The 57,671-nt window shown below is 43.2% G+C and carries 53 protein-coding genes and 1 pseudogene (1 of these 54 only partly in view); 22 read left to right on the top strand and 32 right to left on the bottom strand.

Annotated elements, in window-relative coordinates:
• Nucleotides 1-164 precede the first annotated feature (164 nt).
• Together AAGA51_RS15875 and AAGA51_RS15870 are read left to right on the top strand one after the other, a co-directional pair.
• Complete coding sequence (locus AAGA51_RS15875) at nucleotides 165-1,166, top strand: LacI family DNA-binding transcriptional regulator (protein ID WP_081878654.1); 1,002 nt, start codon at nucleotides 165-167, stop codon at nucleotides 1,164-1,166.
• Nucleotides 1,167-1,558: 392 nt separating this feature from the next.
• Nucleotides 1,559-2,053, top strand: coding sequence for an acyl-CoA thioesterase (locus tag AAGA51_RS15870; protein WP_042481466.1), 495 nt, complete (start codon nucleotides 1,559-1,561; stop codon nucleotides 2,051-2,053).
• 75 nt (nucleotides 2,054-2,128) lie between these two features.
• Here AAGA51_RS15870 and AAGA51_RS15865 read toward each other — a convergent pair whose 3' ends face one another.
• From AAGA51_RS15865 to dgcN, 3 genes are read right to left on the bottom strand one after another with little or no spacing between them, the layout of a single operon-like run.
• The gene (locus tag AAGA51_RS15865; RefSeq protein ID WP_042481470.1) at nucleotides 2,129-2,986 is read right to left on the bottom strand and encodes a D-amino-acid transaminase; all 858 of its coding nucleotides are present in this window, start codon (nucleotides 2,984-2,986) and stop codon (nucleotides 2,129-2,131) included.
• 9 nt (nucleotides 2,987-2,995) lie between these two features.
• On the bottom strand, nucleotides 2,996-3,970 hold the full coding sequence (dgcA, locus tag AAGA51_RS15860; RefSeq protein WP_042481472.1) for an N-acetyl-D-Glu racemase DgcA: 975 nt from the start codon (nucleotides 3,968-3,970) through the stop codon (nucleotides 2,996-2,998).
• Entirely contained in the window at nucleotides 3,970-4,974 is a 1,005-nt protein-coding gene (gene dgcN / locus AAGA51_RS15855; protein ID WP_042481474.1) for an N-acetyltransferase DgcN, read from the bottom strand. The genes dgcA and dgcN overlap by 1 nt, the downstream gene beginning before the upstream one ends.
• A gap of 898 nt (nucleotides 4,975-5,872) precedes the next feature.
• Between dgcN and alr the strand changes: the two genes are divergently transcribed.
• Nucleotides 5,873-6,952 (top strand): alanine racemase, encoded by a 1,080-nt coding sequence (alr, locus tag AAGA51_RS15850; RefSeq protein WP_042481477.1) that lies wholly within the window; start codon nucleotides 5,873-5,875, stop codon nucleotides 6,950-6,952.
• A 194-nt stretch (nucleotides 6,953-7,146) separates the two neighbouring features.
• Nucleotides 7,147-7,398 carry a hypothetical protein gene (locus AAGA51_RS15845; RefSeq protein ID WP_042481480.1) on the top strand — a complete coding sequence of 84 codons (252 nt, stop codon included), beginning with the start codon at nucleotides 7,147-7,149 and terminating at the stop codon, nucleotides 7,396-7,398.
• 182 nt (nucleotides 7,399-7,580) lie between these two features.
• On the opposite strand, the gene yghU is transcribed toward AAGA51_RS15845, so the two are convergent.
• Both yghU and AAGA51_RS15835 read right to left on the bottom strand, forming a co-directional pair.
• Nucleotides 7,581-8,441 (bottom strand): glutathione-dependent disulfide-bond oxidoreductase, encoded by an 861-nt coding sequence (gene yghU / locus AAGA51_RS15840; RefSeq protein ID WP_042481482.1) that lies wholly within the window; start codon nucleotides 8,439-8,441, stop codon nucleotides 7,581-7,583.
• Between the two features lie 205 nt (nucleotides 8,442-8,646).
• Entirely contained in the window at nucleotides 8,647-9,450 is an 804-nt protein-coding gene (locus tag AAGA51_RS15835) for a MetQ/NlpA family ABC transporter substrate-binding protein (RefSeq protein ID WP_042481486.1), read from the bottom strand.
• Between the two features lie 200 nt (nucleotides 9,451-9,650).
• On the opposite strand from AAGA51_RS15835, the gene AAGA51_RS15830 reads away from it, so the two are divergent.
• Both AAGA51_RS15830 and AAGA51_RS15825 read left to right on the top strand, forming a co-directional pair.
• A complete protein-coding gene (locus AAGA51_RS15830; protein ID WP_042481489.1) occupies nucleotides 9,651-10,367 on the top strand; it encodes a glutamine amidotransferase in 717 nt (238 codons plus the stop codon).
• A gap of 117 nt (nucleotides 10,368-10,484) precedes the next feature.
• Complete coding sequence (locus tag AAGA51_RS15825; RefSeq protein ID WP_042481493.1) at nucleotides 10,485-11,408, top strand: diguanylate cyclase; 924 nt, start codon at nucleotides 10,485-10,487, stop codon at nucleotides 11,406-11,408.
• 89 nt (nucleotides 11,409-11,497) lie between these two features.
• Here the strand turns inward: AAGA51_RS15825 and AAGA51_RS15820 are convergent, their stop codons facing one another.
• Both AAGA51_RS15820 and AAGA51_RS15815 read right to left on the bottom strand, forming a co-directional pair.
• The gene (locus AAGA51_RS15820; protein ID WP_042481627.1) at nucleotides 11,498-12,622 is read right to left on the bottom strand and encodes a M14 family metallopeptidase; all 1,125 of its coding nucleotides are present in this window, start codon (nucleotides 12,620-12,622) and stop codon (nucleotides 11,498-11,500) included.
• Between the two features lie 89 nt (nucleotides 12,623-12,711).
• Nucleotides 12,712-13,632 (bottom strand): LysR family transcriptional regulator, encoded by a 921-nt coding sequence (locus AAGA51_RS15815; protein ID WP_042481495.1) that lies wholly within the window; start codon nucleotides 13,630-13,632, stop codon nucleotides 12,712-12,714.
• A gap of 130 nt (nucleotides 13,633-13,762) precedes the next feature.
• Here AAGA51_RS15815 and AAGA51_RS15810 point away from each other — a divergent pair, with 130 nt between their 5' ends.
• The 3 genes from AAGA51_RS15810 to AAGA51_RS15800 all read left to right on the top strand — a co-directional run bounded on the left by AAGA51_RS15810 (nucleotide 13,763) and on the right by AAGA51_RS15800 (nucleotide 18,768).
• Nucleotides 13,763-14,518: an SDR family NAD(P)-dependent oxidoreductase gene (locus AAGA51_RS15810; RefSeq protein WP_042481498.1), complete on the top strand. Its 756-nt coding sequence runs from the start codon at nucleotides 13,763-13,765 to the stop codon at nucleotides 14,516-14,518.
• 201 nt (nucleotides 14,519-14,719) lie between these two features.
• Nucleotides 14,720-16,894, top strand: a complete 2,175-nt coding sequence (locus AAGA51_RS15805; RefSeq protein ID WP_042481500.1) for an esterase-like activity of phytase family protein — start codon at nucleotides 14,720-14,722, stop codon at nucleotides 16,892-16,894.
• Between the two features lie 158 nt (nucleotides 16,895-17,052).
• Nucleotides 17,053-18,768, top strand: coding sequence for a S8 family serine peptidase (locus AAGA51_RS15800; RefSeq protein ID WP_052404550.1), 1,716 nt, complete (start codon nucleotides 17,053-17,055; stop codon nucleotides 18,766-18,768).
• Between the two features lie 95 nt (nucleotides 18,769-18,863).
• Here the strand turns inward: AAGA51_RS15800 and AAGA51_RS15795 are convergent, their stop codons facing one another.
• The gene (locus tag AAGA51_RS15795) at nucleotides 18,864-20,261 is read right to left on the bottom strand and encodes a glycoside-pentoside-hexuronide (GPH):cation symporter (protein ID WP_217995494.1); all 1,398 of its coding nucleotides are present in this window, start codon (nucleotides 20,259-20,261) and stop codon (nucleotides 18,864-18,866) included.
• 320 nt (nucleotides 20,262-20,581) lie between these two features.
• Here AAGA51_RS15795 and xylA point away from each other — a divergent pair, with 320 nt between their 5' ends.
• Together xylA and AAGA51_RS15785 are read left to right on the top strand one after the other, a co-directional pair.
• Nucleotides 20,582-21,901 (top strand): xylose isomerase, encoded by a 1,320-nt coding sequence (xylA, locus tag AAGA51_RS15790; protein WP_042481506.1) that lies wholly within the window; start codon nucleotides 20,582-20,584, stop codon nucleotides 21,899-21,901.
• 98 nt (nucleotides 21,902-21,999) lie between these two features.
• Entirely contained in the window at nucleotides 22,000-23,049 is a 1,050-nt protein-coding gene (locus AAGA51_RS15785; protein WP_042481509.1) for a glycoside hydrolase family 43 protein, read from the top strand.
• Between the two features lie 121 nt (nucleotides 23,050-23,170).
• On the opposite strand, the gene AAGA51_RS15780 is transcribed toward AAGA51_RS15785, so the two are convergent.
• Both AAGA51_RS15780 and AAGA51_RS15775 read right to left on the bottom strand, forming a co-directional pair.
• Complete coding sequence (locus AAGA51_RS15780; protein ID WP_042481512.1) at nucleotides 23,171-23,797, bottom strand: LysE family translocator; 627 nt, start codon at nucleotides 23,795-23,797, stop codon at nucleotides 23,171-23,173.
• Nucleotides 23,798-23,832: 35 nt separating this feature from the next.
• Nucleotides 23,833-24,975, bottom strand: a complete 1,143-nt coding sequence (locus AAGA51_RS15775; RefSeq protein WP_042481515.1) for a PIN domain-containing protein — start codon at nucleotides 24,973-24,975, stop codon at nucleotides 23,833-23,835.
• 352 nt (nucleotides 24,976-25,327) lie between these two features.
• Here AAGA51_RS15775 and AAGA51_RS15770 point away from each other — a divergent pair, with 352 nt between their 5' ends.
• Nucleotides 25,328-25,561, top strand: a complete 234-nt coding sequence (locus AAGA51_RS15770; protein ID WP_040903696.1) for a DUF2789 domain-containing protein — start codon at nucleotides 25,328-25,330, stop codon at nucleotides 25,559-25,561.
• A 100-nt stretch (nucleotides 25,562-25,661) separates the two neighbouring features.
• On the opposite strand, the gene AAGA51_RS15765 is transcribed toward AAGA51_RS15770, so the two are convergent.
• The 7 genes and pseudogenes from AAGA51_RS15765 to AAGA51_RS15735 form a co-directional block, all read right to left on the bottom strand.
• Entirely contained in the window at nucleotides 25,662-27,044 is a 1,383-nt protein-coding gene (locus AAGA51_RS15765) for a class II fumarate hydratase (protein ID WP_042481522.1), read from the bottom strand.
• 159 nt (nucleotides 27,045-27,203) lie between these two features.
• Nucleotides 27,204-27,893 (bottom strand): HAD family hydrolase, encoded by a 690-nt coding sequence (locus AAGA51_RS15760; protein WP_042481524.1) that lies wholly within the window; start codon nucleotides 27,891-27,893, stop codon nucleotides 27,204-27,206.
• Between the two features lie 308 nt (nucleotides 27,894-28,201).
• Nucleotides 28,202-30,174: pseudogene (locus tag AAGA51_RS15755) on the bottom strand (alpha-amylase family glycosyl hydrolase).
• 38 nt (nucleotides 30,175-30,212) lie between these two features.
• Entirely contained in the window at nucleotides 30,213-31,343 is a 1,131-nt protein-coding gene (locus AAGA51_RS15750; protein WP_042481527.1) for an ABC transporter ATP-binding protein, read from the bottom strand.
• A 129-nt stretch (nucleotides 31,344-31,472) separates the two neighbouring features.
• Nucleotides 31,473-31,958, bottom strand: a complete 486-nt coding sequence (locus AAGA51_RS15745; RefSeq protein WP_042481530.1) for a glycosidase — start codon at nucleotides 31,956-31,958, stop codon at nucleotides 31,473-31,475.
• An 80-nt stretch (nucleotides 31,959-32,038) separates the two neighbouring features.
• A complete protein-coding gene (gene lpxD / locus AAGA51_RS15740) occupies nucleotides 32,039-33,049 on the bottom strand; it encodes a UDP-3-O-(3-hydroxymyristoyl)glucosamine N-acyltransferase (RefSeq protein ID WP_042481532.1) in 1,011 nt (336 codons plus the stop codon).
• Between the two features lie 19 nt (nucleotides 33,050-33,068).
• Entirely contained in the window at nucleotides 33,069-34,103 is a 1,035-nt protein-coding gene (locus AAGA51_RS15735; protein WP_042481535.1) for a hypothetical protein, read from the bottom strand.
• Between the two features lie 400 nt (nucleotides 34,104-34,503).
• Between AAGA51_RS15735 and AAGA51_RS15730 the strand changes: the two genes are divergently transcribed.
• The 7 genes from AAGA51_RS15730 to AAGA51_RS15700 all read left to right on the top strand — a co-directional run bounded on the left by AAGA51_RS15730 (nucleotide 34,504) and on the right by AAGA51_RS15700 (nucleotide 42,628).
• Entirely contained in the window at nucleotides 34,504-35,733 is a 1,230-nt protein-coding gene (locus AAGA51_RS15730; RefSeq protein ID WP_042481632.1) for a maltose ABC transporter substrate-binding protein, read from the top strand.
• A gap of 2 nt (nucleotides 35,734-35,735) precedes the next feature.
• Complete coding sequence (locus tag AAGA51_RS15725; RefSeq protein WP_042481538.1) at nucleotides 35,736-37,019, top strand: carbohydrate ABC transporter permease; 1,284 nt, start codon at nucleotides 35,736-35,738, stop codon at nucleotides 37,017-37,019.
• 2 nt (nucleotides 37,020-37,021) lie between these two features.
• Nucleotides 37,022-37,855 carry a sugar ABC transporter permease gene (locus AAGA51_RS15720; RefSeq protein WP_042481542.1) on the top strand — a complete coding sequence of 278 codons (834 nt, stop codon included), beginning with the start codon at nucleotides 37,022-37,024 and terminating at the stop codon, nucleotides 37,853-37,855.
• A 15-nt stretch (nucleotides 37,856-37,870) separates the two neighbouring features.
• Nucleotides 37,871-39,664 (top strand): glycoside hydrolase family 13 protein, encoded by a 1,794-nt coding sequence (locus tag AAGA51_RS15715; RefSeq protein ID WP_042481544.1) that lies wholly within the window; start codon nucleotides 37,871-37,873, stop codon nucleotides 39,662-39,664.
• A complete protein-coding gene (locus AAGA51_RS15710; protein WP_042481547.1) occupies nucleotides 39,661-40,557 on the top strand; it encodes an ROK family protein in 897 nt (298 codons plus the stop codon). Before AAGA51_RS15715 ends, AAGA51_RS15710 begins: the two co-directional genes overlap by 4 nt.
• A 53-nt stretch (nucleotides 40,558-40,610) precedes the next feature.
• A complete protein-coding gene (locus tag AAGA51_RS15705) occupies nucleotides 40,611-41,438 on the top strand; it encodes a TrmB family transcriptional regulator (RefSeq protein WP_042481549.1) in 828 nt (275 codons plus the stop codon).
• Between the two features lie 149 nt (nucleotides 41,439-41,587).
• Nucleotides 41,588-42,628, top strand: coding sequence for an IS481-like element ISVvu4 family transposase (locus AAGA51_RS15700; RefSeq protein ID WP_000903432.1), 1,041 nt, complete (start codon nucleotides 41,588-41,590; stop codon nucleotides 42,626-42,628).
• A 90-nt stretch (nucleotides 42,629-42,718) separates the two neighbouring features.
• Here AAGA51_RS15700 and AAGA51_RS15695 read toward each other — a convergent pair whose 3' ends face one another.
• The 5 genes from AAGA51_RS15695 to AAGA51_RS15675 form a co-directional block, all read right to left on the bottom strand.
• Nucleotides 42,719-43,096 (bottom strand): carboxymuconolactone decarboxylase family protein, encoded by a 378-nt coding sequence (locus AAGA51_RS15695; protein ID WP_042490409.1) that lies wholly within the window; start codon nucleotides 43,094-43,096, stop codon nucleotides 42,719-42,721.
• A gap of 58 nt (nucleotides 43,097-43,154) precedes the next feature.
• The gene (locus tag AAGA51_RS15690) at nucleotides 43,155-43,511 is read right to left on the bottom strand and encodes a MerR family transcriptional regulator (RefSeq protein WP_042490410.1); all 357 of its coding nucleotides are present in this window, start codon (nucleotides 43,509-43,511) and stop codon (nucleotides 43,155-43,157) included.
• A gap of 508 nt (nucleotides 43,512-44,019) precedes the next feature.
• Entirely contained in the window at nucleotides 44,020-45,036 is a 1,017-nt protein-coding gene (locus tag AAGA51_RS15685; RefSeq protein WP_042490414.1) for an IS110-like element ISVpa1 family transposase, read from the bottom strand.
• Nucleotides 45,037-45,183: 147 nt separating this feature from the next.
• Nucleotides 45,184-45,810: a hypothetical protein gene (locus AAGA51_RS15680; RefSeq protein WP_042490416.1), complete on the bottom strand. Its 627-nt coding sequence runs from the start codon at nucleotides 45,808-45,810 to the stop codon at nucleotides 45,184-45,186.
• 134 nt (nucleotides 45,811-45,944) lie between these two features.
• Nucleotides 45,945-46,643, bottom strand: a complete 699-nt coding sequence (locus tag AAGA51_RS15675; protein WP_042490418.1) for a hypothetical protein — start codon at nucleotides 46,641-46,643, stop codon at nucleotides 45,945-45,947.
• A gap of 263 nt (nucleotides 46,644-46,906) precedes the next feature.
• Here AAGA51_RS15675 and AAGA51_RS15670 point away from each other — a divergent pair, with 263 nt between their 5' ends.
• Nucleotides 46,907-47,056, top strand: a complete 150-nt coding sequence (locus tag AAGA51_RS15670; RefSeq protein ID WP_156102096.1) for a hypothetical protein — start codon at nucleotides 46,907-46,909, stop codon at nucleotides 47,054-47,056.
• A gap of 184 nt (nucleotides 47,057-47,240) precedes the next feature.
• Here the strand turns inward: AAGA51_RS15670 and AAGA51_RS15665 are convergent, their stop codons facing one another.
• Both AAGA51_RS15665 and AAGA51_RS15660 read right to left on the bottom strand, forming a co-directional pair.
• Entirely contained in the window at nucleotides 47,241-47,429 is a 189-nt protein-coding gene (locus tag AAGA51_RS15665) for a hypothetical protein (protein WP_156102097.1), read from the bottom strand.
• Nucleotides 47,430-47,774: 345 nt separating this feature from the next.
• Nucleotides 47,775-48,263 carry a hypothetical protein gene (locus tag AAGA51_RS15660; RefSeq protein WP_081878792.1) on the bottom strand — a complete coding sequence of 163 codons (489 nt, stop codon included), beginning with the start codon at nucleotides 48,261-48,263 and terminating at the stop codon, nucleotides 47,775-47,777.
• 303 nt (nucleotides 48,264-48,566) lie between these two features.
• On the opposite strand from AAGA51_RS15660, the gene istA reads away from it, so the two are divergent.
• Nucleotides 48,567-50,099 carry an IS21 family transposase gene (gene istA / locus AAGA51_RS15655; RefSeq protein ID WP_337165989.1) on the top strand — a complete coding sequence of 511 codons (1,533 nt, stop codon included), beginning with the start codon at nucleotides 48,567-48,569 and terminating at the stop codon, nucleotides 50,097-50,099.
• Nucleotides 50,100-50,108: 9 nt separating this feature from the next.
• Nucleotides 50,109-50,849: an IS21-like element helper ATPase IstB gene (istB, locus tag AAGA51_RS15650; RefSeq protein WP_337165987.1), complete on the top strand. Its 741-nt coding sequence runs from the start codon at nucleotides 50,109-50,111 to the stop codon at nucleotides 50,847-50,849.
• A gap of 556 nt (nucleotides 50,850-51,405) precedes the next feature.
• On the opposite strand, the gene AAGA51_RS15645 is transcribed toward istB, so the two are convergent.
• The 8 genes from AAGA51_RS15645 to AAGA51_RS15610 all read right to left on the bottom strand — a co-directional run.
• Entirely contained in the window at nucleotides 51,406-51,858 is a 453-nt protein-coding gene (locus AAGA51_RS15645; protein ID WP_042479848.1) for a hypothetical protein, read from the bottom strand.
• 69 nt (nucleotides 51,859-51,927) lie between these two features.
• Nucleotides 51,928-52,149 carry a hypothetical protein gene (locus tag AAGA51_RS15640; protein WP_042479847.1) on the bottom strand — a complete coding sequence of 74 codons (222 nt, stop codon included), beginning with the start codon at nucleotides 52,147-52,149 and terminating at the stop codon, nucleotides 51,928-51,930.
• On the bottom strand, nucleotides 52,149-52,433 hold the full coding sequence (locus AAGA51_RS15635; protein ID WP_156101993.1) for a hypothetical protein: 285 nt from the start codon (nucleotides 52,431-52,433) through the stop codon (nucleotides 52,149-52,151). Before AAGA51_RS15635 ends, AAGA51_RS15640 begins: the two co-directional genes overlap by 1 nt.
• Nucleotides 52,434-52,609: 176 nt before the next feature.
• Complete coding sequence (locus tag AAGA51_RS15630; RefSeq protein WP_042479844.1) at nucleotides 52,610-53,194, bottom strand: DUF6988 family protein; 585 nt, start codon at nucleotides 53,192-53,194, stop codon at nucleotides 52,610-52,612.
• A 134-nt stretch (nucleotides 53,195-53,328) separates the two neighbouring features.
• Nucleotides 53,329-54,669 (bottom strand): FRG domain-containing protein, encoded by a 1,341-nt coding sequence (locus AAGA51_RS15625; protein WP_042479841.1) that lies wholly within the window; start codon nucleotides 54,667-54,669, stop codon nucleotides 53,329-53,331.
• A gap of 146 nt (nucleotides 54,670-54,815) precedes the next feature.
• Nucleotides 54,816-55,355: a hypothetical protein gene (locus AAGA51_RS15620; RefSeq protein WP_042479840.1), complete on the bottom strand. Its 540-nt coding sequence runs from the start codon at nucleotides 55,353-55,355 to the stop codon at nucleotides 54,816-54,818.
• Between the two features lie 354 nt (nucleotides 55,356-55,709).
• Nucleotides 55,710-56,903, bottom strand: a complete 1,194-nt coding sequence (locus tag AAGA51_RS15615; protein ID WP_042479838.1) for an acetate/propionate family kinase — start codon at nucleotides 56,901-56,903, stop codon at nucleotides 55,710-55,712.
• A gap of 326 nt (nucleotides 56,904-57,229) precedes the next feature.
• Nucleotides 57,230-57,671, bottom strand: the 3' end of a protein-coding gene (locus AAGA51_RS15610; RefSeq protein ID WP_042479836.1) for a TonB-dependent siderophore receptor. 1,550 nt of this gene lie beyond the right edge of the window; 442 of the gene's 1,992 nt are visible here — the last part of the coding sequence; its start codon lies beyond the right edge, outside the window; the stop codon is at nucleotides 57,230-57,232.

Genomic DNA, 57,671 nt, shown 5'->3' with positions numbered 1-57,671 from the left:
AACTTACAACTCCTGCATTTTGTTTATCGCTAACATTTTTGATGATAATCATAGAATCCCTACGTTGGTCTTAGAATAACTGTGATAAAATCCCCGCCAACTTGCTTAGAACGATAGATAAAGATGGGCTTCTTCTATCACCACTGGCTAACAGGAATGAATCTTTGAAAGCGAACAAATCCAAATCCCCTACGTTAGAAGATGTCGCTCGCGTTGCAGGTCTATCGGCAATGACGGTTAGCCGAGCTTTAAACAACCCATCGGTAGTTAAAGAAGCAACGCTTAACAAGGTGAAATCTGCGGTCGAAAGTACTGGTTATATTCCTAACAAAGCGGCAGGAGCTTTGGCTTCGAGTAAAAGTGGGTTGATCGGTGTTGTTGTACCGCAAATTAACAACAGCATGTTCGTTGAAACCGTCGAAGCACTTCGGGGATGTTTAGCACAGCGCGGCTACCACGTTTTGCTTAGTGTTTCTGATTACAGTTCAGAAAACGAAGTCGACATTATTTCATCGTTGATGTCACACCGCCCTGATGGCATCGTCTTGACTGGTGTACATCACGATAACCGATTGAAAAAAATCATCCTGAATTCATCTGTTCCGGTAGTAGAAATTTGGGATTCAACTCCAACGCCTATCGACATGCTAGTGGGTTTATCACATGACAAAATTGGGGAGGCTGTTGGCTACGAAATCACGAAGAAAAAACCAAAGCATGTAGGTCTTATTTGGGCTGAAGATTCGCGCGCCCAGAAACGACTTCAGGAAATCATCAAAGTATTGAAGCAAAAAAATATTAAACATACGGTAACTCAGGTTCCTAGCCCCGCTAAAATTCAGTCAGGACGTACAGGAATGCAAGTACTGTTAGCCACTGAACATGACTTTGATGTTATCGCGTGTTCTTCTGACACTCTTGCACAAGGCTGTATCGCTGAAGCTCACAAGCAGAACATGAAGGTACCTGACGATTTTTCGGTCATTGGATTCGGTGATTTAGATGTAGCTGAATACAACGTTCCATCAATCACTACCGTCAACATTGACCGCATTGGGATGGGTCAACGTGCTGCAAACATGCTCGCCGACAGAATCGAAGGTAAATTACCTGAAAACCCGATTGTGAATTTGGAGTTTACCTTTAAGCACAGAGAGTCGTTTTAAAAGTTGTTTGTTATGAGTAAATTATGACTTAAGGCTAGATTCTTTTGACACTTTCTCTAAGTTGCTACCAATTACGACGTAATGTCCAAAACTCATTGTAACTTGGGGGAAATAAAGCTTACCAACTGACATTTTTTCTTTTTCTGACATCAAAATTGAACTCAAATACCAGTTTTTCATAACTCTTTCTATACGACTACTAGTCTTAAAGAATACTTGTTCTTAACGACTTGGGGGCATAAGCGAGTCAGAAACTTCTCGCTAACGTCATTGAATCAAAAGACTTTGAAGCGAAAGTATATTATGAGTTATACATTTTGTACTATTTCAAGGTATGGTTGGATAATCTCAAGACTTGGTTGCATTAAAAGTACTAGCAAAAGGAATCGCCGATGAGTAATGGCAAGAGAGAAAGTACCCTTCGTTTTTTAGCAGAACCTGGCGATGTGAACTTTGGCGGTAAAGTTCATGGTGGCGCAGTAATGAAATGGATCGACTTAGCAGCATACGCTTGTTCTGCTGCTTGGAGCGGCAAATACTGTATTACAGCTTATGCTGGCGGTATTCGCTTTGTTGCTCCTATTCATGTTGGAAATATCGTAGAAGTGAGTGCGAAGGTTATCTACACAGGAAAAACCTCTATGCACATTGCCATTGACGTACAAGCCAGCGACCCAAAAGAGCTCAAAAACCGATTAACCACCCATTGCATTGTTATCATGGTTGCTGTTGACGAAAATGGTAAGCCAACGGCAGTTCCTGAGTGGGTACCTGAAACCCCTGAAGATATCGCTCTTCGTAACTCGGCAATTAGGCTGATGAACATGCGAACAGAAATCGGTGAAGAGATGGAAGCGCATGTGAAATACCTTAAAGCTGACGGATAAAAAAACACCCGACTGAAGTCGGGTGTTTTGCTTATGTACCTAGCCAAACTTGCGCTGTAATTATTATTGCTTATGTTATTCCGCTAGCTCTTGCGCTGTTTTTATGTAGATATCACGCAGTTTTAGAGCTATTTCTCCCGGTTTGCCACTGCCAACAGGCTTGTCATCAATTGCGACCACAGGCCAGACAAACGTTGTTGCAGAGCTGATAAACGCCTCTTTCGCCTGATACGCTTCATCGATTGTGAATAGACGCTCTTCAATAGTTAGCTTGAGCTCTTGAGCTAGCTTCATCAAAGACGCGCGAGTAATTCCATGCAAGATGTCATTACTCAAAGGACGTGTTACCAGAACATTTTCCTGAGTCACGATATAAGCGTTACTTGAACCACCTTCAGTCACAAAGCCGTCTTCGATTAACCAGACATCTTCAGCACCAGCAGCATGAGCCGCTTGTTTTGCCAAACAGGCTGGCAATAGGCTGGTTGTTTTGATATCACGACGCCGCCAACGGATATCATCAAACGAGATCACTTTAATACCAGTTTGGATCTTAGGACTGTTGATCAGACTTCTGGACTGAGTAAACAACACTAAGGTTGGTTCGATATCATCACTGTAGGAAAAGTCGCGGTCACCTTCATCGCCACGCGTCAGTTGCAGATAAATGCCACCTTCAACCAAAGCGTTTCTTTTTATCAGCTCTCGCTGAATTTCCATCAGTTGTTCGCCCGTCACTGGCAGCTTGATGTCGAGCTCTTTTGCAGAACGTTCTAAACGCGCAAGATGCCCTTGATGATCGATGAGCTTGCCGCCCAGAACCGCGGTGACTTCGTAAACGGCATCAGCAAACAGAAAACCACGATCAAAGACCGAAACTTTCGCTTCACTTTCCGCAACGAATTCGCCATTTAGATATACGATTCGTTCCATTTTCTCTCCCTACCCCCACAGCTTTTGTTTAAAGGGCAACATAGAATTGTTTTCAAATTCAAATCCGTTTTCGATATCTGCGCTAAGCAATAGCGGGCCATCGAGATCAACCACTTCAGCACCTTGAGCCACGACAAAAGCGGGAGCCATGCTTAATGAAGACGAAACCATGCAACCAACCATGACTCGTAATCCCAATGACTGCGCTTGATCTTTTAGCTTTAGTGCTTCGGTTAAACCGCCGGTTTTATCGAGCTTAATATTGACCATGTCATACAAACCAACGACTTTCTGCAAACTATTTCTGTCGTGACAAGATTCATCGGCACAAATAGGAATTGGGCGCTCTAGCGAGGCCAAAACAGAGTCTTCATCGGCGTGGAATGGCTGCTCTATCATCGCCACATCCAGCTTTATCAATTCAGGAATAAGCTGTTTGTAGGCTTCTGCCGTCCACGCTTCATTCGCATCAAGAATAATTTTTGCATTGGGTGCGCCACGGCGAACCGCTTGCACACGTGCTAAATCTTCTGGACCACCCAGTTTGAGTTTGAGCAGCGGTCGGTCAGCATTTTCAATCGCCGTTTTCTCCATATTCTCAGGAGTATCTAACGACAGAGTGTAGGCTGTGGTGAGTGACTCGGCGGCTAAACCAACCTTCGTCCATATCGATTGCTTGTCTTGCTTGCATTCAAGATCCCACATCGCGCAATCCACCGCATTTCTCGCCGCACCGGCAGGAAGAAGTGGTTGTAACTGCTCACGCGAGATCCCCCTTTCAATGTCTGCAATAACTTCAGTGATTTGCTGAAATACACTTGCGATGGATTCACCATAGCGAGCATAAGGAACGCATTCCCCTCGCCCTGTCAGACCTTGGTGTTCAATCTCAACAATGATAGTTTCAGCTTGAGTTTTACTCCCCCGAGAGATAGTAAAACTGCCACGAATTGGCCAACTTTGTGTGTAGAGTTTTACCTTCATTACAGCTCCAGAAGCTTATCGACAATACGGGCAACACCTTGGCGGAACGGGTCGACAACAGGTAAACCAATTTCTGATTCCACCTTATCCATATACGCCACTGCATCACTTTCGCTCAAACCTGATGTATTTATGGATACACCTACGAACTTAGCCGCTGGGTTAGTTAAACGAGCTGTGGCAATATTCGCTTCCATACACACTTTAAGGTCTGGTAACTGATAGTCAGGCAATCCACGCATATGTGTGCGAGTTGGTTCATGACAAAGTACCAGAGCGTCAGCTTGTGAACCATGAATTAGACCCGTTGTAACCCCCGCAAATGAAGCATGGAATAACGAGCCCTGACCTTCAATAACGTCCCAGTGTTGTGGATCGTTTTCTGGTGTAATGGTTTCAATTGCTCCAGCAATAAAGTCTGCAACGACACAGTCTGCACTGACACCAGCTCCGGTAATCAGAATACCCGTTTGACCAGTAGCGCGAAAATCAGCGTCAACACCACGCTCTTTCATCTCTTTTTCTATTGCAAGTGAGGTGTACATTTTGCCAACAGAGCAGTCTGTTCCTACTGTCAGAACACGTTTTCCTGGGCGCTTTTTACCATTCGCAACAGGATAAGACTGTGTTGGGTAACGAACATCATAAAGTGCACAACCGTTCTTTTTCGCACACTCAACAAGCTCAGGAATGTCTGCCAATTTGTTATGCAGTCCGGCTGCGATATCCATCCCAGCTTCAAGCGCTTCTATAAGAACTGAAATCCACTCTTTAGAGATCACTCCGCCACGATTAGCAACACCGATAACGAGTGTTTGTGCGCCTGCTGCTTTCGCTTGCGCCACCGTTAAGTCTTGCAGACCAACGTCAGCATTACACGCTTCAAGACGTAGTTGTCCTACACAGTACTCAGGGCGCCAAGTTTTAATACCCTGCGCAACTTTAGCTGCCAGAGAATCTGCAGCATCACCCAAAAATAATAGATACGGTTGCTTAAGTTCCATCTTTTTTCACTCCATTTTGGTCATCTAGACCAGACACTAATTTCGACTTCTTTTACAACCTACAGTTTAAAATCCTCATCAACAATAGGGTCAACTGTTCACTTATATTCAAAATAATTTATTAAATTAAAATTTTATGCACCATAAATTCACAATAAGCGTAAATAGTGAATTTTAATTCAATAAAAGAAGTTTTTAGAAAATATCGGAAGTTAAAGAAAATTAAGCAATATATGAAAGCATCCATGCACCTAATCGAAAGATTGTCTTACAGACCAATCAAATAGTTGTTATATCTAAAATTCAGCCAAAATACCCCATTGGTATTTAACTCCAAATATAACAATATTTTTAGATTTTCATGTTTTGTGATCCAGAGCAAAAATAAACAATTTTGTATACAATCTAGCCATAAATTTGAAGTGTAAGAACATTGCACTTTCTTATGGAAATCGAATAAAAAATCGATAAGTCACCTATTTCCAACCGCTACAGACCGTCATTAGTTAATAAGAATGAGTATTTAGGTTAAATTCTTTTGCAAAAAATAGTGATCGACAATACTTTTTTATTACAAAAACAATAATTTTATTAAACTAATAATACTTAAATATACAGAATAATATTCTTACCGATCATCTAATAGACTACTTTGCTAGAAATAAAAAACAGCCAGTGGTTTTATCCATACACAAAACTCCAAAATAGGCGTAATAACTGAAATGCATGCAGACCTTGGCATGGTCTGTTTATTATTCAATAAATGTATAAAATCTTTTGCTGCGAGCGATGGCTCGCTGTTGGAGAAACAGACATTACTCAGTATGATAGCTACTCTTTAGTAAGCCCCCCATTTCTGAGCTGCAATGGAAACAAGGTAATAATTAGGACGGATTCAATGATCACAGCAGAAGCTCTTATCAATCTAAAAGCGCTTAGTGATAACTACGATTTGCTAAAAAAGAAATGTGGAAACAAGCCTGTTGTAGCGGTTATTAAAGGTGACGCTTACGGCCACAACGCAGTAAAAACAGCACAGGCGCTGGCTCAGGCGGATGTATTTGCCGTTTCTCGTATTGAGGAAGCACAAGAATTAAGAAATGCAGGCATTCAACAACCTATTCTGCTGCTTGAAGGGTGCTTTTGTAAGAACGATTTGGAAATAGCTTCACGTGAAGGCTTTCAAACCGCTATTCATTGCCTAGAACAGCTGGACGATCTGAAAAATGCTACGTTAGCGAAACCAATGATGATATGGCTTAAGCTGGATACCGGTATGCACCGTCTGGGTGTTCAACCGTGCGAACTGAATGATTATGTTGAGCAGATTGAAGCCACAGGTAAGCTATCTGGTCCAGTTGGCTTCATGAGTCACTTTAGCTGTGCCGATGATCTTTCTTCTGCCTCTACACAAAAGCAAATCGATCTTTTTCTGTCGCAAACCTCTCACTTCCCGGGTCCTAAAACCTTGGCAAACTCAGCAGGTATTATGTATTGGTCTGATTCTCATCTCGATTACATGCGTGCAGGCATTGCTCTGTATGGCATCAGCCCGAATGAAGATGAGACAGGTAAAGAACATGGTCTGCATTGCGGTATGACTTTAACCTCAAAACTTATCGCGGTTCGCAAACACAAAGCCAACCAGCCTGTTGGTTATGGTGAGACTTGGACGTCACATCGTGATACCTACATTGGCGTGGTTGCTATGGGTTATGGTGATGGATACCCGCGAACAGCGCCAGAAGGTACACCTGTTTATATTAATGGTCGCATCGTTCCAATTTCAGGCCGAGTATCTATGGATATGATTACCATTGATTTAGGTCCTGACTCACAAGATAAAGTGGGTGACTGTGTCGAATTCTGGGGTGAGAATTTACCGATTGAGCAGGTATCAAAGCACATTGGAACGATTCCGTATGAACTCGTCATCAAACTGACTAAACGAGTGCATAAAACCTACATCGAAAAGTAGTGTATTGAGTTAAAAGAGCGTGATTATGATTACGCTCTTTTTATTTGCACCAATCGTTTAAATTCAAAATTAAATTCAAAATTAAATTCAGTGCTTTAAGATGTTTGTCATACCTGAGTTTTTGTCATAGAAGTTTCATTTTTCTCTGATTTAATATGCTAGAAAATTGAATAGCCTCCCTAGAGAACAAAAACATGGCCTTGCCCATCAGTGATATTACTTTAAGTGAAAACACCCTCTCCGATTTAAAATCTGTTGAATATCATTGGATTCGGACTATGTATGTAGAAGGCTATCAACCTTCTGAAATCAATCACTATATTCGTACTTGCTTTGGCGGTGATGACACATTCGCTGATCTATTCCGCAAAGTCGCTCTGCAACAAGAAAGCCTGTATGTGCTGTTACAGTACATTGGTTGCGCACCATCCAGTAAAGAATTCTAGCCGTTCCAACCTAAGTGTCACATCTTTTTAGCCACACGGGCTCGTGTGGCCGATAATTTGCCATTCCATTAGACTTAACGCGTCATTAAGGCTCTAAAAATTTCAGTGGAACGGTTGTAGCAGATAAAACAAAAAGGGAGAGCCTCTACAGACTCTCCCTTTTATTTATCAATATGAAATGGTTACTTAGGCTGCTTACTCAATACCGCGTCAATGTCTGCTGCGCTGTGGCGCTCTGCGACTTGTTCCCACTCTTCACCAAAAGTGCGGTTTACAATTCGGCCACGTTGAACCGCAGGACGTTCTAACATCATTTTAGCCCAACGCTGAACATGCTTATAAGACTCAACATCTAAAAACTCTCCAGCATTGTATGCTTTACCTAGTGCTAGGTTACCGTACCAAGGCCAGATCGCGATGTCAGCAATACTGATTTCTTCACCAGCAATAAAGGTATGTTTTGCCAGTTGCTTATCGAGCACATCAAGCTGACGTTTCGCTTCCATTGCAAAGCGGTTAATCGGGTATTCAAATTTCTCTGGCGCATACGCATAGAAGTGACCAAAACCACCACCAAGATAAGGTGCTGAGCCTTGAAGCCAGAACAACCAATTCATTACTTCTGCACGTGCCGCTCCTTCTTTAGGTAGGAAATGGCCGAACTTCTCAGCAAGATAGAACAGAATATTACCGGATTCGAACACGTTGACAGGTTCATTACCTGAGCGATCAACCATTGCAGGAATTTTTGAGTTCGGGTTTACCGCAACAAAGCCGGAACTGAACTGGTCACTTTCACCAATTCGAATCAAAAATGCATCGTACTCAGCTTCTTTCACACCCAGAGCAAGTAGCTCCTCAAGCATGATGGTCACCTTCTGGCCATTTGGCGTACCCATTGAGTAAAGCTGAATTGGGTGAGAGCCCACTGGAAGTTCTCTTTCAAAACGAGCACCTGAATCCGGTCGGTTGATACTCGCCCATTGACCACCATTTTCGCTGTCCATTGTCCAGACTCTTGGTGGGATATATTCACTTGCCATGGTTGATCCTTCTCTTGGTTTACGTATTCGATTTACGACTTCTTAAGATATAGGGGCAAATTATTGCAGATAAAGTCTTTTATGAATTTTTAGTTATAACAATAAATTATTGCAAGGGAGAAGAAATTATATAGGCAGGGAGAAACAATCAAAGCGGAGGTTTGACTTCCCGCAGCAACAGGCGTTGCTACGGGAATCTGGGCAATTAGAACGCAGGTTCAATAGTGCCATTGAAGGTTTGTTGCATGAAGTCTCGAATCGCTTGTGACTGGTAGATTTCTACGAATTTTTTGTACGCTTCGTTATCTTTGTCTTTCTCACGGCTTGCAATCACCATCACCGCTAGAGGTGCTTGCTTCGATTCTAGGTAGATACCCTGTTTCTTAGGATCAAGACCCGCAGACATTACGTAGTTCATAGTGATAGCCGCTGCATCAACATCGTCCAAAGTACGTGGCAATTGTGCCGCATCCACTTCCAAGAACTCGAAGTTTTTCGAGTTTTCAACGATATCGTTTAGCGTCGCTTTAAAGCCAGCATCCGCTTTCAAGGTAATCAAACCAGCGTCAGCAAACAGCAGTAAGCCACGACCACCGTTGGTTGGATCATTTGGAATGGCAATACGCGCATTCTCTGGCAACTCTTCTAACGATTTGTATTTATTCGAATAAATACCCATACGCATCAGGATAGATTCGCCAATAGAGACAAGGTGAGAACCTTGACTATTGTTGTAGTTGTTTAGGAAAGGAAGATGCTGATAGCTGTTCAAATCAATGCTGCCATCTTCCAACGCCGCGTTTGGCGTAATGTAGTCAGAAAACTCGACTACTTTTACTTTTAAACCCTGCTTAGCTGCCTCTTTTGCAACCGCTTCCACTACCTGCGCGTGAGGACCAACTGTTGCGCCAACAGAGATTTCATCACTCTCTTTCTGACCACAAGCTGCTAAGCCGAAAACCAACGATGCCACTAAGCCCAACTGAGAGAGTTTTTTATATCCGTTCATTTTATTTATTCCTTACCTAAACATAGAGACGTATAGCCGTCTAAACAGCTATATTATCGATGACTAAGTAATATGCAACTAATAATTTGCTATAAGTTAGTTCCCGCAGTCCTTTTCTTAAGCGCAACAAATAGCGATTGAACTCACATTTCGTTTTCACTAAATTAGCCAAAGTAGCAGGAAGTCAAAAAAAGGAATTTATGAAAACGTTACTGATAATTAATGTTGGTCAGGCTCCTGAACAACAACTCAAGAAATACGGTGATTTTGAACACTGGGCACAAAGAGCCATCAGTGAGGTCAATATCCCTGTGACTTTCCTAGATGGTACTCGCAAGGCTTTACCTGATTATGATTCTTTGGCTGGTGTCATCATCATGGGTTCACTTTCTATGGTGACGGAAAAGACCGACTGGATGCTGAAATTATCAGACGACATCGTTGCCCTCACTGAAAAGAGAATTCCTCTTCTTGGCATTTGCTTTGGTCACCAATTAATCGCCCAAGCTCTTGGTGGTGCTGTGGGTTATAACCCGAAAGGTCTGGAAATTGGCACGGTAGAGTTGGAGCGTTTACCGAGCGCAAGTAATGATCCATTGTTTGAGTCACTCCCAGCAAACTTTGCAGCTCAAACGGTACATTTCCAATCGGTGCAGCAGCTTCCACCGAACGCTGTTTGTCTAGCCAGAAGCGATTTGGATGAACACCATGCCTTCCGAGCTGGCAGTTGCACTTGGGGCGTGCAATTCCATCCGGAGTTTACCAGCGACATCATGCGAGATTCTGTTGAAGGTTTGAAAGAAGCGATTGCCGATAGCTACACAAGCAAGCTCGAACAGGTTGCTGAAACAGAGCAGGCGAAACAAATTCTGGTTAGATTCGCCAGTATGTGTAAATCACGTATTGATCACCCTTAGACTTTAAAAACATGAGCTAAAATATCAACAGTTGAGCCACTTTTGTTATGAATGTGAGTGGTTCAGCCTATGATTAGGCCTATTGGAAAGGGTTGGAACTACGTGAAAGTAGAACATATGGATAGACAGTGTTATGAATGCGAAGAATACGCTGCGGTAATTTCAGCTCTGCCTGATTTGGTTTTTGTTCTCACTGAATCTGGTCGCTATGCCGCGATATTTGGTGGTGAAAACTCCGATCTTTACCATGACGGATCATCTTTAAAGGGACTAACCCTCGACAATGTCCTTCCACCAGAAAAGGCCACTTGGTTTAAAGATAGAATTAAAGAAACGCTCGATTGCGATTGCATTAAAGTTTTTGAATATTCCTTGTCTGCTGATGATGTAGATACGGTCGATGAAGCAACGGGCCCGATTGGGGAACTGCGTTTTGAAGGACGTGTCAGCCCTCTAAAATCATTACGCTATGGCGAAAGAGCGGTGGTGTGGGTTGCTCGTAACATTACCGCTCGATACCATATTCAGCAGCAATTGCTCTATCAATCTGAAGTGGATGATTTATCCAAAACACTCAATCGAAGAAAACTGTTTGAAACGCTTAACGATGCGTTTTATGCGTTCAAGCGTTACCATGAAAACTACTGCTTCCTAGTCGTCGATATCGATAATTTCAAACGGATTAATGACTCCTACGGGCACAGCCTAGGCGATGAAGCGATCCGCAAAGTCGCAGAGATATGCAAACTCAAAGTGCGTAAAACTGACGCCATTGGTCGGCTCGGTGGCGATGAGTTTGGCATTATTCTTAAGCATACTGATGAGATTTCTCCCGTCGCGTTTGCAGAGAGACTGGTAGATGCGGTATCCAACACACTGTTACACGAAGAGCTTTCCGATACGCGAGTCTCCATCAGTATAGGTTTAAGTTATTTCGCTGAAAGTGATACGGGGATGGAAGACATATACCATCGCGCTGACCTCGCACTTTACGACGCAAAACGCCGAGGTAAAAACCGAGTCTCCACCAAAATCAATTAATTGGCTTAATCCGACTTCTGCATTTCCACCAAATACAACAAAGGCACGTCAGAGAACTGGCGTGCCTTTTATCGATTACGGTTTGTACCTTACAAGTGGTCAATTACCGCAGGAATAGCGGCCAGTACATCTTGACCAAACGCCACACTGCGCTCAGGTGACCAGCCATAAAGCTCATCAGGATGACAGTTATGATCTTTGAACGGCATCTCTAAGGTGTAAGACAAACACTTAAATTCTTCAGCAACCCAGTTTGAACCAACGGTCAGATTTGCTTTACCCGGTTCATCTTTATCGTAACCAAATTCATCCTGAAACTCAGGTGTGATAAAGGTTAATGCTTGCTTAAACAGAACTTCAAGATCAGCCATTTTCTCGTTGTAACTTGGAACACCTTCTGCACCAGCCACGAAGTTATAAGGAATGGCTTCATCACCGTGAATATCGAGGAACAGATCAACACCCGTTTCTATCATTTGCTGACGAACGTAGTAAACCTCAGGGCTTTTCTCTAATGACGGTGATTGCCATTCGCGGTTAAGGTTGATACCAATCGCGTTAGTTCTGAGGTGACCACGAACGCTGCCATCTGGGTTCATGTTTGGCACAATGTAGAACACTGCTTTCTCAAGCAGAGCATTTGCGACTGTGTCAGTGTTATCGAGCAGGCGCTGCAGCAAACCTTCCACAAACCATTCAGCCATGGTTTCACCCGGATGCTGACGTGCAGTAATCCAGATATTTTTCTTCTCACTGCTTGGCTCACCAATCGTTAGCAGGCTGATGTCACGGTTATCCAGTGTTTGACCTAGCGTTTGAAGTTTGGTTTGTGGGTGCATTTGAGCTTGATGTAACAAGTCCAAATGACGCTCATAGCTGTACGGCGCAAAATAAGCAAAATAGATCGAATCGTACTCTGGCAGAATCGAGAAACTCAGGTTATCGCCGTCGTAAGAAGCAGGCACACGGAACCACTCTTCACGATCATAAGAAGCCACCACATCGTAACCGTCCCAGCCTTCTGGATAAGCCGATTTTGCAAGGTTCATTATGCGGAACTTATGCTCTGTGTTTGCTTCACTTTCTACTCGAAAGAAAAACCATTGAGCAATTTCAGTCTCGTTATCACGTTTAATCGACAATTGAATATCTTCACGATTTTCAGCGTTGATAACTTCAATGTTGCCCGCGTCAAAATTACTAAATATTTTCATAAAGTCACTATATTGCTCTGTGTCTTGGCTGTTCGGTGTTTTGCCTAATTTATCAATATAAACCATGAGTTAAAAGAATGTTCTAAAGATTACAACTTTGTATCTGGTTGATTGTTGCTAAATCGCGCAAATAAATGGCTTATCCATTCAATAAACTCTCCTATTCTTCTTGGCTGCTGGTGTCGGGATTCGTAGAGCACCGACATTGGCATCGGCATACAGACATAATCACTCAGTACCTCAACCAACTCTCCTCTGGCGATTTGCTCCTGAACTCCCCATTTAGGTAATTGAATAATGCCCAAACCATTAAGACACGCAGACAGGTAGGCATCTGTTGTACTTACCGAGATAAGGCTCTTGGTTGACACAAAATGCGTTTTGTTATTTTTGACGTACTCAAAACCACTCTGTAGTGCACCCTGCTCAGGTGCGTAATCCACAACAAAATGCTGATCAAGCTGATTCAATTGAGTTGGCAACCCATATCTCTCAACATAACTAGGACTAACACAGTTAATCATTTCAATGTCGCCCAAATGCCGCGCAATCAAATTGCTGTCTTCCAATACTCCACCACGAATCACACAGTCGATACGCTCTTTGATTAAATCAATTCGATAGTCTGCACCGACTAATCTCAGCTGAGTTTTCGGGTGAAGTTCGAACCATTGATGAAGATTGGGAGCAACGACAGTAGAAAAGAAACGGCTTGGCATATCCACTTTTATCACACCGCTCAGTTCATTACTTTCACGTTGAAACTGATTGTCTAACCCTTCTAGCTCGTCAATAAGCCTCTGACTTTGAGACAAATAGCGTTCGCCAGCCTCTGTTAAAGAAACTTGCCTCGTACTTCGTCTCAATAACCTCGTCTGTAAATGCTCTTCCAAACGGCTCACCGACATAGAAATCGCTGACTTCGGCACTCCAAGTTGATTGGAAGCCTGAGTAAAGCTGCCAGTTTGAGCAACAGCAATAAAACGCTTCATCGTTTCTATCTTATCCATCAGCCTTGTTTACCTATTGGTTATTGTTCACTTGATACGAACAGTGTTGTCTGATTGCCACTATTTTTCAATCCAATACGTTGGCGTAACGTATAAACGAACCCAACAACTGAGCCCAAAAGGTAAAAACATGAACAAAATTGCACTGATAACTGGTGGTAGCCGTGGTTTAGGCAAAAGCGCTGCGCTTAAATTGGCAGAGAACAAGGTCGATATCATTTTCACCTATCACAGTAACCAACAAGCAGCGCTGGATGTCGTTGCCGATATCCAACACTTGGGACAAAAAGCAGTAGCTTTACAATGCGATATACGTGATACCACATCGTTCTCTGCACTTGAACGTTCCCTTTCGAAGATCCTACAAGAGCAGTTTGCGCGTTCTGATATCGACTTTTTGCTAAACAATGCGGGTACCGGTTTGCATGCCACCATCGAAGAAACGAGTATTGAAGATCTCGAAGAGATGTTTAACACCCATGTGAAAGGACCCTTTGTTTTCACTCAAAAGATGCTTCCGCTAATCAAATCTGGCGGCCATATCGTGAATGTATCTTCTGGTTTAACGCGATTTTCTTTCCCCGGATCTGCGGCCTATGCCATGGCTAAAGGTGCTGTGGAAGTAATGACTCGCTATATGGCGAAAGAGTTTGCGACAAAAAACATTCGAGTGAACACCCTTGCTCCGGGGGCTATCGCAACCGATTTTAGAGGCGGTGCGATTCGTGACAATCAACAGGCACAAGCGATGGTGTCATCGGTTACCGCTCTCGGACGTGTCGGTGAAGCTGACGATATTGGAAAAATCATTTCATCAATGTTTAGCGAAGGTTTTGACTGGGTAACAGGGCAACGAATTGAAGCTTCAGGCGGTATGATTCTTTAATTTCTGATACGAGGGGCATAGTTTGACTGTGCCCTTTTCTCTTTTGAGAAAACAGATTCCAACTCATTCGGGTGCGATTTAAAAGTAAGCGTGGCGTAACAGATCCAAACGGTGTAAACATAACGACATAAAACTCTCATGCAACTGACACACAGCCCAACTAGCGTGATCGGCTAAGTCTTAAATAACTGGGAATAAGGCATGGAAGTCAAATATTTAAAAACCACATTACTTGCGGCAACCATTGCAGCCGCTTCATCATTTGCGCATGCAGAATCATTTCAACGTATTGCTACATTCGCGGTAGCGGACAACATTCCTGCAGGTAAAGCGAAATCATCGGTGACTTCATCAGAGATCATAACCGCATCGGAAGATGGCAATACCTTGATCTATTCTGACAGCCCGCTGGGCGGTATTGGTTTCATCGACATTAAAAACCCAAATCAGCCTTTAGCTGCGGGGTTCCTTGATTTACAAGGTGAACCAACGTCAGTAACAGCAATCGGCAAAATGGTGGTTGCGGGTGTTAATACTTCTAAAAGTTACACCGAACCTTCAGGTTATCTGGCCGCTGTTTCTATCGCGAGTCATAAGCTGATTCAAAAGTGTGATTTGGGCGGACAGCCTGATTCTGTGGCAGTATCAAAAGATGGGCGTTTTGTTGCCGTTGCGATAGAGAATGAGCGTGACGAAGAACTTAACGATGGCGAATTGCCACAAATGCCTGCGGGTTATCTTTCGATTGTTCCAATCACAAACAACAAACTTGATTGCGCGAGCATCAAGAAAGTGGATTTAACGGGCATCACCGAAATTGCACCAACCGATCCTGAGCCGGAATTTGTCGCTTTCAACGATAACAATGAAATAGCGCTGACACTTCAGGAAAACAACCACATCGCCATCATTGATGCGGAATCTGGCAAGATCATCCAGCATTTCTCGGCAGGTACAGTTGATCTCAACAATATTGATACCAAGAAAGATGGCGCACTGACTTTCAACCAATCGCTAACGAACGTACGTAGAGAACCCGATTCAGTAAAATGGCTCGACAATGACCGTTTCGTCATAGCGAACGAAGGCGACTACAAAGGCGGGGCTCGCGGCTTTACCATTTTCAACAAACAAGGCGAAGTTCTGTTTGAAAGCGGAGCGAATTTTGAATACGAAGTGGTCAAAACAGGTCATTACCCAGAAAAACGTTCAAGTAAAAAAGGCGCTGAGCCAGAAGGGATTGAAGTAGCAAAATTCGGCAACGATACGTACATTTTTGTTATGTCTGAACGAGGCTCAATTATGGGTGTCTATCGTGATACTGGAGCCGAGCCAGAACTTGTTCAAATGCTACCTTCTGGCATCGCACCTGAATCCGCCATTGCGATTCCAAAACGAGGTCTGATTGCGACTGCAAACGAAGAAGACATGGTGAAAGACAAAGGTGCCCGCTCTCATGTGATGATTTATCAATGGACGAATGCAGCACCCGTCTACCCTATGATTCAATCCACAATGGACAACAACAATCGTCCTATTGGCTGGGGAGCATTATCGGGGCTGGCGGCAGATTTAAACCAAGCAGGTACTCTCTATGCCATCAGTGACAGTTTTTACTCTGCTCAACCCGCTATATTTACTATTGATGCCACACAGTCTCCTGCGCTGATTAAAGACAAAATCATCATCACTCATGGTGGCAGAGCCGCAGAAAAACTCGACTTAGAGGGTATTGCCGTTGACCCACAAGGCGGATTCTGGCTCGCTTCTGAGGGTAACGCTGAAAAATCCGTTCCGCATCAACTGCTACACGTCACCAAACGCGGTGCAATTGACCAAACCGTTCCTTTCCCTGCTGAATTACTTCAACATCAAGAACGATTTGGTGCTGAGGGTATCGCTATTCAAGGTGATTCTTTATGGGTCGCGATTCAACGCCCTTGGAAAGATGATGAGAAAAATACCGTTAAACTGCTTTCTTACAACACCAAAACCAAACAATGGGGCGCGGTCAGATATCCTTTAGAAACTGCGCAGAAAGGTTGGATTGGTCTGTCTGAAATCACTATCTACGGAGACAACGCATACATTGTTGAGCGCGATAATCAGCTGGATAGCGATGCGAAAGTCAAACGTCTTTATAAGGTTGCACTTTCGGAATTAAAACCTGCGCCATTAGGCTCTCAGTTGCCAACAGTAAGTAAAACCTTGGTTCACGATTTCCTGCCTGAACTAAAAGCAGCGAAAGGCTATGTGGTCGATAAAATCGAAGGTTTCACTATCGATGCATCCGGTCAGGGTTATGCAGTCACCGACAATGACGGTGTAGACGACAGCAATGGTGAAACGCTGTTCTTCAAAGTAGACAAGTTCTAAGTTCACTTCAGAGTCAGAATACTACTCTCCAAGCGAGCCCTAAGCGGCTCGCTTTTTAATTCGTTCACTCCCAAAGCAACACTTTAGTATTAAGACCAACCTCACACTTATTAACTATACTATCAGTAACATTTAAAAGACGTTTAAGGTGAGCGGTCATGAATATCATGCGCAACGTTTTGCTTTTAATGCTAACAACCTTCTTTATATCAACGAGCTATGCTCAAAATGCCGACGTTTTAAACAAATATATTGTTGTACTCAAGCCAAGTACGATTCCTTCTGCAGTGGCTAGTGACATTGCACAGCAAGCAAATGGTCGTGTTGGCTATATTTATGAAAATGCCATACGAGGTTTTTCTATTTCAATTCCAGAGAAAGCGTTAAGAGGAATCCTAAACAACCCTAATGTGCTGTATGTGGAACAAGACCTACCGATAACAGCATTTTTGCAAACATTCCCTACTGGTGTTGAGCGAATTTTCGCAAACGACGTAACTCTGAGCATCAACAATACCGATGATCAACATGTAGATGCAGATGTTGCGGTGCTTGATACGGGTATTGATATTGACCACCTAGACCTCAACGTGGTTGGCGGTGCGAACTGTCTAAGTTACTCAGGGAAATCTCCATGGAATCGAACTTACTATTGCGATGAAACCAAAGGCTACGATGACGACCACTACCACGGTACACACGTCGCAGGAACCATTGGTGCCTTAGATAATGATTTTGGAGTTGTCGGTGTCGCGCCAGGAGTACGTTTGTGGGCGGTTAAAGTTTTGGATTCAGCGGGTTCAGGTTCGCTTGCTGGAATCATTGCCGGTATCGACTGGGTGGTAAAACAGGGCAATATCGAAGTTATTAATATGAGTTTAGGCGGCAGTGGACAAAGCAACGCAATGGATAGCGCCATTAAAACAGCCTTTGAAGCAGGTGTATTTGTTGTCGTAGCGGCCGGGAACTCAAATGCCGATAGCGCCGGCTTTACCCCAGCAAACGCACCGTTTGCATTTACAGTTTCCGCTCTCGCTGATTTTGATGGACTAGAAGGCGGCTATGGCTCTGCTACATGTCGATCAGACGAAGATGATACTTTAGCCAATTTTAGTAATTGGGGAACACCTGTAGACATCGCCGCCCCTGGTGTATGTATTACCTCAACTTACCCAATTGAAAAAGGAAGCTACGGTACGATTAGCGGAACATCAATGGCATCCCCCCATGTAGCCGGAGCAGCAGCGCTATTAGCCAGCAAGGAAAATGAACCAACTCAAATCGAAAATATCCTTATCACAAAGGGAAATAGTAACTGGGTAGATACCAGCCCCGACGGTGTCAAAGAGCCACTACTCGATATTCAAAGTGCCGCTTTTGTACCGACATTAATTGATGTGAATAGTAGTAATGAGAATGCTCCACCAGCGGCTCAATTCAATGCAAACTGTATCGATCTTACCTGTACCTTTGATGCTTCTGCCTCAACGGATAGTGACGGTACGATTGTCTCTTACGAGTGGAATTTTGGCGATTCTTCATTTGGGTCTGGTGATATCGTCGTTCATGTTTACGGTGCTTACGCTTCCTATAACGTGACTCTCACCGTTACTGACGATAAGGGCGCCGTGGATGTGTATGAGAATACTGTCAATGTCAGCGAATCTCCTGCAATCGTGACAGAAAGTATTAGTATGGGCAAAACTTGGATTGCTAGAGTCTCATATAGCTCCGGTGCAAATATTTCAGGAACATGGTCTGAATCTGGTGGCTCATGTACACAAACACAATGTGAAATTGAACTCGCTAAGAAGAAAGCCAGCGTGGTATTTACCAGTGATCAAAATGAGTCAGTGATCATCTACAAGCCTTAATATTCTTGATGGATAATTAAGGTGAATGACAAGAGAAAGCCCCTGAAATCAGGGGCTTTCTTATTTGTTATGAGAAGAATGGCAATTCAGATGAATTATGCGAGTGCTTCTTGCTCTTTAATTTCAGGGACAAAACTTGCTGATTGCTCTTTCTCTTGTTGTTTTACCAACTCTTGTTTTATTTCACCCAACTTTTTGTTGTCGAGCTTATAGAACAACATAAACACCGCTAGCGACGCAAAGAACACACCCGGTAACACGGTAAACAGAAGATTGATGGCATTAACCGCTTCATCAGTTTGCACTTCTGCACCACCTTGATAGCCAGCCCACGCAAGAATCCAGCCCACGCCTGCTCCACCAATAGCAATACCAAGTTTGATAGCGAATAGGTTGGTTGAAAACACCATTCCACTCAGAGAACGATTGCTGCGCGTTTTCTCGTAATCAACAACGTCAGACATCATACTCCACAGAATTGGCGTAGTTGCCATCTGTACTATGCCGAGCAAAATCACTAATGAGAAAACCGCTACGATGTTTGATGGTTCAACCAAGTAAATCATCGCAGAAAGAATACCAGATATCACAATAAGAATTTTGTAGACCGTTGGCTTGTCGTACTTACCTAACAGCGGAGCAGATAAGATAGCGCCAACGATATTTGCCAGCATGCCACAAACCATGAAAGTGGTTGCCAAGTCAGCTCTGCCCATCACAATTTTTACGTAATACATGGTTGATGCGCCTTTAAGCACAACGCCCGTCAGCAGCACAACGTTAACAACGAACAACACTCTCCATTGGCTATTCTTCGCCAGCAATTTTAGATCTTTAAATACGGACTGTTTTTCTTCTTGAGGCACATAGCGCTCTTTGGTGTTTGAGAAACTAAAGAAGAACAACGCAATTGCGCCAACACCCATAATTGCCATGGCACCAAGGTAGCCTTTTTGCTCATCCCCTTGACCAATAATTTCTACCAATGGCAAAGCAACCATAGCTACAACAAGGCCACCAGCCGTACTTAAAGCAAAACGGTAAGACTGCAATGACGTACGCTCTGCAGAGTCATTCGTCATAGCATTTGCCATTGCACAGTAAGGAACGTTGATAGCGGTATACATTAACGTCAGGAAGATGTAGGACGCATACGCATATACGATTTTACCCACTTCACCAACATTTGGCGTGAAGAAAGCGAACATACAAGCAGCACCAAAAGGCACAGCCATCCATAACAGATAGGGTCTGTAACGCCCATGTTTTGACTGAGTTCTATCAACAATAGAACCCATAACAGGATCAGTGACGGCATCAATAAAACGAACGATCAAAAACATGGTTCCCATATGCGCTGGGGATAAACCATAGATGTCGGTATAGAAGTAAGCTAAAAAAAGCATGACAGTTTGCCATACAAAGTTACACCCCGTGTCGCCTAATCCGTAGGCGACCTTTTCCTTTATTGATAATTTATCGGTATTGGCCATATTCATTTTTATATTTACTCCAGGATACATTTTCACCGATAAATATTTTGTTTATCCACAAAAATATAATCAACTTGCACAAATTAGTAATGCTTTTACGATATTTCACTTATGTGAACAGCACTGAAAAACCCATGAATCAAAATCGGTAAATCAATGAGTTACATGCATATTAGTGATGAATTAATAGTATTTCTGAGATATTTAACACACTTGTAAAATAGAGGAATACCAGTATTAAAAAACATAATTGATAGAAAAAACAAAACCTTTAAATTTGTCAGAGAATAAAGCCCATATGAAACTATTGGAATTACACAATGACTGAATACTTTAAAGGTATAAATAAAATCCAGTTCGAAGGAAAAGATTCGACTAACCCACTAGCATTTCGCCATTATGATGCGAATAAGATGATTCTTGGAAAAAGCATGCAAGAACACCTAAGATTCGCTGTAGCTTACTGGCACAACTTTGGCTGGGGCGGCTCGGATGTTTTTGGTACTGGAACCTTTGAACATGAATGGTTAAAGAGTTCAAACTCAATGGAAGCTGCTTATGTAAAAGCAGACGCTGCATTTGAATTTTTCACAAAACTCGGCGCTCCATACTACTGCTTCCATGATGTTGACGTAGCACCTGAAGGTAATTCACTGAAAGAGTACGTCAATAACTTCCAAACGATGGTCGACGTACTAGAACGCAAACAAGAAGAGACAGGAATCAAACTGTTGTGGGGAACGGCTAACGCATTCTCCAACCCTCGCTATATGGCGGGCGCTGGTTCAAACCCTGATCCGAAAGTATTCGCGTATGCAGCGGCTCAAATCTTCAATGCAATGGGCGCAACTCAACGACTAGGTGGTGAAAACTACGTATTGTGGGGTGGTCGAGAAGGTTATGAAACTCTTCTTAACACCGACCTTCGTCAAGAACGCGAACAACTTGGCCGCTTGATGCAGATGGTGGTTGAACACAAACACAAGATTGGCTTCAAAGGCTCTATTCTTATCGAACCAAAACCTCAAGAACCAACCAAGCATCAGTATGACTATGACACGGCTACCGTTTATGGCTTCCTGAAACAATTTGGATTAGAGAAAGAAATCAAAGTTAACATTGAAGCAAACCACGCAACCCTTGCTGGCCATAGTTTCCAACATGAAGTTGCCACTGCAACATCGCTAGGCGTCTTTGGTTCTATTGATGCAAACCGAGGCGACCCACAACTTGGTTGGGATACAGACCAGTTCCCGAACAGTGTCGAAGAAAACACTTTGGTAATGTATGAAATCTTAAAGGCTGGCGGTTTCACTACCGGTGGCTTCAATTTCGATGCCCGACTACGTCGCCCTTCGACAGATTTAGCAGACTTCTTCCACGGTCATATTGGCGGCATGGATACTATGGCTCTGTCACTAGAGCGTGCGGCAGATATGATTGAAAATGATCTCTTATCTAAGAACATCGCTCAACGCTATGCAGGCTGGAACACGGATCTAGGTAAGAAAATACTTTCTGGTGATATGTCTTTAGAAGCGGTGGCAAACTACGCTGTTGAAAACTCTATTGCTCCAGAAAAAGTATCTGGCCGCCAAGAGTACTTAGAAAACATCGTTAACGGTTTCATTTATAAGTAACTGTAACGCCTGATTAAGACGGTCTGAGGTGAATTTTTGCAGCTCAGATTCGTCATCTCATGGTATTTTTTATCAATTCCAATAAGAGAAACCAATTCATGACGGACCAAACAGTAGAACATCCTGAACTGAGCGATGCCGAACGCATTACTCAACTTGATCTTGCCCGAGCCAACTCGCTAAAACCGATATCGCCTCCGCTGGTAAAGCACATGTACACGGCCGACCCGTCAGCCCATGTGTTTAATGACCGTATCTACGTCTACCCTTCTCATGACATTGAAACCGATCAGCCACTTAATGATGACGGCGATCATTTTGATATGTCTGACTACCACGTCTTCTCTCTTGATGAGTCTTTAGAAGAAGTGACAGACCACGGTCTTGCTTTGGATGTGAAAGATGTAAAGTGGGCAGAACGACAAATGTGGGCGCCCGATGCAGCAGAAAAAGATGATAAATATTACCTATATTTCCCAGCTAAAAATGCGCAAGGTGTTTTTCATATAGGCGCAGCCGTATCGGATTCTCCAGCAGGTCCTTTCAAAGCAGAAGAAACGCATATTGAAGGCACCTTCAGTATTGACCCTGCGGTATACCAAGACAACCAAGATTACTATTTGTATTTCGGTGGTATTTGGGGAGGACAATTGCAACGTTGGACTCAAGGTGAATATGGTGAAGACAACTACCCTGCAGATGACCAAGCTTCTCTAATGCCTAAAATGGCAAAGTTAGCCAAAGATATGGTGAGTTTAGAAGAGCAACCAAGAGACGTACTAATCGTTGATGAAAACGGTGAGCCGCTAAAAGCAGGTGATACAGAACGTCGCTATTTTGAGGGCCCTTGGGTTCATAAGCATAACAATGTTTACTACCTCTCGTACTCCACGGGCGATACACACAAGATTGTCTATGCGACAAGTGATTCGCCATATGGGCCATTTAAATATCAAGGCGTGATTCTTGAGCCCGTACTAGGCTGGACAACTCACCACTCGATTGTTCAGTATCAAGGCAAATGGTACTTGTTTTACCATGACAGCACGTTATCTGGCGGTCAGACTCACTTGAGAAGCATCAAAATGACCGAGCTTCATCACAATGCAGACGGCTCAATCCAAACCATTAAACCCTATCTGGATTAATTCGCTATTAGTGATACCCCTTCACCACTTTCCAGAGTGACTGGTTAAGCTGGAAGTAAAAAGCGAGCCACCAAGGCTCGCTTTATTATGGGTTATCGGTTCGGGTTTAGTTCAAAAATACCTAACGATCACTAATAGCCACTTTACTTGCTAACCCAATAAGCAGAACTCCAGAGACTCCCTCAAGTGCTCGTGAATATCGCTGAGAGTTTGGACGACTAAATACCCAGCTACCAACAGAAGCGTATAGAATGTTACACAGCGTAGCTAATGCACTGAACACCAAACCAAGCACTAGTAATTGCATTGATGCAACGCCTGCTGATGTATCGATAAATTGAGGCAAGAATGAAAGGAAAAATAGCGCGACCTTCGGGTTCAAGACACTAACAATAACACCCTGCACAAACACATTTTTATTGCGTTCAACATTCTCGCTAACCACCAATTCGCTCTCACCGCGCCACATTGAAATTAGCGACTGAACACCTAAATAGACTAAGTAAGCAGCGCCCAGCCATTTTACCGCACTAAAGGCGACAGCAGAGCTGAGGATTATTGCAGATAAACCTAAACACGCGGCGAGTGTATGAACAAAGTAGCCCACACCCAACCCCATTGCGGCTTTAAACCCTGTAGCCAACTTACCTTTCATTGTATTGGAAACGATGTAGATTACGTCTGGCCCAGGTATCATATTGATAGCCAGACAAGCGACCACAAATAGTAGCAATGAATTTAATTCCATTTATTTTTCTCCATGTTGAATGCTTTGTGGCGAACTTAGTAAATATCCTGTATCTCTAATTTTTCTAAGCTGACATCACAACTTATGAGGCTTTTTTCCGCACCTAAGTACGACAAATGCACTTGAAGTTGACTTGTTTCAATATCCGTTTCGATGCCGCATAATTCCACAACACCTTTAAAGATCACCTCAACACTACCAGTAACTTTAACATTACTTAGACCCTCAATTTCTGATTTTGAGAGTGCTTTTCGGTATTCATAAGAAAGAGATTCGTACGCTTCGTTTTCACAGTAAAAGGACAGTTCTGCCTCACATTCAGCAGACAAAGTATACGCAAACTTTCCGTTACCCAAATAACGAGGAGAATCGACTGAAACTTCTTTTAAGTTTTGAACATGTACTTCATGTTCGGTTAACTCAATGTTGGTAAGGTCATAAGGGAGCTCAACAAAATCTTCATCATAAAATCCTTCTACTTCTACAAGATAATTGTCGGTTAGATATTGAGAAACCTCATAGCAGGAATCAAATGTAGAAAGGGTTTCTATTATAGACGTGACTTTCCTTTCACTTGCATTTAGTTCAACAAGAATAGCTTTCAACTGAGGAACTTCAATCACTTCGATGAGGTCCTTGAAAAGTACTACATTATCGATATATTTGACTGCTTCTATTAAAGCACCATCTTTTGCAACAACAAACAACTCGCTTTCTTTTGCCAGTTTTTCTATAGCATCTAAAATAACTGCATCGGGAATATCTTCTCTTTGCTTTTTATTACGAAACGCTCCTGTGCCAGAGAAATAAGATTTAAAAATGTCTTCAATTGAAGTATCCGAGATTAATGGCACTACAACCTTGTTCTCTTTTATCCAAGAGTCTACAAATCGATCTGCTTCTTTTATTGACGTAGCCACAAAATTTGTAAGTTGCCTAACGACATACTTATCTTTGTCTATAATGGACTTTCTGTTTAAGTTGTCCAAAGCAGAGTTAAGCTTCTTTAGTTCAGCTTCAGCTTGGTCTAGTCTTTTACTTTTATATTCCTTTAACACCATTTCAGGGATAACTAAGCAAATTGAATTACTTCTAATCAACCGCTGTAAAAGTTGAAATCGTGATGACTGTAAGCCTTCCTGATGCAAAATATTAGTATCTAAGAGAATTTTGATCATTTGTATTACTGGATACTCCAAAAAATTAATTCACCAACAGCTTTGTATATCTAGTTGCCTGTTACTGAGAACACGACTCCCAAATAAATATCGAACTGTTTATCTATTAAAAGAAAAAACAGAGCACAAATTTCAAACAGCCTCGGTATAGCATTCCATATCAAACTAAGGACATATTCATCCATTAACAAAAGTTGGTCAATTATTGATAAACAGGTGTGGTGTAAAGCGTGGACTAGAACACAATTGGTGTCCGCTATATTTCAGGAAAACTCTCGCATTTGGCTTACCCCATCAATTTCTGAGTAGCGTATATACTTTAGGTAAGTGAACGCTATTGAGGAGGTCGATAATGGAAATATATCAACACGGTATGCCGGAGCTATTTAAGCAGCTTGGTTTAGGGCATTCACCTAAAGAAATCAAAGAGTTCGTCAAGAACCACCGACATACGCGAGATTCAGCTCCAATACATAAAGCGAGTTTTTGGACAAGGTCACAATCGGATTTTTTGAAACAAGCTATCGAACAAGATGCCGACTGGGCCGAGGTAGTGGATCAGCTCGACATTATGTTGCGAGACTAACTGACCGGCCAATGAATCCGTCAATGGATTCAAAAGCTTATTAATATTCAGAGAACTATTTTTACGCTGCGGGCACAGTCATTCTGTCCCGCAGTTTCGTTTATACAAGTCCGCCACGTGTTAATGTTTTAGGGTCAAGATAGTGCTCTAATTCTTCTCGGCTCAAATCGGTTTCTTCTTCCGCGACATCAATGACAGCTCGGCCTTCCTTATAGGCTTTTTTGGCTATTTCGGCTGCTTTCAAATAACCAACCACCGGATTTAACGCGGTAATAAGGATTGGATTTTTGGCAAGAGCCTTATCAATATTTTGCTGACGCACTTTGAACGGCTTAATCGCTTTATCTGCCAGTGAAATGCATGAATTGGTGAGCAAATGTATCGATTCAAGCAGGTTGTAAGCAATAACAGGCAACATAACATTAAGCTGGAAGTTTCCTGACTGGCCGGCAACCGTAATGGTTGTATCGTTGCCTATTACCTGTGCCGAAGCCATTGCTACGGCTTCGGGGATCACTGGGTTTACTTTGCCCGGCATGATTGATGAACCTGGTTGTAAAGCTTCCAGCTCTATTTCACCAAGCCCTGCAAGCGGACCTGAATTCATCCAACGTAAATCATTGGATATTTTCATCAAGGCAACAGCCAGTGTCTTTAACTGACCGGATAGAGAAACAATCGAATCCTGACAGCTCAAATTAAAATAGAAATTGCCACTTGGCTTAAAGGATAAGCCACTGAGCTGACTTAAGTTATGACAGAAATCCTCAGCAAAGCCTGTATGAGCATTGATACCCGTTCCTACTGCGGTTCCTCCCTGCCCAAGTGCTCTTGTCGATTCCAAAGCAGAGCTAATTGACTGCAAAGCATGTTGTATTTGTGCTTCCCAGCCACTTAGTTCCTGACTAAACGTAATTGGCATGGCGTCCATTAGATGCGTTCTTCCGGTTTTAACAATCCCGTCCAGTTCCTTCTGTTTGCTTCTGAGTGTTTCAGCTAAATGAGTGAGTGCCGGAATCAACAATTTCTCACATGTCATGACAGCACTCACTTGAATGGAAGTTGGAATCACATCATTACTGCTCTGCCCCATATTAACGTGATCGTTGGGGCTTACTTTCTCATTCAATATTTGGCTTGCCAGAGTCGCCAGTACTTCATTGGCATTCATATTTGTACTGGTGCCAGAACCAGTCTGAAAGACATCAATCGGAAACTGGTCATGATATTGACCATCAATAACGCTTTGCGCAGCTTTGACTATTGCATCAGCGACGTGGCTGTTTAATGTGCCTAACTTGGCGTTTGTCTTTGCTGCCGCCTGTTTGATGTAAGCTAACGCCACAATCAAGTCTTTAGGCATCTTATGCTCACTGATGTTGAAGTTATCGATGGCTCTTTGTGTTTGAGCCTGATAGAGGGCATCAGAAGGAACGTTAACTTCCCCCATACTATCTTTCTCAATTCGATATTTCTTATTCATAAAACATCCTTGAATTAACCTGAAATCGGTTTATGTATACCGTAATTATAACCGTTGAAATCAGGCCGGATGTTTATTCAGGCAACCTCTGGTATTGCTAAGTTTAATTAAAGAGATATGCCGAAAAGGTGCGATAAACAGTAAAAAGACTCTTCTGAGTCATAAACTCAAAACATCGAGCACTTCAGCTAAGCTATTAACCGTTAACACATTTTGGGGAAGGTCAATATTTTCATGAAATCCTGCGAGCCATACTGCTGTCATGCCAGCATTAATAGCTCCAAGAGCGTCTTTTACTGGGTGATCTCCAACATAAACACATTCATTGGTTTCGAAACCCGCTTGCCTTGTTGTATCCGTAAAAATCAAAGGATCTGGTTTACTGACCCCAAATCCATCTGAACTGACCACTTGAGAAAATAGATGACTAAAAGAAGTCGCGTTGATTGTTACTCTTCGACTTAGATCAGCACCATTTGAAATTACACCTAGGTGATATTTTCTGTAACTAAGATAATTAAGCAGGTTTACAGCCCCATTCATTTCTACAGCACATCTTGGGAAATTGTGCTGCCAATACTGACTTAACTCTTCCGCACTTCTCTTGTTTTTCCATGGTAGTTGAACAGAAAGTTCAGTACCGACAGCTTCAAATATATGACTGTATGGTGAGTTGTCCGATAGGTATCCACCATTATCTTGTTTCTTAATAATGTCACCCACCTGAAGTGCGTTGATTCTCCTAAGATCTGACGAAAACCGTTGAACAAAACAACTAACAAACCGATCAATACTGGCATCCCTATTTACCAGTGTGTTGTCTAAGTCAAAATATATGGCTTTAATCATTCGAGTTTCCAACTAGTGAAAGCTTTCGACTTTACGGCTACAACATTAAGCTTTTGTGTAACATCTAGCTTCGTTTCCCCCTATACGTACACTATGCCGTTTTGTTTTGAGTAAATAGTGTTATTGGATTTATGTAACTTCGAATAGAGAAATGTAAGTCACCAAAGGGGAGCGTCTAATTTAGTGATGCACAGAAAAGCTGACTAGATGAATGCAATGAAAACGTCCCCAAGATACATAGACCGTGGGGACGTTTAGTTTTAACAGCAGCTATTCGGGCAATTAGAGTTCATTTCTTCGAACTAAAATTAGAAAGAGCCTTGGGTTGCATTGGCGTTGCTATCAAGTTGGTTATTACCCCCTGATTGCCAAACTACGTTCAACTCAGGGTTGGTTTCATCCCTTTTTAGACACTTCCACTCGATGTTTTGCGCTACTGGTACATCAATGGTTGCGCTCCAAGTTGGATACTGCGCAGGATCGAGTTTAACCGCGCCTGCCGGAGCCCAACCGCCTAACTGTGCAACATTGCCAACGGCATAAACACTTTGACCAAGATTGGTGTAACCGTTGTAGCAAGTGAACGCGACGGTTTTCAGTGTCGGGTCGACGCTACCGCCACCACTGCCATGCAGCACCAACGCTTGGTTTTGGGCCAAATGGAAAGTCGCTTCGCCACCGCTCACGCTTACAATGTCATCACCAATTAAACTGGTGTGGCTACCACATCACTAAGTGCCAAATTACCTACCGTTACTGAAGTTGCTGAACCGCGGTTAAGTGCGACAGTCACAACATCTTCTCCTTCTTGGCGCTCATAGACCAACACATCGTCTTCAACCCATCGCTGCGTGTAGCTACCGCGTTGAATCGCTAGACTATTTTGGCGTAGATCAGTCAAAGCTTGGATGATCTTAAACGCTTGTGTATCTTGGCTAAAGCTTGGCATTTTCTCACGGTTGTACGGGTCACTGCCTACTTGACCAAAAGCGTTCTGGGTAAAGTCTGCCGAATAGTGTTCGGTACCGTAGTAAATGGCTGGGATACCACGTACTGTCATAGTCGCCACTAGCCCTAAATTAACACGCTGCTGGGCAAACGCTTCACTCTGGTTGCCGCCCGCCTCGTTGTTACCGGGGCCAAACGTAGAAGCGCTAGAACGCAACGCAGTTGAGATACGCGCCATATCGTGGTTATCCATGAACACCACTTGCCAATCGTCACTGGTGAAAACTGATTTGCGCGTTTCCAAGTAGCTATTTAGCGTTTTCATACTATTGCCAGCACGGTTGGCCAACACTCGCTCTAAAGTGTCGCGAAAACCGAAGTCAAGCAGCGCTGAACCGGAAGTGTTAGCGTAATCTATCGCGTAACCGTCGATACCCGTGGTGGTATTGGCGCTGGCACCAAACCATTCTCCGAAAAAGTAAAAGCCATCACGACCAAGGCTCTTACTGTAGTCATAGATGTCCGTCGTCCATTGCTGAATAAACGACTTATCCATATGCTTGATCGCATCAATTCTTATCGCATCGACACCTGCATCGATCCAAAACTTAGATCCATCGAGCAAGTATTGATACACATTGGTATTCGATTGGTTGAAGTCAGAAAGGTTGAACAAATTAAAATTGCGTACTTGATACCAATCGTTCCAGTTGGTCACACCACCATTGTGGTGATACCAGTCAGTGCCTGCCGCGACATCGCTGTTGTAGTCAGTGATAAACTGCCCATCACGATATAAAGCGCCGTATTCGTTTTCATCGTTCCCATTGGAATGGTTAGGAGCATAGTCGAGAACCAGCTTCATGTTGTATTCTGCGCTGTGCATTTTGCTGGTCAGTTCTTTGAAATCATCCAAGGTGCCGAAGTGCTCATCCACACGGAAGAAATCACGTCCCCAGTAACCGTGATAACCAGCCCCGCCATTGGCATCGATATTGTCGGCGTTATCCACTGGCGGAGTAATCCAAATCGCGGTTACACCAAGTGATTTTAAATACGGCAGTTTGTCAATTAGGCCACGAAGGTCTCCCCCAACATACTTTTTCAAGTTGTTCGGATCGTAAGTTGCTGGATTGTGGCCCGTGTTGTTGCTTACATCTCCATCGCTGAAACGATCAAGAAAAACAAAGTAAATCGTTTCTTTGCGAAAATCGAGATAAGTGCCAGTTTCCGTATCAGCACTGGTCGCAGCGAAAGTTGTTGGGCTAAACATCAGTCCATTTGCGGCAATAGCAGCCAGCAGCGCACTGCAAAGCAAAGTGCGTTTTTTCATTGGAGACTCCCCCGTGGTTTGTGAAAATTAACCGGGATTCATTCCCGGTTGTTGGTTAAGTTCTTTTCACTGTAGAAATCGAAGATATGACAGAAGGCAGTGTTGAGATTGAAGCGCATCGGCTTGCCAATATCTGCGGTTGTGATGGTTTGATCATTAACGCGCGCTATCACTTCTTTCCCGCCTACTTTGAAGTAGAGGTACTTCTCATTCCCCATATTTTCCACCACCGTCAAAACACCTTCAAAGGCGTTAATGGTGTCGCCAGCGTCAGCAACACCAATGTGTTCTGGGCGAATGCCGAAGCACACTGGTTTATCCACGTATTCTCTCAATGCTTCCTGTTTTTCCACTGGAATAAACATGCGAATACCCGAGCCAATTTCGATGTAAAGCTGGCCGTTTTCTTCTCGGATCACGGTATCAATCAAATTCATCGCGGGTGAGCCGATAAAACTCGCCACAAACTTGTTGGCTGGGTAGTTGTAGAGGTTAGTAGGCGTATCCACCTGCATGATTTTGCCTTGATTAAGTACGCAGATGCGATCGCCAAGCGTCAAAGCCTCGGTTTGATCGTGCGTGACGTAAATCATGGTGGCGGGAGTACCTTCTTCTTTCAATGATTGGTGTAACTGAGCAATTTTAACTCGCATCGACACTCGCAATTTGGCATCAAGGTTCGATAACGGCTCATCAAACAGGAACACTTCAGGCTTACGCACAATTGCACGTCCAACCGCAACGCGCTGACGCTGACCTCCGGACATTTCCTTCGGCTTACGATGCAGCAGTTCCTTGATCTCCAGTTTTTCCGCTGCCTCTTCGACACGACGCTTAATCTCATCTTTCGGCCGTTTTTGCATTTTCAGGCCAAACGCCATGTTGTCGAACACGGTTTTGTGTGGGTAGAGCGCATAGTTCTGAAATACCATCGCAATGCCGCGATCTTTCGGCGGTAAGTCATTCACCACTCTGTTGCCAATTCGAATCTCGCCACCAGTGATACTTTCCAGACCAGCAATCATGCGCAAGGTGGTTGATTTCGCGCAACCCGACGGTCCGACAAACACCATAAATTCGCCTTCGCGAATATCCAAATCGATGCCATGGACAGCTTTAAAACCGTTGTCATATTTTTTTTCTACTTTACGCAAACTAACCGTCGCCATGAATCTCTCCACTTACCAAAAGGGTATAAAAAATGATCCTCAATTTACCGAGGCAGACTGGTTGGCAATCTGTCTGGGTAAATCAGGCAGCCGAATACGGTTACGGCTGCCAACTGTATGTGTTCTTAACTACTTACATTCACTAACCATGGCAAATAGTGGTGCTTTGTCTGGCGCAAGCTGAATGGTCCACACATACTTGCCATCTTTAGGCAAACTCACTACGGTGTTTTTCGCAAATCCACCACGTTTTAACTCATTCACTTGTCCCACGGTCATCGACATACCTGCTGCTGTAAACTGAGGCGTCCAGCTCATCGTGGCAAATTGCAAACTGACATTGCCCGCTTGTTCGTCCGAGACCACTTGATAAATTCCATCGCCTTTGTAACCCATTTTGTGAGTATCTAGGTGAATCCACTGACCTTCAGGGAAGGTGCCTACAACAAACAGTGACGGCTTGATTGGACCACGGTCGTCTTCTAGCGTCGGTAAATTACAGTCAGAAAAACGTGCATCGGCATTGGTCGCAGCAGACTGAGATTGTTCAGTGGTGCTGGCACAACCTGCCAGTAAAGCTGTTGCGGTCGCAGCAATCAAAAGTGTATGTTTCATAACAAATCCTTGATTATTTCGTTCTCGTTTCATCCAGCGGAGACCGGCTTGCCTGCTCCGCGTGTCGGTTAATTCGCTTGTTAGGCCGATCTCTTTTCAAACAGTCGCGCAAGCCAGCGCTTTTGCTCTGGTTGCGACGTTTTCAATTGCTCATAGTGCTGAGTCAGTTTGTTCAGCACCGCAAGATTACGGTAATACGCTTTGGACTCTTTAGCTGGGTAACCAAACAGATCGCTACCTGGAGGGCAAGAGTGGCTCACGCCTGACTTGGCCTTAATCACCGAGTGGCTACCGATGTTAATGTGTCCAGCAGTGCCAACTTGTCCATGTACCACTACGTGATCGCCCAGCACGGTGTGTCCGGCGAAGCCACATTGAGAGATGATCAAACAATGTTTACCAATGCGGCAGTCGTGACCAATTTGCACTTGATTGTCTATTTTGCTGCCTTTACCAATTACAGTGTCACCTAGAGTGCCTCGGTCAATGGTGTTGTTACAGCCAATCTCGACATCATCCTCAATGATGACTCGGCCAATACTTTCCATACGTTGATAGCTGCCATCTTTGCCAGACATATATTCAAAGCTGTAGTTACCAATCGAGTTATTGGAATCGATAATGACGTTGTTGCCGATCACGGTTCCTTCTTTAATCACAGTATTGGCATGAATTGCTACATTGTTACCAATGGTCACGCCATTCATGATGCGTACTCCGGGCATGAAATGGCAGTTCTGCCCTATCTGACAATGTTTGCCAATGTAAACCCCATCAACGGTCGAGGTGTTTCCTTGGTCAAACAGTTGGTATTTATGCACTTTGTAATAGCGTAAAAGCTGATTGATTTTCTCTACATCTAAATGATCAATCACAATGTGTGCTTTGGCGGGGCTTTGCAAAATCGCCGCAGGCCCCACCAGCACTTCCGCTGAGGTTTCAGAAAGCTGTTTAAGATCAGATCGGGCAAACACAACGGCGAGTCCACCCTCTACATCACTGACAACAGGACGTATGGTGTCCACCACTAGTGAGCCATCCCCCTCAATTCGACCTGATAAACTTTGCGCAATTTCTGAAACACTCAGCATGTTGACCTCTTAACTCGGGTTAGAAACGGTATAAAGCTTGAAGATAAACCGTGTGCTGTTTTAGCTCACTCTCATTCTTCGCTTCCCATCCAGCCAGTTTACTTTTTTCTTCTACTTCATTCGCGTACTCATACTCCCCTTTTAGCAACCAGCTATCACCAACTGCTTGTTCATAACCCAAGGTTGCTTTACGAATGTCTTTGAAGTAATCGATGTCAGCGTTTCCACCGCCACTGTTAGAAGCATTGCGAGTTTCGTTTTCACCAACACGAATACGCGCATAAAGCACACCGGCATCATCAAAGCTATATTGCACAATAGGTTCGATATATTTCTCAGTGAAATCACTGATTTCATTGATACCACCGTTGGCTTGGTGATCTTCATTGTCTTTGATTTGGTAGTACAACTCGACACCCAACTCCCAACTGCCAAAGCGCTTATAAGGCTTGAAGAGTAAGCTATAACCTTCTTCAGTACGCTCACCCCATTCGCTTTTGTCTTCTGCACTATAGAGATACTCTAGGTTTGAATAGAAACCCCAGTTGTTCTCGTTGCTATAGTAAGTCAGATAAGGACGGAAGCTGTGCTCTGCAAGCGATTTACGCAGGCCGCTAACATAAGGTGAAAAGACTTTACTACGCGTATATTCCAGCTCGTAAATGGCACCGGTTGCCCAACCATTGCCTAAATCAAAGCCTTTGTTGAGTGAGAAGAGTTGCTTAATGCCGTCTTCATTTTCGAAGTAGCTTGGCTCTTTTTGCTCACGGTTTTCCAGCTTAAGACCATACAGTGCACTAAGATTCCAACGGGCATTGTTGTAGTACACGCCAAACACTTCATGGGTTGTTGTACGCTCCTTTTTCTTGGTGCCGTTGAAACCATCGGTCACTTTGTCCTCGTATTCGAGTGAAGTGCCAACATGGCCGCCAAACTGCATCGCTTCGTCAAGGAAACCAACATCGGCATCCATGCCACGCTCACTAGCTGCTAGTGTAGGGAAAGATATTGCAAGCGCCGCCGCTACGGAGACAGAAATTAACGTTCTTTTCACGATAGGTCCTTATCAACCTCTTGGTTGTAAATCGTAGATATAATTAAAATGAATATTTAGTAGTTCACTGTGAACGCCTATCTATTCTTCTGCATGTTGATTTGTTTTTCCTCATCACTTTTATTCAAATGAGACTCCCATCACTCTCACCAGCTCATTTAGGTGACATTAATCACATTTATATATTTAACAGGCGAAGACTCATTCTAATTGTGTACGCTTTTTGCTCTAGATAAAAACCTCCCCGAATACATCTACACGCATTACCAAAAACACTTACTACACCTACATTTGTTGATTGTTATCACACTTAATATCAAAATTAACTGGATAGTAGTTGACTTAAAAAGAGGTAGATTTAACCTAGTAGTATATTATGAACTACTACAGAGCTATCACGATGAAAAAGACATGGATAAAAGCAGCGCTACTCGCTACGTTCGTTAGTCTGCCAACAGTTACATTCGCTGAAGATATTCAGCCGGAGCCCGGCTCAGACCTGTTGATCTGGACGGATACCACTACGCTGGATTACATGAAGTATGCAGCAGAGTCGTTCAACCAAGATTTCGGTTACAAGGTGAAGTTCTCATTCCGTGGTTTAGCTCCGATCGATTCAGCATCACGCATGATTCAAGATGGTGGTTCCGCTCGAGTCGCTGACATCGCTGAAATTGAACACGATTTACTCGGTCGTTTGGTCGTTGCGGGCGGCGCGATGGAAAACCTCGTGTCAGCAGAGCGCATTCAATCGACGTTCTTGCCGAACGCCACCTCTGCGGCCAAGTACGCTGAAACCAGCTATGGTTTTCCGGTCAGCTACGCGACTTTAGCGCTGTTCTACAACAAAGATCTGCTGCCAAACGCGCCCAAAACCTTTGAAGAAATCATCGATTTTGGCAAAAGCTTTAATAATGCCAAAGAGAACAAATACGCACTGCTTTGGGATATTCAGAATTACTACGAATCACGCATGTTCTTGACGCTGTACGGCGCGTATGAATTTGGTAAAGGTGGTACTGACGCCAAAGATCTTGGCATTAATTCACCACTTGCTCAGCAAGGCATGTCGGCGATGAAAACGCTGAAAGCGGCGAACAACTCCAATCCGGTCGATATGCGTAACCCTCAGGTGCGCCGTGGCTTGTTTGGTGAAGGTAAAGTTGCCGCTATCATTGATGGACCTTGGGCTATTCAGGGTTATGACAACAGCGGGGTAAATTTTGGCGTAGTGCCTATTCCGACTTTCGAAGGTAAACAACCGCGAACATTCTCAACCGTACGTCTGGCTGTTGTATCAGCATATAGCGAGTACCCCAAAGCAGCGCAGCTGTTTGCTGACTACCTCTCTTCAGAAAAGATGTTGATGAAACGCTATGAGATGACCAAATCCATTCCACCAGTACAGGACTTGATGGAAAAAATCATCGTCGATGCGGATGAAGCAACCTACGCAATTATTGCTCAAGGCTTCCATTCAGACGCTATGCCATCAATTCCAGAGATGGGTTACTTATGGTCTCCAATGGCCAGCGCCATCACAGCAATGTGGGTCAATGATCAATCGCCAAAACAGGTACTTGATCACGCCAAAGCGATCATTGAAGAGCAGATCGCGTTTCAGGAGTAGTTATGTTGTTGTCGCAAACTGTCAAAGCGCCGAAAGTGCCAGCCTCCTTGTTTATCATGGGGGCAACACAACTGGCGCATAAACATTGGGTAACAGGCGGGGTTTTCCTCGCCATCCAATACCTTTTTATTATCTTCTTGCCTGATTTGGCTACCGCGATCAAAGGGTTAGTCTCACTTGGTGATGTGGCACAAACTCGCCAAGGGTTTAAAGTCATTCAAGGGGACAACTCTATCTTTTTGCTGGTGGAAGGGGTAATAGCCGTTTTGTTCCTTTTCCTGGCAATTATCGCTTACGTAACCAATGTTCGACAGGCGCAACATTGCGAGCTTTGCAGATTAACGCTGCGTCAGCAGTTCAAAGCAATCTACGACGAGAAATTCGCCTTTATCGTTTTGTCGCCAGCATTTATTGCCAGCATCGCTTTCATCATCATGCCGATTGCGATCACTGTGTTGGTCTCTTTCACCAACTACTCGGCACCGCACCATATTCCACCGAAAAATCTGGTCGACTGGGTAGGATTTAAAAACTTCCTGACTCTGTTTGAGTTGAAAATATGGTCGAGCACCTTTATTGGCGTGGCGACTTGGACTGTCACTTGGGCAATTGCAGCAACTGTTTGTACCTGCGGCTTTGGTTTTGTTCTCGCTTTGGCACTGGAAAATCGCAATATCAAAGCGAAGAAGTTGTGGCGTTTTGTCTTTATCTTGCCTTATGCCATTCCGGCGTTTGTTACCTTGCTGATGTTTCGCTTGCTACTCAACGGCATCGGTCCGGTCAACGCCACACTTAATGCTTGGGGGTTCGAATCGGTCGCTTTTTTGTCTGATCCACATATCGCAAAACTGGCAGTCATTGCCGTGAGCGTTTGGGTCGGCGCACCTTACTTTATGTTGCTGATTTCCGGTGCATTAACCAATATTCCACGTGATCTGTACGAAGCAAGTGAAGTGGATGGTGCGAGTAAATTCCAGCAGTTTCGAGAGATCACGCTACCGATGGTTTTGCATCAAGTCGCACCTTCTCTGGTGATGACGTTTGCCCACAACTTTAACAACTTCGGTGCAATTTTCTTACTCACAGGTGGCGGGCCAATCAATCCGGAATATCGTTTTGCTGGTCATACCGACATTCTGATCACTTGGATTTACAAACTGACGCTGGACTTCCAGCAATACCAAATCGCTTCAGTGATTTCGATTGTTATTTTCTTGTTCTTGTCTGGCATTGCTATCTGGCAGTTCCGCCGTATGAAATCCTTTAAAGACGATGTAGGAATGTAATCATGGATAAACTACTCAGCAAACTGGCAACCGCCATCGTCTATTTGTTCCTCGCAGCCAACGCCATTATAGTGCTTGGGCCTGTAATCTGGACGGTGCTCGCCTCTTTTAAACCCGGCAACAACCTGTTTAGCTCCTCATTTGGCGAGTTCGCATTTACGCTGGATCACTACAAAGCACTGTTTAACGACACGCCTTATTTGCAGTGGTACAAAAACACTTTTCTACTCGCCACTGCGAATATGTTGATCTCACTTGTGGTGGTTACCATGACGGCATTTGTCTTTTCCCGTTACCGTTTTCAGGGAAAACGCAATGTATTGATGAGCATCTTGGTACTTCAGATGTTTCCAGCCTTTTTGTCGATGACAGCTATTTATATCTTGCTGTCGAAAATGGGCTTAATTGATACCTATATCGGCTTGTTGTTTGTCTATGTTACTGGCTCGCTACCGTTTATGACTTGGCTGGTGAAAGGCTACTTTGACGCCATTCCTACATCGCTGGATGAAGCCGCGAAAATTGACGGCGCTGGCCACATGACCATCTTCCTAGAGATCATCTTGCCACTGGCCAGACCCATTTTAGTGTTTGTTGCCTTGGTCTCATTCACTGGGCCGTGGATGGATTTCATCCTTCCGACGCTGATTTTACGCAGTGAAGAGAAAATGACCTTAGCGATCGGTATCTTCAGTTGGATCACATCTAACTCAGCGGAGAACTTCACCCTATTTGCCGCTGGCTCTCTGTTAGTCGCCATACCGATCACCTTGCTGTTTGTCGCCACACAAAAACACATTACAACTGGCTTAGTCAGTGGCGCAGTAAAAGAATAATTATTAGGAACCGTTATGATTACAAGAAGCTCATTAACTCATTTGGCGAAGAGTGCGGACAGTTACGCTTACGACAACGACACCCTCCACATTCGTTTTCGTAGTGCGAAAGGCGAAGTTGATCGCGTAACACTGTGGATAGGTGACCCTTATACTTGGGCTGAAGGCGGCTTAGACGGAGGAAACTTGGGCGGAAGCGATGCCCACGGCTGGACAGGGGGAACAGAAGTTCCAATGCAATTGGAAGGACAAAGCGAACACCATGACCATTGGTTTGCTACTTTCGTACCACCGAAAAAGCGCACCCGCTATGGCTTTATTCTGTATGGAAAAGATGGTGAGAAATTGCTGTTTGGCGAAAGGCGTTGTGTGGATATTCAAGACGAGCAACGCGCAGAAGTTGAGTTGAGCAACTTGAGCAACTTTTTCTGCTTCCCTTACATCAACCCGAAAGATGTACTGAAAACACCTGAATGGGTTCGCAACACCATCTGGTATCAAATCTTTCCAGAGCGTTTCTATAATGGTCGTCCGGACATTTCCCCAGCCAACGTACAACCGTGGGGAAGTACGCCCACCAGTGACAATTTTATGGGTGGCGACTTGTGGGGCGTAATTGAGAAATTGGATTATTTGCAGGAACTCGGTATCAACGGGCTATACTTCTGCCCAATTTTCACAGCAAATGCCAACCACAAATACGACACCGTCGATTATTACAATGTTGACCCACATTTTGGTGGTAACGAGGCTTTTCGTGCCTTAGTACAAGAAGCCCATCGCCGTGGGATGAGAGTAATGTTGGATGCGGTATTCAATCACATCGGTCATCAATCTCCACTGTGGCTGGACGTGATTGAAAAAGGCCAACAATCTCGCTACGCCGATTGGTTCTGGATAAAGCAGTTCCCCGTGTATCCGGATAAGCCCAAATCTGAGTGGGATTTTGACAACCTTAACTACGAAACATTCGCCAACGTATCAGAGATGCCCAAGCTCAACACCGAGAATCCAGAGTGCCGTGCATATCTATTGGACGTTGCGCGACACTGGGTACAGGAGTTCGATATTGATGGCTGGCGCTTGGATGTCGCCAACGAAGTCGATCACGAATTCTGGCGCGATTTTCGACGTTTAGTAAAAGGCATCAAGCCAGATTGCTATATCCTTGGCGAAATCTGGCATGAGGGAATGCCGTGGCTACGGGGTGATCAATATGACTCGCTGATGAATTACCCATTAACTCAAGCCATTACCGACTTTTTCGCTCTTGGTCTCGATGATAAAACAAGCTTTATCAATGCGGTAACTCGCTCTTATCTTTCCTACCCGAGGAATGTCAACGAGGCGATGTTTAACCTGTTGGAAAGCCACGATACTACCCGCTTAATGAGCCTGTGTGGCAACGATAAGCGCAAAGCGAAACTTGCGTATTTATTCATGTTTACCCAAGTCGGTTCACCGTGCATCTACTATGGCGGTGAAATTGGCATGGATGGACAAAAAGGGATGGGACTTGAGCTTAATCGTAAATGCATGATTTGGGATGAAGACAAGCAGGATACCGAGTTCAGAGCCTTTATACAAAAGCTGATAAAGCTCCGCCAAACTTACCCAGAGTGCAACCAACCTTATTTAGAGTGGTTAGATATTGATCACTCATATGTGGTCGCTTTCCGTAAGGGGGCTTTGCAAGTCATACTCAATAACAGTGATGTAGAAGTGCAATGTTTTGCCAACGACATAGAACTTACTTTGCCCCCATTTGGCTATGAAATACGCAATATCGTCACTCAGGAACAGTTATGAAGCTTGGTCTTTCTGTTGACTCAAAATGGATATGGGGCGTTGTCATTGATGATAATGAAAAGTCCCACTATCGTAATCAACTAAAGACTCCCGTCAGTGCGCAGCAAACTGCTGCGCTCATATCTAGCATGGCGCTGAGCATGCAACGTATGTTCGGCCCACTAACACTAGTTGGTATTAATCTGATGCCAGACTGTTGGCAGGGACAAGAGCAAACATCCAACGCTAAAGAAGCTCTGTCTGATTGGTTAGCGATACAGCTTTCCATCCCTTACCAGTTGTTCGATCCAGCAGTGATTGCGCTGTCACTCATGCCTTCTCTGCCGAAAGGGAACGTGCTAAGTGCGATACTGGATGACGGTTGTGAGCTGTGCGTCACTGATCAAATTTGCCCAACTAAGCCATACCTAAATGTACTCGACTTGGGCTGGGCGCATAAGCCACTGAAAGGCTATCAAAGCTTAGTCGATGGTTTGACGCCATTGTGCAGTTGTGGAAGTGATGAATGCGTTCGTCAATATCTTTCACGGGAAGGGATAGAGCGTCAATATCATCAGCTCTCATTGCAGCATCGAGATGCCAACGACATCATCCACGGTATTGAAGAGAACCACAATTGGTCAACTCGGGTCTATCGCATCTGGATTGATCAACTCGCGAGAGCGCTCTCTGACGCAATCATTCGCTTCAAACCCAAACTTCTGGTACTGAGCGGCAGCCTAACTTCACATCCAGACTTAGCCCTGACACTAAAAAGCACCCTAAGCCGCTACTGCCAGTATGATTCTCTGCCGGAGATTATTTGTCTGCATAACAACGAGTATGGTTTTGCTCAGGGCGCTATCTCAATGTGTACCGTAAATTGTGCACAATCATCTACATTCATTGCATAAGGAATGGTAACCTTGACAGGAAATTTTGCGTGAACAATTACCGAGGAACTCCCGTGACCGAGCTGGTAACAAAACTGATGGACTTTGGCTTTACGAAAACTGATGCTTTGGTTTATATCAACTTGCTTAAAAATGGCCGATCCAGCGGTTATAAAATAGCCAAACAGATTTCCCTCTCTCGTTCATCTGTTTATTCGTCGATTGACAACCTGTACAAGAACGGTTGTATCTTTATGTCTGACGGAGATACCAAAGAATATGAAGCCAAATCTCCGGATCTGATATTCAGTCAGATTGAGAAAAAAACGATAGAGAACATTCACATCCTGAAGAAAGAGCTGTCACGCATGATGCTTCAAGAAGAGAAAGAATTTATCTATAACGTTACAGGGTTTGAAAATCTGATTCAGAAAGCTCGGGAAATGCTCAATCTGGCGCAAATGGAAGTTTATCTTAATACGGATTTTCATCTGGAACTGATTGCAGACGAGATCTGCCAAGCCATAGAACGCGGAGTACGGGTGATTGTGTTCTCTTTTAATCGCTTAGATTTGCCACACCCAAAAGTTGAACACTATTCTCGCTCAGAAAATCCTGAACAGCGCTATCCTTCTCACCGTTTTATGCTTGTGGTAGACATGAAACAAGCGATGATGTTCTCCCACCGTGAGGAAACTCAAGGCTTGTTCTCAAACAACCGCTTAATCATCAAGATGATGGCTGAGCACATTCACAGTGACATTTACCTGACTGAATATGAAAAATTGGCTTTAGAGAAGCGTTTTCGAATCGCCACCATCCATGAATTGGAAAACAACATGGTGACGGATGACCGCTTAAATGTACATTTGCAGTCAGAACATCAAAGTAGTGATCTTTAGTGATTGAGATATAACTATAGAAGAATAGGGGCAGCTTTAATTTGTATTAGTTCCGACTAGATCTGACACTTCAATTTGAAAAGAAGAGAGTTACCCACTTTGATTAAAGGTGCTTAATCACTAATCAAAGACAAAAAGAGGTAACTCTCATGCTTCATACTAGCAATCCAATTATCAAACACAAAGCGGGCCTTCTCAATCTTGCAGAAGAACTCGGTAATGTATCTAGAGCCTGTAAGGTTATGGGGGTATCAAGAGATACTTTCTACCGTTATCAAGAGTTGGTTGAGACGGGGGGTATTGATGCTCTGATTAACCGTAGCCGAAGAGCACCGAATTTGAAGAACCGTGTTGATAGTGAAACTGAGCAAGCCGTTATCAAATACGCCATCGACTTCCCAGCTCATGGACAAGTTAGAACGAGTAATGAATTACGTAAATTGGGAGTGTTTATCTCTCCAAGTGGCGTACGCTCAATCTGGCTTCGCAATGACCTAGAGAACTTCAAGAAACGTCTTATCGCACTGGAGAAACAGGTCGCAGAGAACGGTATTATCCTAACAGACGAGCAAGTTGCGGCTCTTGAGCGTAAGAAGCACGATGATGAGGCTTGTGGTGAGATAGAAACAGCGCATCCAGGTTATCTCGGCTCTCAAGACACATTCTATGTTGGCAACTTGAAAGGTGTTGGTCGCATCTATCAACAAACCTTCGTTGATACCTACAGTAAAGTCGCCTTTGCCAAGCTCTACACAACGAAAACACCAATCACCGCAGCGGATATATTGAATGATAAGGTTCTACCGTTCTTTGAGGCGCATGAACTGCCAATGCTGCGAATCTTGACTGACCGAGGCACTGAATACTGTGGTCGTGTTGAGCAGCACGATTACCAGCTCTACCTAGCCATTAATGATATCGACCACACGAAAACTAAAGCGATGTCACCACAAACAAATGGTATCTGCGAGCGCTTCCACAAGACCATATTGAATGAGTTCTACCAAGTGACATTCAGAAAGAAACTGTATGGTTCTATCGAAGAGTTGCAGAAAGATCTGGACGAATGGATGGACTACTACAACAATCACCGTACTCATCAAGGAAAAATGTGCTGTGGCAGAACGCCGATAGAAACATTAGAGGATGGGAAATCAATCTGGGCTGAAAAGAATCTAGCCCAGATATAATCTGACAGGCACCAAGTCGAAAAGTGGGTAACTGTCAGATCAGGTCTGAATTAGTACATTTAATTTACGCTGCCCTATCGACCTAAATTGCTAATTGTTTCGTTCAGATAGCACTTCTTTAAAAGCAAACATTCCATTTAATGCTGCTGGGAACCCAGCATAGACTGACATTTGTATTATTACTTCTTTCAGCTCTTCCTCTGTACAACCAACGTTAAGGGCAGCGTGCAAATGTACTTTTAGCTGTGGCGTACAATTCCCCATAGCTGTCAATGCAGAAACAGTCGCGATCTCTCTTGATTTTAGGTCTAAGCCCTGACGGGTATAAATATCACCAAACGGGTATTCAATGGTGAATTTGGCTAAATCAGGGCATATGTCACGCAGGCTTTCTATAACTTTTTGACCAGCCTCACCATCAATTTTTGATAACTGTTCTAACCCAGAATTAAATCGCTGATTTTCCATTTTTTGTGCTCCTATAAATGACTACCAGCACACCTTACTAGTTAGAGTTCACTCTAAGTCAACTCACTTTCCCACTTTTATATAAATCAATTTTTACTTCTAATGCGTCCAGATGCTCGACCTGTTGCTGGATATGTTGTTTCAGTTTTTCTCGGTGTTTCTCTAACAGTGCTTGGCGATCTGCTCTGGTTTGAGCACCTATATCTCTCAATGACGCATATTTTTGAATTTCTTCTAATGGCATTCCCGTGTCTTTCAGTCGTTTAATAAAGTTGATCCAATCAATATCCCGATTTGAGTAGACACGGTGACCACTACTATTTCTTTGCACATGTTTGAGTAAACCAATTTTTTCATAATATCGAAGCGTGTAAGACGAAAGCCCAACTAGGTCCGAAAACTTTTTCATATTCATCTTTGTTACCTTTCTACTTTAATTGGCTAGACCAACGTCAACGCCCAGCTGCTCAGAATAGTCATTGCCGAGAAAATGCCCAAGTTCTCGTAACTCTATTCTAGGGTGCAATAATTTAACCCAACCCAAAACGAAAAAAGCGAGCACTAAGCTCGCTTTTAGCAATATTGCTTTAATTGTTCCTACAGCAATTCAACCGACTGTTGAGCAATAACAAATTCTTCGTTGGTTGGGTTTCTATTAGTATCGTACCTACTAACGAGAATTTGGACAAATGTATGGTACGCCCCGTTTTGCAAGTGAAAAATCCAAATAACGGAGTTGGTTTGCGCTAATGTATTCAGAGTCTAATTGGGACACTGATTAGTTAGCCCCAGCTCTACGATGAGATCCGCGCCAGATTGTCCTCAAAAACGTGAAAGCACTCTAGTTGCTGTTCTGTCCATCAGGTCTTCAATCTGGTGGTCTAACCGTTTTGTCATCTTTCATTATCATATGCAAATCTAGATTAAACTCTTAATTCAAAGGGCTTGTGACTTGTCATTACTGACCATGCAATCCTCGCTAGCTTATTTGCTAACGCAACTAGAGCAACATTAAAAGGTTTTCGACGTTTCAAATCTAATAACCATGAGCCGAAATAGCGTTCAGCAGTTTCTTCCCTCCACATCACTGCTCGTGCGGCATGAACAAAGAGTTCTCTCAGCTCTTTATTTCCTCGCTTTGAAATTCCCAGCATCCGTTGTTTCCCTCCAGTCGAGTACTGGAATGGTACAAGTCCGATCCACGCTGCAAAGTTTCTACCATTAGAAAAATCTGAAGGTTTTCCAACACACGATAAACAGCAAGATGCAGTCATGGGACCCACACCTGGTATCGTTTGAAGTAAAGTGTAAAGTTCATCTTCGGAACTCAGTTTTTCTAGTTTTCGGTCTTGCTCTTTTATCCGTTCATTCAGTTGATTGTAATAGTCGAGCTGATTTTGTAGTTCCTGAACCAATAACGGAGGGATCGGTTCTTTGTTGTCCGCTAACCATTGAAACAGCTTTTTCATGTTTGCATGACCCCGTGGAAAGCTGATGCCAAACTCTATTAACATCGAACCAATACGGTTCATCGTTGCTGTCCTCTCTCTAATATAACCAGTTCTAACACGCCGAATAACGACGCCTACTTGAGCCTGCTCACTCTTTGGAGATACGAACCTCATATTGGGTCTTGTTGATGCCTCAGCAATAGCAGCCGCATCGATAAAGTCATTCTTATGAGCTTTAACGTAAGGTTTTACATATTGAGGTGGGATAAGTTTAACTTGATGCCCGTATTCTTGGCATTTTCTTGCAAGCCAGTGAGCACCACAGCAAGCCTCCATTGCTATCAATGTTGGTTCATGCACAGAGATAAACTGTAGTAATTTACTTCTAGATAATTTGTGCCGATATTGTTCACGACCACTATAATCGTGGCCAACTAGATGAAAAGTAGATTTACCTAAATCGATTCCAATAACTTTGATTGCCGACATGATGGCACCTCCCAATATTCAGCGACATAGCTGAGTGTAGTGCAGGTGTGGGGCGTACCATCTTATTAACGAGTTACACGTGATTTGATAAGCCGCTTATATCAGATTAGTAAAAATATCTTGAAAGCTTAAACGTTTGCTAGGTTTCTATTCTGAAGTTTCTACTTTGGCCTTTTTATTACTTTGTTTCTTAAACGCCTGACTAGAGTGAATCATGTCACCAGACTTTATACCTTTTTTAAACTTTCGGATATCAAGTTTCAGTGTACACCAAAGCCAAAAATCTACTCTAAATGCCACTTTCAATAAGCTATTCTCAACAACATACTGCGCAGCTAGTTGTCCTGTTTCGTTACCTGATAATAGCTGCATGTAAATTGATTCTTTATCAGTGAAACCATTGAGGTTTTTGGTCTTTATAAAACGATATTTCCGGATAAACTGACTCAGCTTTACAGCAATCAATGGATACTCTTCAGACACTAACATAACAGCGTCATCAAGCTCCTTTTCAAACTCTTTAGAGTTGTCTGCATACTGGGAAAAAGCTCTCTGTCGCCCGCGTTCCCAATCCTTAATTTCTGAACTTAAGTTTTTGGTGTATTCTTGTACGGATTTAACCTCGAGCATTTCAAAATTCAATTTATATAATGATGTAATCGCTTTGCGCAGTGAACGCCTGCGAAGATTTTTCGATTTAACTGCCCCTGCCACTTCGCTAAGAAACCAACCTATGGCAACACCTAGAATAGGTAGTATGTCTTTTATTTCCACGAAATCCCCTTGAAACCTAATGCCCGCTTAAGTGATAAGCAACGCTACCACGACACTTAATTATTACACCGTAAACAATTAAGCCAATTCAAACCAAAACCGCCGAGTGTTGCGAATCCGTCTTAAAATGTTTGTTAGTCATTTAACTCACTCAGTAGCACTTCAGCTAAACCTACACCAATTTCTAGCTGCTCATAATCAAAGTTTTCGGTAGTAGAATGAACCTGATGATTTCTAATCATTCGCAATTTTGTAAGCCGCTCAAATTGCTCCCAACTAATTTCACCAGTTTTTTCGAGTTGCTCCCATTTAAAAGTGTGGCCAGCAGAAATATTATGCTTTTTAAACTTAGTATGGATACTTGATTCAAGTTGATTCCACAGCAAGATTAGATTTTCAATACTTACCGCTTTATTTACTTTTTCGGTCTCGACGCCAAATAAGTTGTTTAATAATACTGCTGCAATTTGTCGATACGCTTTTAAATAGCGTCTATCAACAGATAAGCCCGTACCATCATGGTAAAGCTGATTTCTAATTCGGTGGTAATGCTCAATATCACCTTCGTCCAAGCCTATTAACTTACAAGAAGCATATTTAAATAGAAGTTCGACCATTTTGGGAAAGCTATTGCCCGCCTCATCTTTTTCCTTGCGAGGGAACTTAAAACCAGACAATTTTTCAGGTAATGACAAGAACGTTCTTGTTGACGTTTCTACTGAATTATCAATGCTGATGAAAGCTATGCGTGAATCAAACGCCGAACCTAACTCAATATGAGAATCTGCATGACGAAGCAGTTCTAATGCTCCTGAAGCCCATGTGTTTTCCATCGATACTCCAAATTCACTTCGAAATGATTAGTTCTAAGCTAAGTGGCTGCAAACGCCCCACTAAACCTAAAACTACCACCGTAAACACAAAAAACCAATTTGACGAAAACTGGCACTCATTTGCAGTCCGGCTTAAGCGCCTTGTTATGCGATTCTTTCACAGTAATTAACTTTATCTATTACTTATATTGACACGTAGTATTTCATTTACTAAATGTTAAATCAGTCACTTATGGCTAAAACTAACATGGAGCAAAAAGTTTATGGCAGTTAAACATACACCTACAGGGATAGTACATCAGGGGACAAAGGGCGGTAAAACAGGCTGCGGAACTGATACAAAGCAACACGCAGATCATTGGAAAGATTCTCATGAAAAAATTACATGTGATAAAAATGGCTGTAAAAACTAGATAGCCCTCAGATTGATAAACTTAGGACATAAGTAACACTTATGTCCTTTTAGACCTGTCGTATAACGCCTGATTATGTCGCAGCCAACTTCACGACACTTAAACAAACCACCTTAATCACATAACTCAATTCAAACCAAAAACGCCACAGGTGGCTGTTCGTCTGAAAGCACTTGTGAAGTTTCTAGCCTAGCGGTGAGAACGCTGTTTGATAAAGTAAATCACCAAAGCCAGTAAGGATAGTACCCGCTACCATTAAGAATATATTGCTCCATTCCACGATAGTTCGTACAGGCGCAATATAATATTCATCTATTTCAGCTTCTGCATCAGACCACGCACTAGAGTTCTTAGGAATGATGCTGCACTTCATTGTCCAATTCCTAAATCGTTCAACACGTTTAAGCATTCGCCACTCAGACAAAGCAGCAATAATGATTATAATCGTACCGCATCTCGCTACCCAACTTTGAGAGTTCAGTACTTTGTTTGCATCTAAAACGTAAATTGACAATATAAAAACTAGAATACAAAGAACCCAAGTTATTACACTAGCCAATGCTAGCTTTGATTTCACAGTCATTTTCCACCATTGAAACTTAACGCTAAGCTAAGTGCCTGATAACTCTTACCACTTAATCTAAAATAATAGCCATAACCACGTAAACCAATTTGAATTCAAACCGCCAAGCGTTAGCAGTCTGCCTTAAGCGCCTTGTTATGTTTGTTTCTCAAGTTTTATCTCACCTGTTACCTTAGCCAAACGTAAAGCGATCGCAAAACAAACCAAGTATGGGCTGATATACCAAAAAACTTGCTCAATAGGGTTTTTCAACTGAGCTAACATAGTCCTGTCGTATTGATTTTTTTGCTGATTGTACTGCTCAAGCATTCCGTTGACCCAAACTATATCATCATCAATCCAAGTTAAATTAAGCCCAGCTGTTGAAAAACTTTCACTAGTGACTTTAGGCAACGAATTAAAATCCAACGATTTTAAATGCTTTGCAATTGATAAGAACCAGCTACAGGGGTCTGAATATATGTCTTCTCCGCTCACTGATGTTACACCTGAGCACATATCACCCTTAATCTGCCGAACAGAGTAGTCACGAATTGACTCAAGAGTAATCACAGCACGAGTATGTTCAGCACTAGCCCAGTTCCCAGCCACATTGGAACGAATTTCCGACACAGCTCCAAGCATGCCAATCCCTGCTAACAAAGGCCAAAGATAATCTATGTACTTCCATCTTCGCTTACAAAGGTTATATCCACACTGCGTATTCCGGAGCAATCCAGCCACCGTTTCCGGGATTCCCCGGACACCCATTCCGTTTTAATCCGGACACTATTTCCGGCATAAACCAGCCATTTTTCCACTAACTCCGGAATCACTGTCCGGTTAAGCGGAAACCCTGTCCGGTTACTCCGGAATATCCCTCTTTTCTCTTTTAAATCAATCACTCACTATTCTTGTTATGCATATTAACGTAGCAAGGAAGTGATAATGCCGAAAAAGAGAACATCTATGACAAACATCAAAGAGGTATTACGCCTTAAATATGAGTGCCATCTGTCGACCAGAAAGATCGCTTCCTGCACGAAAGTAAGTCGTTCAACCATCTCAGAAATACTGACCCGTTTTGAGCAAAGCGCAATGAGTTGGCCTCTCCCTGAAAGCTGCTCTGATACTGAACTGGCTCAGACTCTCTATCGTGACAAAACAATCAGCGACACAAAGGTGATGCCGGACTTCGCCCAGTGCTTTGTCGAACTGAAACGTAAGGGCATGAGCAAACATCTGCTGTGGGAAGAGTATCTGGCTGAATATCAGGAGAGAGCTTATCGTTACAGCCAGTTCTGCGAGCATTACACTCGTTGGTTAAAGAAGCAGAAACGCAGTATGCGTCAGAGCCACCTGGCCGGTGACAAACTGTTCATCGACTACTGTGGACCAACCATCCCGGTGGTAAACCCTGAAACCGGAGAAATCCGCAACGCTCAGATCTTCGTGGCGACGTTAGGTGCGTCCAACTACACCTATGTTGAAGCCTGTGAAAGCCAGCGACTTGAGCACTGGCTGGAAGCTCATGCCAATGCCTTTGAACACTTCGGCGGCGTTCCGGCGTTGCTTGTACCTGATAACCTAAAATCCGCGGTGACCAAAACGGACCGCTACGAACCCAAGCTCAACGATAGTTACCGCAAGTTGGCGTACCATTACCGCACGGCCGTTATGCCAGCACGCCCTTATAAACCCAAAGATAAAGCCAAGGCTGAGAATGCCGTCCTTATCGTTGAGCGTTGGATCATGATGCGGCTTCGTCACCGAACCTTCCATACCTTCAAAGAGCTAAACCTCTCTATCCGGGAGTTAATGGACTCACTGAACCAAAGACAGATGAAACAACTGGGAGCCAGCCGAAAGGAGCTGTTCGATACTCTGGATAAGCCGGCACTAAAACCTCTCCCCGTACAACGTTATCTCTACACAGAAATCAAACGCGCCAAAGTGGGGCCGGATTATCACATCGAATACAAAAGGCATTATTACTCTGTTCCCCATCAGTTAGTGGGCCAATACGTTGAGCTTGAAGCCACTTCCAGGCTGATACAGATATACCATCAGGGTAATCTGATCTCTCAGCACCCAGCCAGTAAAAAAGAGCATGGGATCAGTACTTATCCGGAGCATATGCCCAGCAATCATCAATATCAAAAATGGTCACCAGAGCGGTTACTTAACTGGGGAGGCCGGATCGGCGCAGCGACACAAGAAGTGGTCAACCGATTACTCATGTCGAAAGCGCATCCTGCGCAAGCCAATCGCAGTTGCCTTGGGCTTCTCAACCTGACGAAAAAATACGGTGACGCTCGCTTAGAGCAGGCATGTAAAGATGCTCTGATGGTGAACAAACCCTATCTCAGGTTCATCAGAAACTTGCTTGAAAATCACCGGGAAGGCCTGTTGTCTTCGACTCCGGAATCCACCCCTGACATCCAACACAGCAATGTGCGCGGACCCAACAGTTATCACTAGGAGAGAATGATGAACACAATAAGCGAACAACTCAAATCACTGCGTCTGAGCCATGCCGCCTCGGCTCTGGAGCAACAACAAGAGCAGTTATCGACCTATGCAGAGCTGAGCTTCGAAGAGCGGTTAAGCCTGCTGCTTGAAAGCGAAGTGTTGGGACGAAATCAGGCCAAAATCCAACGCCTGAAGTGGCAAGCTAAACTCCGGGTCGATGCTCTGCCAAGTCAGATTATCTACAAAGAAGGACGAGGACTTAAGCGTACTCAAATGAGTGAGCTATTAACCGGGAGCTACTTGCACAAAAAACAAAACGTTCTGATCACCGGACCGACGGGAGCAGGAAAAACCTACGTTGCCTGTGCGCTTGCAGCTCAAGCTTGCGACCAGCTCTACAGTGTCCGTTATCACAGGCTCAGCCGTTTACTTGATGACCTGAGTTCAGGTCGCCTTGACGGGACTTACCAAAAGCAACTTCTGGCTCTGTCGAGAAAACAACTTCTGATCTTGGATGACTGGGGAATGGAAAAGTTGAGTCCGGATCATGCGGGTCACTTGCTGGAGCTTCTGGAGGATCGTTATCAAACCAGCAGCACCATTATGATAAGCCAGCTTCCGGTTAAAGAATGGTACAACATGATAGGCAATGCCACGGTTGCTGACGCCTTATTGGATAGGTTAATCCACAACAGTCACCGAATAGAACTCGGAGGAGAATCAATGAGAAAACTGGCGCAATCCGGACAGGTAGAGTAAAAATAGGGTTAGAGAAAAGTTAGGGATATGAGGCGTCCGGTTAAACCGGAGCCGGTGTCCGGAATCACCGGAATACGCACACACCAAATTGGTAAATGAAAAGCTAGCGCTAAGGCACAAGTTAGCAGCACAAAGTGTAGAGAGTTAGAGAGCATAAATTCACTCTCAAAAAAGCTTCCCATAAACTATCCATTTCCTTTAAAAACATAACAGTATCTTTCATCTAGACTCATTCCATATAAATCTAGAGCAGAATATTGAACACAATTACTTATCATATTGTTTTTATTAATTAAAAATTAATAAAAACAATCAAAATGAAGACATAGTCGGTACAACATCCCATACAAAACTAACTACATATTTAGTTATTAGAAAAAATAGGTCAAATGGTGACAAAAGAAATGTGTCCTTAATCTTAGGCTGACATACTTTGGGGCAGAAATTTTTTAGCTAGGATCGCGCTAAGAAGTCCCTGGACAAAAGCTTCTTAGCTTAAATGACTTAGGCACATTAAAGGAAAAGTATCTTGAAACCTTAAACTTAAACGTTTGTTTTACGCAATTTCAGAAATACTAACAACTACTTCCATTGGGATTTCACCTCCACCAAAACCTACTAGAATATGCTCATCATCCTCAGGGACTGACGGATTAGGCACAAGCTTATTTACACTAAAACACTTTACGTTATTACTATCTAGTAAATTCATATCTACTTTGTAAATAAACCCCTTGCCACTATCTTTTCCATTTCTGGCATAGAACTTTGCGCGTTCAAAAGAAGGAGTGAATGAAACACCTGAAGTGGGAAGTCCGGCTTGCTCCCATTGATGCAAAACCACTGTATTAAGCTCAGATTCGCCCATAATTATTCCTGATCCACAAATTGCATGTGGATCGCCCATACAAGCTACGGTTGCAAAGTTGCTGTTGAGCATTTTGGGAACCAACTTCCCATGTAATGTTTCGTGTAGCTCGACGCTAACACCACGATATAGGTACTTCATGCTAAAAACTCCAGAAACACTTAATGCCCTGTTATTTGTGTAATTTAAGGTGTTACTAACCAAGCGCCACTAACTATCAAAATTCATCACTTCTGTAATAGGTTGTATTTTCGGTGGCCACTTATCATGTGTTCGATATGCCATCACTTTATTGAGAATTAAGCCTTCTAACTTTGCCAACTCGTCATTTGAAAGTCGACCAGCGGACTCTTCTATTTTCTCGATCACTTCAATATCTTGGACCACTTCTGCTAAAGCTATAAGAACGTTTGATCTTTGAATGTTTTCCATCAATTTTCCTTTAAACATAAGCCAACTACAGTGATAAGCACATAACGTCGCGTTATATGCGTGCAGAATTGTCCTAAATTCCCAAGCCTTGCTAACAGCAAACCACCAGACACTAGTGGCGCTAAGTACGATACAACCAAGGTGAATGTATGACGTTTTGCTGTACGATGCCCCTCAATAAGAATGGTCAGGTGTTTATATGCATCCATCCAATGAATAGAATCATATAAATGTTGGTTATTGCTATCGCCATCTTTATGTTTCACTGGCACTCTCTGTTTCAAAAGCAATTCCAGCTATGACAAGGATTTATCCATTCCATCAGGCTTGAAGAAATTACTTGTGGCATTCGTCAATTGTCATATCGCCCTCTAAATTATCTAAAAACGGAAAAGCATATAACGCCGAGCGTTGCAAATCCGCCTTAAAGCGTTTTTTATAGCGAGACTCCCAGCCAGCACTACGCTGCTATGAGTTTATTAAAAATAGACGTTAGTTCATGTGATCTTGGTGCGTCATTAAAGATGTGGCAAACCTCTAAAGCAGTTAGAAATGAAAGCACTAAAGTTTGTCTCAATAACCACTCAATTTGCAGCTCTGAGTGTCCACCTGCGATTCGACTACCTTTGTCACGGCTAGCTGACTGATAAAGCCCTCCGTGAGTAAAATCGTGGAGGTGAGTTTTAATTTCAGCCATTAGCTCGGAAAGATGAGCATGACGATAGCCTTGTGTTTGTTCCAATTGTTCAAATAGCACTTTGGTACCAGGTGGCTCTCTTCCAGCCATGAATTTTGACAGTTGAGACTCTGACGCACACCTAAATAACCAAATACCTCGCAAAAACGCGTCTCTTTGAGGGCGAAGCAATGCGAACGCAGAACCATGAAAACCAAGTCTAACAAGCTTCACAATTGCTGCATTGTGCTCCAGAGCCAAATGCAACAATGCTAAAGGTACAACCTTCTTGTGTTCTGGGTTTAACTCCATTCCATGAAGCAAAGACTCATAGCTTTTAACCCAATTTTCTGCTGACTCTAATATCATCGTTTATCCTGCGCTATAACATCCGCTTAAGGGGCAGCCAACGCTACAACCAAGCTTCCGCACAACACTGTAATCACAAAAACCGACGCATTATAAAAATACCGCGAGTTGGTAGTCCCTATGTGAAACGTTTGTTAAGCCGATGGGACACTTTTATGCCTGTAACAACAGTTATTATCGGCAATAAGTTCTTCATTCTTTATCGCTTCATTAAGCATTCTAAGTAATGAAAATTGCAACTGATGTCTAAGTGAATTATTGCAAGGGCACTCGTCTTGGTGGTCGACTCGCTTCCAGACATTATGATTGTTTTTATAGATCCAGCCAACATTAGTGCCCACACCAGCAACAATATTACTTGGATGAGAAACGACTAACCCAGATACCGAAATATATCCATCATCATCAACCGAAACATGTATCCCTTTCTCATAAATATATTCCTCTTGCGCCTCCACTATTTTCACCAAGCCATCAATCTCAACAACAAAGTCACCATGCCTTTTCAGAGCCTCACTAACAAGAACTAAATCAAATTCTTCATTGGTATTGGCGTAGTAGGCGAATTGTGGGAGTTTATAAAAAATCAGATCCTTAAATGGATTGTCCGAATCATTTCTATTGTCAGAAACCCAGAAATTCTCGTATAGAGTAACATTTGGAGGAAGGTGCTTTATAAAGTTATCTTCATAATCTGGGATTACTAAGCCTCTTCGAAACGTAGGTATCGGGCCGTCGATATTCATTTTTTCCCAAGGTAAACTTAAAAGTGTTTTTAAAACAAAGTCTTCATTGCTCGATGGGAAGACGTCCGAGACATCGTGTATTAGATTTTTCTCACAATAGTCTTTCAAGACACTGCTCGGAACTTCGATGTGTGACGCAATAACTTGAGGAGGCAACCGGCCGTTCAAGTTCCCAACCAAACATGCTTGCTGAGCGTCAAATCTAAGCCTTCCTTCATCGCCTTGCATTAAAGTGAGATCATGAATCTTTATATCTAAGGTTTCTAATGCTAAGCAATCGATTATATAGATATGACCGTTCCCTTCATGCTGACTATATTTGGCATTATTGTGAACCAGCCATACAGGGTTCTCATGTATATCTTCACTCATATGAATAGACTTAGATTCTTCATATGCATTTGTTGCAAACCAACATGCTATTGAAGAAGACTTAGTTAAATCTACGTAGAATGATCTCCAGCCATAATGTTGCAGTATTGCTTGAGACAACTCTAAGTCTATATCAAAGTAGTCGACACCAGAGAAGCCACGAATCATAGCTTTAGCATAATGAGTCCACTTGAACATAACATCAGGAATACAGCCATGTCTGCTGAAAGATGTAGGAATGCTTGTGCACCCTTTAGAATCCACAAAATGCTTTACTTGTCCGCGAAATAAGTAACCCCTTTTATACTTTGAAAAATGAGCCTCTAACTCATCTACGCTTTTAATAAAATTAGTCATAGAACTCAACCTTGCCGACCTAGCTCGCTTAAGTGGTGAACAACGCAATACGATGTTTCCGCACACCACCCAAATCACTAAAGTTAACGCATGTTAAAAATGCCACGCGTTGTTAATCCGTCTTATAGTGTTTGTTAGTTTTGTACTTAAAATATTGTATAGGACAATCCTGTACCCCTAATCTCACTAGTTATTCTAACGCTCACAGATAGTTCAACACCAAACTCATCGGCATATTTATCAACGCGCGTATAGGTTTCCTCCTCAGAAGCTGAAGCATGAACGCCTAAGCACCACATACTACGCAAATCATTCTCAGCGTTACGAACTAACCAAACCTTACAAACATCTTCCATCATTCCTCGAATACAGGAAGACATAACTTGATTCTGTTTGATTTCCAAGGCTATGTATTGATCTAGCGCTGTGCACTTTTTACGAAGCACGAAATCAATTATCATGTTTTTTCTATGACGAGCCGATCTTTTATCAATTGTGTATGGATACTCTCGCCACCATTCAGCTACTTCCAAATGACTATCAATAAAAACCGAAAATTCGATTTGAAGCCAAATTTCCCAACCTGTAATTTCATTATATTCAATGTGTTTTAGCCGATCACGAATGTGCTTTTGGCTAAAAAACTGGTTAGCTAACTCGCTTATAAATTCAAAATCTTGCTTCATTTTGGAGAATCTTTCCTCGAAGAAACTAACAGTATCTTTTAACTAGGCACATTCCATATAAATGCAGAGAAAAATGCCGAATAGGGTTACTTATAATACAAAACTAATTACATATTTAGTCATTAGAAAAAATAGGTCAAATCATGACAGAGGAAGTATGTCCTACATCTTAGGTTGACACACAATGGGGCATAAACAAGTCAACACTAACACTGCTAACTTAGGGGTTGCAGAAGTCAGTGAAGTTGGTAATAGGTGTATCGCCTTTCGCTTGCTTAGCGAGGGGCTATCCAACATAAAGAACAAAAAAAGCGAGCACTGAGCTCGCTTTTAACAATAGGGTTTTGATTGTTACTACAGCAATTCAACCGACTGTTGAGCAATAACAAATTCTTCGTTGGTCGGAACCACCATCGCTACCGCATTTAGCTGTTCAGATTTACCGATAATACCTGCGTTACCAAAACGAGCCGCTTCATTGCCTTTCTCGTCTTCGACAAAGCCTAGTAGTTTAAGATTGCTTAAGATCTCGCGACGAATATCCAGTGAGTTCTCACCGATACCACCTGTGAAGATGATTGCATCTAAGCTGTCTAATGGGATCAGGTATGAACCGATGTACTTAGCTACGCGGTAAGTGAACACTTCAAATGCGAGTTTCGCACCTTCATGGCCCTTCGCCATTGCTTCTAAAATGCCACGAGCGTCAGAAGTTAAACCCGACACACCTAAGAAACCTGATTTCTTGTTCAGTGTGTTGAATACTTCTTCTTGAGTCCAACCTTTCTTCAATAGGAACTCGATAATGCCTGGGTCAAGGTCGCCTGAGCGCGTACCCATCATTAGGCCAGCTAGTGGGGTGAAGCCCATTGATGTATCGACTGATTTACCATTACGAATCGCACACACAGATGCACCGTTACCAAGGTGAACCGTGATGAAGTTTGATTCATCAATCGATTTATCCAGCATTTTTGCTGCTTCACGGCTTACAAAGTAATGGCTAGTGCCGTGGAAGCCGTATCGACGAATACCGTATTTCTCATACAGTTCATGAGAAATTGCACCAGTGAATGCTTTTTGCGGCATTGTTTGGTGGAAAGCGGTGTCGAATACAGCAAATTGAGGAAGGCTTGGGAAAGCTTGAATTGCAGCACGAATGCCTTTTGCGCCTGCCGGGTTGTGGAGCGGTGCTAGATCCGACAAGTTTTCAATTTCAGTCAGTACTTCATCATCGATGCGAACCGTTGAAGTGAATTTCTCACCTCCATGAACGATACGATGACCTACTGCAACCAAGTCTTTCGTAAATCCCAAGCTTTCCATCAAACCTACAATACGATTAATGGCGTGTTGGTGATGATTGTCCGGAGCAGTAATCGCCTCTTCAGTTTTCTCTCCCTGATATTTCCAACCAAGAACTGCTTCAGGAAGGCCAAAGCATTCCCCTAAACCTGTAACTAACGCTTCACCGCTACTTGAATCAATGACTGCAAATTTTAGTGAGGAGCTACCAGAGTTGATAACCAACACATACGAGTTCGACATGGGGCTCTTTCCTGTATCCGACAATGAGTATGAAGCTAATGCTTCGTGTGTTTGCTTACACCCATTATTCAATAATTTTTGAATCTTTCAACTTTGTTTTAATTTTTTAATGCAACTCTCGCGTTTTTTATTGATCTCTAGCAAAAATTCATTTCTTTCGAGTTATGAAATATTTATTCTGCGCTTTACACCAGCTATCAACTACAAAACGGAAAAACCGCCTACAATTACTTGTAAGCGGTTGAATTACCTAGCCTATTGTTTTGTTAGTGCACTTAAGTCGATATGCTATTAGTTACATTTAGTACTTAAGTGGTAGGACGTCGTTAGAACTGATAAGCCGCCGAAATCTTATAGCTTCTTCCAGGTTCATAATCATCCGTGGTCGCGCCACGCGCTGTTCCCAGACGTGATGCGTGAGAGACGTAAAGCTCATCAAAGATGTTTTCGATACCCACAGTTACGATTAAATCGGGGATTTGATGAGGGATCCACTGTGCGTGCATGTTGTGTACGTCGTAGTCTTGTTTGATGTCCGCGCCAGCCATCACGTTATCTTCATCAAGAACAACAATCGACGTCCAACCGAACATAGTGTCAATCGAATCTGCTTGATAACCTAAAGTAAGAGCAAAGCTATCGCCCATGTCAGCGCTTGAACCATATGAATCAGGCATTGGGCCACCATTCGTGACATCATTCGCTTCAGAGCGCGCATAAGATAGCTTGGAGCTAAACATGTCGTAAGCGTATGTCGCGCTTACCTCC

This window comes from Vibrio diazotrophicus, from assembly GCF_038452265.1.
Taxonomy (GTDB): Bacteria; Pseudomonadota; Gammaproteobacteria; order Enterobacterales; family Vibrionaceae; genus Vibrio; species Vibrio diazotrophicus.
This window is presented reverse-complemented; position numbering and strand designations above follow the sequence as displayed.

Bases quoted from the DNA above. Each gene is read 5' to 3' on its own strand.
- AAGA51_RS15870 (WP_042481466.1), top strand. From the start codon at position 1,559: ATGAGTAATGGCAAGAGAGAAAGTACCCTTCGTTTTTTAGCAGAACCT.
- AAGA51_RS15865 (WP_042481470.1), bottom strand. From the start codon at position 2,986: ATGGAACGAATCGTATATCTAAATGGCGAATTCGTTGCGGAAAGTGAA.
- dgcA (WP_042481472.1), bottom strand. From the start codon at position 3,970: ATGAAGGTAAAACTCTACACACAAAGTTGGCCAATTCGTGGCAGTTTT.
- dgcN (WP_042481474.1), bottom strand. From the start codon at position 4,974: ATGGAACTTAAGCAACCGTATCTATTATTTTTGGGTGATGCTGCAGAT.
- alr (WP_042481477.1), top strand. From the start codon at position 5,873: ATGATCACAGCAGAAGCTCTTATCAATCTAAAAGCGCTTAGTGATAAC.
- AAGA51_RS15845 (WP_042481480.1), top strand. From the start codon at position 7,147: ATGGCCTTGCCCATCAGTGATATTACTTTAAGTGAAAACACCCTCTCC.
- yghU (WP_042481482.1), bottom strand. From the start codon at position 8,441: ATGGCAAGTGAATATATCCCACCAAGAGTCTGGACAATGGACAGCGAA.
- AAGA51_RS15835 (WP_042481486.1), bottom strand. From the start codon at position 9,450: ATGAACGGATATAAAAAACTCTCTCAGTTGGGCTTAGTGGCATCGTTG.
- AAGA51_RS15830 (WP_042481489.1), top strand. From the start codon at position 9,651: ATGAAAACGTTACTGATAATTAATGTTGGTCAGGCTCCTGAACAACAA.
- AAGA51_RS15825 (WP_042481493.1), top strand. From the start codon at position 10,485: ATGGATAGACAGTGTTATGAATGCGAAGAATACGCTGCGGTAATTTCA.
- AAGA51_RS15820 (WP_042481627.1), bottom strand. From the start codon at position 12,622: ATGAAAATATTTAGTAATTTTGACGCGGGCAACATTGAAGTTATCAAC.
- AAGA51_RS15815 (WP_042481495.1), bottom strand. From the start codon at position 13,632: ATGGATAAGATAGAAACGATGAAGCGTTTTATTGCTGTTGCTCAAACT.
- AAGA51_RS15810 (WP_042481498.1), top strand. From the start codon at position 13,763: ATGAACAAAATTGCACTGATAACTGGTGGTAGCCGTGGTTTAGGCAAA.
- AAGA51_RS15805 (WP_042481500.1), top strand. From the start codon at position 14,720: ATGGAAGTCAAATATTTAAAAACCACATTACTTGCGGCAACCATTGCA.
- AAGA51_RS15800 (WP_052404550.1), top strand. From the start codon at position 17,053: ATGAATATCATGCGCAACGTTTTGCTTTTAATGCTAACAACCTTCTTT.
- AAGA51_RS15795 (WP_217995494.1), bottom strand. From the start codon at position 20,261: ATGGCCAATACCGATAAATTATCAATAAAGGAAAAGGTCGCCTACGGA.
- xylA (WP_042481506.1), top strand. From the start codon at position 20,582: ATGACTGAATACTTTAAAGGTATAAATAAAATCCAGTTCGAAGGAAAA.
- AAGA51_RS15785 (WP_042481509.1), top strand. From the start codon at position 22,000: ATGACGGACCAAACAGTAGAACATCCTGAACTGAGCGATGCCGAACGC.
- AAGA51_RS15780 (WP_042481512.1), bottom strand. From the start codon at position 23,797: ATGGAATTAAATTCATTGCTACTATTTGTGGTCGCTTGTCTGGCTATC.
- AAGA51_RS15775 (WP_042481515.1), bottom strand. From the start codon at position 24,975: ATGATCAAAATTCTCTTAGATACTAATATTTTGCATCAGGAAGGCTTA.
- AAGA51_RS15770 (WP_040903696.1), top strand. From the start codon at position 25,328: ATGGAAATATATCAACACGGTATGCCGGAGCTATTTAAGCAGCTTGGT.
- AAGA51_RS15765 (WP_042481522.1), bottom strand. From the start codon at position 27,044: ATGAATAAGAAATATCGAATTGAGAAAGATAGTATGGGGGAAGTTAAC.
- AAGA51_RS15760 (WP_042481524.1), bottom strand. From the start codon at position 27,893: ATGATTAAAGCCATATATTTTGACTTAGACAACACACTGGTAAATAGG.
- AAGA51_RS15750 (WP_042481527.1), bottom strand. From the start codon at position 31,343: ATGGCGACGGTTAGTTTGCGTAAAGTAGAAAAAAAATATGACAACGGT.
- AAGA51_RS15745 (WP_042481530.1), bottom strand. From the start codon at position 31,958: ATGAAACATACACTTTTGATTGCTGCGACCGCAACAGCTTTACTGGCA.
- lpxD (WP_042481532.1), bottom strand. From the start codon at position 33,049: ATGCTGAGTGTTTCAGAAATTGCGCAAAGTTTATCAGGTCGAATTGAG.
- AAGA51_RS15730 (WP_042481632.1), top strand. From the start codon at position 34,504: ATGAAAAAGACATGGATAAAAGCAGCGCTACTCGCTACGTTCGTTAGT.
- AAGA51_RS15725 (WP_042481538.1), top strand. From the start codon at position 35,736: ATGTTGTTGTCGCAAACTGTCAAAGCGCCGAAAGTGCCAGCCTCCTTG.
- AAGA51_RS15720 (WP_042481542.1), top strand. From the start codon at position 37,022: ATGGATAAACTACTCAGCAAACTGGCAACCGCCATCGTCTATTTGTTC.
- AAGA51_RS15715 (WP_042481544.1), top strand. From the start codon at position 37,871: ATGATTACAAGAAGCTCATTAACTCATTTGGCGAAGAGTGCGGACAGT.
- AAGA51_RS15710 (WP_042481547.1), top strand. From the start codon at position 39,661: ATGAAGCTTGGTCTTTCTGTTGACTCAAAATGGATATGGGGCGTTGTC.
- AAGA51_RS15700 (WP_000903432.1), top strand. From the start codon at position 41,588: ATGCTTCATACTAGCAATCCAATTATCAAACACAAAGCGGGCCTTCTC.
- AAGA51_RS15695 (WP_042490409.1), bottom strand. From the start codon at position 43,096: ATGGAAAATCAGCGATTTAATTCTGGGTTAGAACAGTTATCAAAAATT.
- AAGA51_RS15690 (WP_042490410.1), bottom strand. From the start codon at position 43,511: ATGAATATGAAAAAGTTTTCGGACCTAGTTGGGCTTTCGTCTTACACG.
- AAGA51_RS15685 (WP_042490414.1), bottom strand. From the start codon at position 45,036: ATGTCGGCAATCAAAGTTATTGGAATCGATTTAGGTAAATCTACTTTT.
- AAGA51_RS15675 (WP_042490418.1), bottom strand. From the start codon at position 46,643: ATGGAAAACACATGGGCTTCAGGAGCATTAGAACTGCTTCGTCATGCA.
- AAGA51_RS15670 (WP_156102096.1), top strand. From the start codon at position 46,907: ATGGCAGTTAAACATACACCTACAGGGATAGTACATCAGGGGACAAAG.
- AAGA51_RS15665 (WP_156102097.1), bottom strand. From the start codon at position 47,429: ATGAAGTGCAGCATCATTCCTAAGAACTCTAGTGCGTGGTCTGATGCA.
- AAGA51_RS15660 (WP_081878792.1), bottom strand. From the start codon at position 48,263: ATGCTTGGAGCTGTGTCGGAAATTCGTTCCAATGTGGCTGGGAACTGG.
- istA (WP_337165989.1), top strand. From the start codon at position 48,567: ATGCCGAAAAAGAGAACATCTATGACAAACATCAAAGAGGTATTACGC.
- istB (WP_337165987.1), top strand. From the start codon at position 50,109: ATGAACACAATAAGCGAACAACTCAAATCACTGCGTCTGAGCCATGCC.
- AAGA51_RS15645 (WP_042479848.1), bottom strand. From the start codon at position 51,858: ATGAAGTACCTATATCGTGGTGTTAGCGTCGAGCTACACGAAACATTA.
- AAGA51_RS15640 (WP_042479847.1), bottom strand. From the start codon at position 52,149: ATGGAAAACATTCAAAGATCAAACGTTCTTATAGCTTTAGCAGAAGTG.
- AAGA51_RS15630 (WP_042479844.1), bottom strand. From the start codon at position 53,194: ATGATATTAGAGTCAGCAGAAAATTGGGTTAAAAGCTATGAGTCTTTG.
- AAGA51_RS15625 (WP_042479841.1), bottom strand. From the start codon at position 54,669: ATGACTAATTTTATTAAAAGCGTAGATGAGTTAGAGGCTCATTTTTCA.
- AAGA51_RS15620 (WP_042479840.1), bottom strand. From the start codon at position 55,355: ATGAAGCAAGATTTTGAATTTATAAGCGAGTTAGCTAACCAGTTTTTT.
- AAGA51_RS15615 (WP_042479838.1), bottom strand. From the start codon at position 56,903: ATGTCGAACTCGTATGTGTTGGTTATCAACTCTGGTAGCTCCTCACTA.